Origin of the sequence: Polycladomyces zharkentensis (genome assembly GCF_016938855.1) — a bacterium.
GTDB classification, from domain to species: Bacteria; Bacillota; Bacilli; order Thermoactinomycetales; family JIR-001; genus Polycladomyces; species Polycladomyces zharkentensis.
Genome location: NZ_JAFHAP010000011.1, coordinates 1 through 57,671 on the forward strand (window position 1 = coordinate 1; position 57,671 = coordinate 57,671).

A 57,671-nucleotide genomic window follows, 5' to 3' on the forward strand; every position below is an offset into this window, starting at 1 on the left:
GCTTCCGGCTGACCAGCAATGTTTCCGAAGCTCTTTTTCTGATGGTGTCGTGTATCTCCGTGTGGTTTCGATGGACTCATGACCGGCCAATGCGGCTACGTTTTGGACGGCAACTCCTTGGTCGATAAGACTCTTGCAGAAGGTATGGCGGAGGCAGTGGGCAGACACTTTATCGCTAAGGACTTTGAAGTGTCTTTCAAGCTGTTGATGAATGGCCTGGCGGTTCAACGGCCTGCCTTCACGGGTAACAAACAGGCGGTCTGTTTCTGGATTCCCCCGGTGTTTCATCCATTCTTGATAAGATTTGATGAGATCGTGGTTCATCGGAACCATACGCCACTTGCCACTTTTCCCTGCGTAACCCGCCAGTAGCGTTCATCAACAGCTGCCACATCGAGATCCCTTACTTCGCTGATCCGGAGACCGGCCTTCAGCATGAACATAAAGATGGCGAAATTTCTTGCCCGTTTCCATTCGTTCTTTTCGGATTCAATAGCACGTTGAACCTTGGCCACTTCTTTCCGATCCAGCCAGCGGGGAGCCTCGTTTAATTTGGAAACCCGCTAACTTTAACATTCCGGGCGACATCTACTGTGGCAAAACCCTGATCGACAAGACCAATACACCTTCAGTGAAGAGATTCGCTTGTTTATGGTGGTCGGATGTAGTTTGTCTTGGATCTGCATGTGTTGTCTCCAGTCCTGGATGTCAAGAGCGGTGATGTTATCAGGTTCAAAATCATCGTTCACGCTCTCCGTGTACCATTTTTCAAAGAAGCGGACGGATCGAAGGTATACATCAATAGTGGGAGTCCTTTTCCATTCTTCCTTCAGCCTGCTTTCAAACCTATCGAGGTAATTCACCCTGATCACCTCAGTTGAATCGTATTCTGTAAAGTATTTGCCTTAAAGTCCACTTGAAGGTATAAGATGGTGATAAAAGCCGGCATTCTGACGATCACGATACGCCATACTTCATGATCCAACCTGACGGGTCATTGGGCTCCAAGATTTGATCAGGAGGTGAAAGAAGAGGTAATGAGATCTTCGGCTGGAATTTCCGAAGGACCATGGACCATCAAGGATGTTGCAGAACGTGTGGGGTTAAGTGCCCATACCATTCGGTATTACGAGCAGGAAGGGTTACTGCCTTCACTAAAACGAGACCAACATGGAAACCGAATATTCGAGGAGAGAGATATCGAATGGTTGGAGCTTGTCATTTGCCTGCGTGAAACGGGGATGCCTATCGCAGAAATTAGGCGCTATGTCGATTTAGGTATGGAGGGTGACCAAACAATTCCAATGAGGAAGCAAATTTTGCAAAAACACAGGCAGATGTTGGAGAAAAAAATGGAAGAGATCAACAAGGCTTTGACTAAAATCGACAAAAAAATGAAATGGTATGATTCGAAGAAATAGAGGTAGCGAAGGCCGATTTTGAGGTCATTTGCTCAAGAAATGGAAAAATAACTGGAGATGACAGAGGGAACTCAAGTCATTCGTATGAATAGTGAAAGGGGCGGAACCAGCAACCGACGGCCTGATGATCCACCAATGGAAAAGACCACCGCCCTTACACCCTCATTTGGACAAATAGCCGTAAAGTGTCCACTTGGACACCTGAAGCGTTTCACTAATCTTTTGGATGGAAAGGTTAGTGTCCTTCATGCGAGATTAAGCCATTTTCACTTTTCGTTCATCATCACCCGTGACCGTTCACCCAATCTCCCTCTTGCACGAGCCGCGGCGGGACAAGCTTGTGTTCTCTCGTGGATGAACTCCCGTTCAGCAAGTGTCCCAAATACATGGAATATCATTTTGGTTCCATGTTTCCTGAAGACTGCGGAATCCGATACCTCTAATCAGGTGTTTCAGGGATCCCCCAGACGATCCAGCTTCCAAACAACCAGAGTGTCCCCTGCTCTCATGTAAATCAGGCATTCCTCCAACCCTTAACGTGCGAAATTTCCTCCGCTTGTCTTGTCAGTGAAAATTTTCTCATATCCATGCTGCCGAAGCGCATCCAATTGGAGATGCAGGTTTTGTTCATGTATTAAAGCCGTGCGTATCCGACTAGCATTCGGTCTCCCCCCTTCGTTAATTTCATCTCATTGTCTCATAACTCATTATTGAATTTTGAGACCGAAAAAAAGCATGTTTGGCGGCAACACAGGGGGGTTCACGGAAAATATCAAAAACATTCGTTTTTGAAACAAGAGAACGCAAAGGGATTTTGCTGTATACGGGGTAATACCAGCGTAGCTGTCACTAGGTGCAATCTAGCTTCCATAAATTCAAACATCGTTACTATCCAAATGTTTTTTCTACAGCTTCTTCAATATCTTTTAATGATGGGGCAGCATATCTCCTAGTAATGTTTACATCGCTATGTCCCACCAATTCAGCGACTGTTGCAATATCTATACCAGAAGAAACAAGTTCGCGTCCGTAAGTATGTCGTAACATATGGAGATTAGCGCCCAGTTTTTCAAAGATTCGTTGAACTGCCCGAATGGAAATACGTTTTTTAAAGTTGGAGAGAAACAATGCAGGATCGCCATCCTTCCGAGTTTCCAGGTAAACGGGAGGAATATAATCGTACAGTTCATTCTTTACCTAGTCGTGACGCACCTTATGATGTTCGCCATCATAAGGAAGAATTATATTTATTAAAAATAGGCTCTGTTAAACTTTAATGTTGATTACAAATTAAAATGAAAGACCACCTTTTGTATAGGAGTGGTCTTTTACTTACTACGCTCATTCGTACCCTTTAACCTGTTCGCTTTATTTTGAGAAGATCTCGTTCCTTTAAATGATTATCAAACGCCTCTTGAACCTTATCCTTCTTGGGTGAAACAATTTTTCCCTTAACCTGCTTTAACGTCGCTACTATAAGAAAGCTAACAATCACTAATAAGAACCATGAACTCACCTTTCCTAGATGAACGAGACTCCATGCATCGGTTTGGTTTGGATATTCCCAAGCTCCAAAGAACGTTGCGATATTTTCGGCTATCCATATAAAAAATCCGATGAGCACAAAAGAAAGTGCGAGTGGCATACGGTAACGAGTTCCATCAACCTCGAATGTGACCCATGATTGCCAAAAGACGATAATTACAAGTCCAGATAACCACCAACGAATGTCAATCCAATAATGGTGGGTGAAAAAATTCAAATAAATCGCAGCTGCAAGAGGTACAACTACCAAAAACGGTGGCCACTTAACCAGTTCAACCTTAAGCCTCCTCCACGCCTGGCAAAGATAACTCGCTACACTTGCGTACATGAATCCACTATACAAAGGCACTCCAAAAATTTTGAAATATCCTTCCTCTGGATAAGACCAGGAGCCCATATGTACCTTGAAAAGTTCAAGAGCAAGTCCAATAAGGTGGAACAATGTGATAACCTTTAGTTCATCCCGTGTTTCAAGCCCAGAACGCACCATCCACCACTGCATCAGAAGGCAGATGATGAGCAGCCAGTCATACCGTGGTAGGAAGGGAAGTGGCATGAATTTTGTAAAAGCCAAAGAGGCAAAAATTACGACAGGAAACAAACATGATAGGGCCTGCTCCCAACCAAAACGAACGAGTTGTTTTAGTGCTCTCATGCATAGGTTCACCACCGAATAACTTTCTTTACCTTTCAATGTTAAATATTCCTGCTTGATTAATCTTGGGTGTCTTCATCACTTCGGTATTCTAAAATATCTCCAGGCTGACATTCTAAAGCCTTACAAATCGCATCTAAAGTGGATAATCGAATCGCTTTTGCCTTACCGTTTTTCAATATAGAAAGATTAGCGATCGTTATTCCAACCCTCTCCGAAAGTTCTGTAAGGCTCATTTTCCTTTTGGCCAGCATTACATCAAGATTGATTATAATTGCCAAGTTATTCACCTCAGATCGTTAAATCATTTTCTGATTTTATATCTATGGCAGCTTTTAACAGCTTTTGAAGAACAGCAGCAAAGACTGCAATAATCGTTGAAGCAAAAATAATGCCAAATCCGATTAGCATGATACCTGGGGCGTCTTCTGACTTCGAAACGATATAGAAGAATGGCAAACCTGGCACATACAAGATACTGATTGTGATTGCACAGTATTTTATATTCTTTAAAGCCTTTACAGATAATTCCGAGAAAGCTTTGTTCTTATCAATATAACTTAAAAGTTTAAAAGCCTGATACAGAGCGAAGAAAAATGGTATCGCCGATACATACATAACTATTAAAAAGCCATAAAGTACATAAGCGAACTCCGAATTACTTTCTGTTGCTTCTTTAGCTAACATAGGCAACCCAAATATACACAAAGCAAGAACTGGAGTTCCGATAATACAAACAGCTATTTTTAAAAACAATGTTGTTCCTTGTTTCATAAAAAGCACCTCTCCTATTTATTTTATATTTTCAATTCGATTTTAACAGGATATTTATCGATTTGCAATAAATTCTTATCGCGCCCCAATCGGTATAGAAAATATGGTGCCACTACACCAATGAGGGGTAGAGACGCCCTAAGTCAATATAAATGTGCTAAACAAAGATTCAAAAAGACAATAGCGAGCCTGAGGTGAATATTTGGCAACATATTACAGGTGGAGGAGCCAGGGAGCTCGGCCCCGGGCTCCGGAGGGAGTAGCGCGAAAAGGATCGTGGCAAGGAAAGCTTTTGCCTGTCCGGATGAATGGTGAGACCGGTCTGCTGATGATGAAAGAGAAGCGTGTGTCCATGGCCGTCTGTTTTGAATGGGAGCCGGGTGAGTACCAGATTGCGCGCATTTATATGGTGCTGAATCCAGATAAACTGAAAAAGTTGCAGAAGGTGTCACAAAACAGGCCGGAAGATTGTTTTTATCTACGAAAGTGATTCTTCTAAGTACTGGGGGGCATATCCGATGAAACTGCGCATGAACTTCCGAACTGCAAACCCGGAAGCTGTTCAAACCATGCTTCAGCTGTTCGTGAGAAATAGCGGCCTAGACCCGAAGCTTTTCGAACTGATCAAAATCAGAGTGTCCCAAATCAATGGCTGTACATTTTGCCTCGACATGCATGTCAAGGATTTTCGGTTTCAAAGATCAGCCTGTATTGATCCAATCTAAACACCGTTATCTGCTGAGCGGATGTACGCCCCTCTACCGTGTCAGCAACAAGATGCGGCCGTTCTTCTCGGTCCTCAGGTCGAGCCGTCCGATTTAAAATGGCGGCAAAATCGTTCCGAGCTTGGGAACGAGCCCGTCCGATCAGCTCTTTTCGGACGGGTTTCGTCATGTTTTCTTGTGCTTTTCCGTTCTCGATTCTACCCAAAACTTTACCTAAAAAGCCGCCTTTCATCCCATGGTTTCAAACGAGGGATGAAAGACGGCAGTGCTTAGTACAGATGCTATGATGTCACGCCGTCCAACAACACCTTGAATGCAAGTGACCAGGCGACCATCAGCAGAAGCAGTGTTAACAGGGTGATCGTTTCCGTCCTGTGCAACACCTCCTTTACTCCGCCGGCTGACGAAGAAAGGAACGCCGGTCTTTTTTCTTTTTTGGGAAGGAAACCGGGGGCAAATGCGGAAATGTTCATACGATGTTGCCGGGCAAGCTGTCGCGGGAAATCCGGGGGATTGTACCTCTTCTGCATTCAAGGGATATATGTATTTTTGGCACGTCCAACCTGAAACGGGCCGAGAAAATCGCGTCTCGTTTGAAGAAGGGATTGGGCAGTGTGCGGATCAGCCGTTTCCAGAGTCGAGAAGTGCGAAAGCATTGAAAACGACGATGCAAGTAAAAACTCGTTACAAAAATCATCCGGGCTAAGACGGAGCCAGCGTGGATGGATGTGGGTTGCCACGTCAGATGAAGGAGAAGGCTCACGGCGTTCCGTGGGAGCGCCTGCGGCGCTTCAGTCGAGTGGAGCAAGTCACGTTACTATGAAGAAAGCGTGCAAAATGCCGATCTGTATATTGTGCAGGTTTTTTCCCATCCGATCAACGATCATCTGATGGAACTCTTGATCATGGCGGATGCCGCCGGAAGGGATTGCGCCCGCAGCATCCATGCGGTGATTCCGTACTTCGGTTATGCGTGACAGGAGAAGAAAGACGCGCCACGGGAGCCGATCACGGCCAAAGTGGCGGCCGAGTCACCACCATCGATTGGCACGCACCTGCCATCCAAGGTTTTCACACGCCCGTCGATCATCCGACCGCACTGGATCAAATGACGGAACATCACAAAACCGGCGGTGGTCTCTCCAGACGCGGGAAGAGCCAAAATGGCGGAAAAACCGGCCACGTATCCGGATGCACCGTTCGCAATGATGATGAAAAGCGACCAGCTCTATCATACGACGGCGATTACGCATATTATCGGCGAGGTCGAGGGAAGAACCCTCATCATCATCGAGGATAGGATCGATACCGGCGGCACGATCGTGAGTGTCGTGGAGGGATTGCTGGCCAAAGACGCTCGGGAACACAAATGAAACATATTTCGCTGGAAATTCCCAAGCATAAGCTTGTTGAGCCGAACCGGCATTTGTGTGTGCCACCCATCCCGTTTTTTCCGATCATGTGTAGAGCGGTTGGCCCATCCCGGCATCCGGTGGTCGTCACGGACATCTTGCCGTTGCCTGAGGCGGTGTCCTTTCCCAAACGGTATGTATTGTCGATGGCGGTGTTGTTGGCGAAGGCAATCGATCCCACCGAACGGGGAGGGTCGATCAGCACATTGTTGCTCAAGGGAATGTAAACCCGTGTGAAATTGTGGTATAATCTTTCCAAAGTTGATCACCAAATACCGACCACCAGCTTGTATCAGGTGCTGGGTGGGGGGAAAACATGAAAAAGCAAGAAGCAAAATGGCGAAACCAATCGAGGAAAGTCGTTCGGCTTCGCATGGATGCCGGTTTTTTCTTTGAGCGGGCGGTTCGCTCGCTGGACAAGCAAAACTACCCCAAAGCATTGAAATATTTCCGTCTGGCAGTGGAGAAGGAACCGGACAATCCCATCAATCACTGTAATTTGGCGGGGATTTTATCCGAGATGGGACGGTTCGAGGAATCCAATGAAGTGTTGGAAACCGTGCTAAACGAAATCGATCCGGAATTGCACGAGTGTTATTTCTACATGGCAAATAATGCGGCCAATATGGATGAGTTCGAGTTGGCCGAAGAATATTTGGTCACCTATTTGGAGAAAGACCCTGACGGCGAGTTTGCCGAAGAGGCTGAAGAAATGCTGCAGATGCTGGCCTACGAACTGGGGCGGCCTCCGCGTCGTCCGGAGCGTGTGGATCGTCCGGAATGGTTCGTCAAGCACGATACGGCCCGCAAACATTTGGAAGAAGGGCGCTTCGTTCTGGCCACTCAACTGCTGGAGGAATTGGTTGAGGCGTATCCTGACTTTTTGGCAGCACGTAACAATCTGGCATTGGCGTATTATTACACGGGCCAGTTTCAGCGGGCGGTGGACACCATCCACCAGGTGCTGGAGACAGACCCGGGCAATCTGCATGCATTGTGTAACTTGGCCGTGCTGTATCAGCATCTGGGTCGTGAATCAGAACGGGACCGGTTGGTTGGCATGTTGAAAAAGCTCGTTCCCACGCATGTGGAGCATTTGTACAAACTGGCCACCACATTGGGCATTCTGGGCGAACACGAAGTCGCTTACGAAACATTCCACCGTCTGCTTCGGATGGAGGGTCAGCCTGAACCCAGCTTGTATCATTATCTTGCGGCCGCATCGATGAATACAGGTCGCTGGCGCAAGGCACAAAAGTACTGGAGCATCGCAGCCGAGATGGACCCTGACTCTCCCGTGCCCCGGTACTATCTGGACTTGCTGCGGGAATGGCGACTTGAGCGGCGGAAGCTTCCGCTGATCAGCTACCATTATCAAGTGCCGTTTCACGAGCAGGCAAAGTCAACGGAGGATCAGACGAACCCCGTTCCTGAGCAATTCCGTGTCAACCCTTTGGTTCGTTCGTCGTTTTACTGGGCTCTCCAACACGGAGACAAGGAGACGAAACAGCAAATCTTGCAGTTGTTGGGCTGGATGGCGGATGAGGAAGTGGAGCAGATCCTGCGTCAGTTCCTGTTGAGTCCGGATCACGAAGATGAACTGAAGAAAACGGCCCTGATGATTTTGTATCAGATAGGGGCAAAAGGTCCTTACCATGTCCTGCTGGATGGTGCAGAACGCGTCATCTCGGCAGAACAACTGGCCAAGCAGGCCGGTGAGATTCAAGTATGGCGTCAAGTGCTGGAATGCTGTTTCGGCCACATGAAAGGCTGTTATCCTGAGGCGTTGCTCCAAGACGCGCAGATCTTGTGGACTGCCTTTTTGACACAAAAGCAAAAGGAGTTGCCCACCGTCAGAAAGGTGGAAGGATGGGCAGCTGCCTTGGAATATGTGATCGCCAAGCTGCACGGACAAGGGCGGACACAAACAGAAGTGGCGGAAAAATACGGCGTATCCCCGTCCACGGTCGGCCGACACGCTCGCCAGATGGAACAAACCTGTGCACTGAGTCGCCATTTCAAGGAGATTTCCACCCGTTCAACCGAGTAAACGGCATCTGGCGTTGGCATCGTGAGGTTGTAAGGGGGAGTGTGCGATGGAAAAATTGAATCAGCATTCGTTTGCTCAGTTTATCGCATCAGGAAAAAAAGTGGTGGAGTTCAATGCCGGATGGTGTGTGGATTGTAAACGTGTGGCACCGTTTTTGCCTGTGATCGAGGAAAAGTTTGCTTCCGACTTTCAGTTTGGCGAGATTGATGTGGATGAATCACGTACCATCGCAGAACAATACAATGTAAGAGGGATCCCTACATTCATCGTGTTCGAGGACGGTCGGGAAACCGGCCGTCTGCCGAGCCGGGAGGCCAAAACGCAGGAACAGATTGAAACGTTTCTGGAACAGATGGCCAAATAATGGGTGAAGCGTAAAGGCCGTTTTTCGGTTGAGCGGCTTTGAGGCGTGCCAGGCCAGTCCGTCAGGGGGCAACAGGGGTGCGGATGGAGCGAGCCGGAAAAATCATGCACGCGATATACCAGATATCATTTTTCAAACCGTTCCCGCCTGGGCGGATGTGACGCCGACAGGTGGGAACCGTTTTAAATGGGTCCTGTTTTGGTACTTTTCGAGTTATCGAGGGCAGCAAAACGGGTATACAGGAGTTGGAAAGTTCCATCTTGCATCCCACTTTCAACGTGGGATGTTTGCATGCGATTGTATAAACAGAGGAGGATTGGCTGTGGCGGAAGAAAAAGTATACGACGTTGTCATTATTGGTGCAGGTCCTGCGGGTATGACGGCCGCAGTGTATGCTGCGCGTGCCAATTTGGACACCGTGATGATTGAGCGGGGCATCCCGGGAGGACAGATGGCCAATACGGAGGATATTGAAAATTATCCGGGATTTGAGCATATATTAGGTCCGGACCTCTCCAACAAAATGTTGTCTCATGCTCAAAAGTTCGGGGCCAAATACGAATACGGCGATGTGAAACGGGTGGAGGACGGTTACCCGTATAAAAAGGTGATCACTTCCAAACAGACGTATCTGGCCAAAGCGGTGATCGTCGCCTCAGGTGCGGAACACCGGAAGTTGGGCGTGCCAGGAGAAGATAAGCTGTCCGGACGTGGCGTCTCCTATTGCGCCGTGTGTGATGGTGCGTTCTTCAAAAACCGGGAGCTCGTGGTGGTCGGCGGCGGGGATTCGGCCGTGGAAGAAGGTGTCTTTTTGACCAAATTCGCCAGCAAGGTGACGATCATTCACAGGCGCGACCAACTTCGTGCACAGAAGATCCTGCAGGATCGCGCATTCAAAAACGAAAAGGTGGACTTCATCTGGAATACCGTGGTGGAAGAGATTATCGGCGACGAAGTGGTCAAAGGCGTCAAGCTGAAAAACCGTGTAACGGGTGAAGTCTCTGAATTCCCCTGTGACGGGGTGTTCATCTACATCGGCATGGAACCGTTGTCCGCTTGTGTCCAGGAGTTGGGGATCACCAACGAAGAAGGGTACATTCTGACCGATGAACGGATGCGGACTCGCATTCCGGGCATTTTTGCCGCCGGAGATGTGCGGGAAAAAACGTTACGGCAGGTCGTCACGGCCACGGGTGACGGTTCGATCGCCGCGATGGAGGCACAGCATTATATTGAGGAATTGAATGAGCAATTGGAAAAGCAAGCATCGCATCAGACGGCGGGTAATTAAAACCAGAGGGGAACTCTCCGGTGCGGATCACCGTTTCGATAAGTGAAAGACGTGTCAGCGTCCGAACGGATCGAGGCAGTTGCGCATGAATTGGAGAGAAGGCGCATCTGGTGCAAGTTTTCGCCGCCGGGGCGCCTTCCCGGCGGTGTTTTTATGTTCGGATTATCGACCGCATTTCCGCGACAGGGGAGAGTAGCATGAAAAACGACGGATTCCTGTTTTCCAGAGAGATTGCGTCGTTGATCATACCGAAGGAAAAAGTGGTGACGGTGGCGCCCGACTGGACATTGGAGCGGGCATTGTTGGTGTTGACGCGACGGGGATACGCATCTGTCCCGGTGATCAATGATAATGAGGAAGTCGAGGGATTGATCAGCAAGACCAACATCTTGGACTTCATGATGTCCAAAGGAGATTTCCACTTCCACATGCTCCCTCATCATCGTGTGTACGAAGCAATGAACAAGAATCACTCCGGAATCATGGCCAACTCCATCTTCTCATTCGCTTTTGAAGTGCTGATCGACCGGCCGTACATTCCGATCATCGATGTGAAAAACAAATTTATGGGCATCTTGACCCGGCGGGTATTGATGCAAAAGGTGACGGAGTATTTTGAGCAGGAGTTTTGGCAAGCGATGCAAGCGGACGCTCACCCCGGATCAAAGCGGGAAGTGCGAGAACAAGATTCCATTTTGCCCCGAAGATGATGACCGGCAGGTTATTTCACGCCCACAGGTTATGAGGAATCGTCGTGGCGGGGGGCATCCCCGCTTGTTTTCTTTTTAAGAAATTTACACATCAGGAATGGAATGATATGCTAAAAACCAGGGGTGAAAGTGGATGCAACGTGTGGCCAATTGCATTTTGCGGGATCGCAACCGGGTGTTGTTGTTGCAAAAGCCGCGACGCGGATGGTGGACCGCTCCCGGTGGCAAAGTGGAACCCGGTGAGACGCTGATGGAAACCGTGCAACGTGAATTTGCCGAAGAAACCGGACTTACCCTGATCCAACCCCGATTGCGCGGGATATTTACGATGTGTGTTCGGGACGGGGATCAGCTGGTGCAGGAATGGATGATGTTTACTTTTTTTGCGGATCGCTATACGGGTTCATTGTTGCAGCACACAGAGGAAGGTATTTTACGTTGGCATTCCGTGGATACCATCAGCCAACTGCCGACGGCACCCGGTGATCGGTTTGTGTTTGATCGGATCGTTTCCGTTCGGGATCTGCTGATTGGTCGTTTTACGTATACGCCGTCGGAGGAACTGATTGATTACACGTTTCACACCGGGACAGAAAATGTCCTTGCTTGACCGGTTATCTTCATTGAAGTATAGTCATAGCAAGTCGCAAGACCATTCAGACGAGGGAGTATGGAGGCATGGAAACACGTTATATCGGAGTCGATTTGGGTGGTACAAGCGCCAAAATCGGCGTGGTCGACGGAGAAGGGAATTTGCTGAAGCAAACGGAAGTTCCAACGTATGGGGAAGGGCCGGAGCCGGTTCTGCAACGTGTGGTGGAGGCCGCAAGAGAGTTGACGACCCGATCCGGTGCCTCCTGGGATCAAGTCGTCGGCATCGGCATGGGATTGCCGGGGTTTTTGGATCTGGAGCGGGGAGTGATCAAGCGGCTGACCAATTTGCCGTGGGAAAACGTTCCTGTCGTGGAACGGTTGGAAACGTTTTGCAGACGACCCGTTTGCATCGACAATGATGCCAACGTCGCTGCATTGGGGGAATCGTGGAGTGGTGCCGGAGCAGGAGTGGACGACATGGTGGCGATCACACTGGGGACCGGCGTGGGCGGTGGTGTGATTGCGGGAGGCCGTTTGATCCACGGAATATCAAACGCAGCCGGGGAAATCGGTCATGTTTGCATTGAGCCGGGGGGCGCGCGTTGTGGGTGTGGTCAACGCGGTTGTTTGGAAACGATTTCTTCGGCTACCGGCATCGTACGACTGGCCAGAGAAGCGTTGGCAAAAGGCGAGTCCACTTCCTTGGCTGAAACGGCCCAAACCGGAGGGCTGACCGCCCGAGACGTGTTCCAGGCGGCGGAACGGGGTGATGCGGTTGCTTCCCGTGTGGTGCAGACGGCCGTCGATGCATTGGCACGGGTGATGGCCATGGTCACAGTTGTGCTGAACCCTGCACGGTTTGTGATCGGAGGAGGGGTTGCCCGGGCTGGTGATACGCTGTTCCAACCGCTTGAGAAAGCTTACCGGAAACACGTGTTGCCGAGCGCGGCGGAGGGTGTGGAAATCGTGCCCGCGAAGCTGGGCAACAATGCAGGCATCATTGGTGCCGCTGGTTTGATCGCGAGACGAGAGAATCCGGCTTCCGCTTCATATACTTAACATGCAGAAGCCGTTAGTGGGGTGATAACGATGGATGCAAAAAAGGAGATCAACCTGGTTGTGATCACCGGGATGTCCGGAGCGGGCAAAACGGTTGCCGTACAAAGCTTGGAGGATCTCGGATTTTTTTGCATCGACAACTTGCCGCCCATTTTGCTGCCCAAATTTGCGGAGTTGTTGGAGCAATCGAAAGGGAAGTTGCGTCGGGTCGCGCTGGTGATCGACCTTCGCGGTCGGGATTTCTTTTCTTCCCTGTTTGAGTCGCTGGATACGCTGGAAAAGCATCACGGTATTCATTATCACATCCTTTTTCTGGATGCCAACGACCAGACATTGGTGCGACGGTACAAAGAGACGCGGCGGCGCCATCCGTTATCCCCCGACGGAACACCATTGGACGGTATCACGCAGGAACGGAAGCTGTTGGAAGAAATCAAGGGTCGCGCACACCAGATTATCGATACCAGTTCGCTCAAACCGGCGGAGCTGAAAGAAAAGATCGCGTCACGTTTCGGCTCGGTCGACACCAATCCCTTTTCGGTTACTTTCATGTCGTTCGGGTTTAAATACGGGATTCCGATCGACGCCGATCTGGTTTTTGATGTCCGTTTTCTTCCCAATCCTCACTATGTCGAATCGTTGCGTCCCCATACGGGAAGGGACCGGGATGTGTTTGATTACGTGATGAAATGGGAGGAAACCAAGCAGTTTCTTGAGAAGCTGGAAGACCTCCTGCGCTTTCTTCTTCCCCATTACCACAGGGAAGGGAAAACCCAATTGGTGATCGGAATCGGTTGTACGGGAGGAAAACACCGTTCCGTGGCGATTTCCGAATATCTCTGCCAAAAGTTCCGTAAACAAGCCCATTGCCAGGCCATACATCGGGACATGGAGAAAGATAGGTGAGCGGTCGGGATGTCAGCGATGGTGAGAAGAAAAAGAAGGAGGTATCGCCGCCTGCGCATCGTAGTCATCGGAGGGGGCACCGGGCTTCCCGTGATATTACGCGGTCTCAAGAAATTTCCGGTAGACATCACGGCCATTGTGACGGTGGCGGACGACGGCGGAAGTTCCGGCCGTCTGCGCAACGACATGCAGATGCCGCCACCGGGGGATATTCGCAATGTATTGGTCGCATTGGCTGATACGGAGCCCCTTTTGGAAAAAGTGTTGCAATATCGGTTTAAGAATGGGGAAGGACTTGCCGGTCATACGTTGGGCAATTTGCTGATTGCAGCCATGAACGATTTGACGGGGGGATTCACCCGCGGGATCAAGGAATTGAGCCGCGTACTCGCCGTGCGCGGGCGCGTGTTGCCGGCCAGTGAGCAGGACGTGGTGCTGATTGCGGAAATGACGGACGGCACCCTCGTCCGGGGAGAGTCGCAGATACCCAAAGCGGGCAAAACGATTCGTCGCGTATTCTTGGATCCGCCGGACCCACAGCCGTTGGAGGAAGCATTGCACGCCATAGCCGAAGCGGACGGGATCGTAGTCGGACCGGGAAGTTTGTATACCAGCATCCTGCCCAATCTGTTGGTTAAAGGAATGGCGGATGCGATCCGGACGTCGCAGGCGAAAAAAATCTACATCTGCAATGTCATGACCCAGCCGGGTGAGACAGACGACTACACAGCGAGTGACCACATCGCCGCCATCCACAGGCACGTCGGCGAGCGCTTCTTCGACGTGGCGATCGTCAACAATGAGTTGCCGCCGCCTTCCATCCAGAAGCAATATGCGGAAAAAGGGGCGATCCCCGTTTTGTCCGATGTCGAACGTATCCGACAGCTCGGTTGTGAAGTGATCGCGGATAATTTATTATTGTACCGATCCGTGCTGCGTCACAACGCGGGCAGGATCAGCCGCCACATCATCCGGCTCTTGCGCAACCGGGTGTACCAGCGTCATGGCATGTGAAGGATGATGAATCATGTCGTTTACTTCTGCAACCAAAAAGGAATTGACCCGCATCGAATCGAACACCTGTTGCCGGCGGGCGGAACTGTCTGCATTGGTGCGTATGAACGGGGTGATGCAGATCGCCCGCCAGCGCATCTTGCTGGACATCACCACGGAAAACGCCGCCATCGCCCGGCGGATCTACGCGTTGATCAAGGATCTGTATCAACTGCAAGCCGAGGTACTGGTCCGCAAAAAGGTGCGGTTGAAAAAAAATAATGTCTATCTCGTCCGTTTGTCCGTTCGAGCGGAGGAAATCTTGCGTGATTTGCGTATCCTAGGGGAAGGGTTTGAGCGGGTCAAAGGAATCGCTCCGGATCTGATCGAAAAAAACTGCTGCAAAAGGGCATATCTGCGCGGGGCCTTTCTGGCCGGCGGATCAGTCAACAATCCGGACAGCGGTTCGTACCATCTGGAGATTATCTCCACCTACCACGACCACAGTGAAGCCCTGTGCCGCCTGATGAACCGTTTTCGTCTGCATGCCAAAATCATCGAGCGGAAAAAAGGGTTTGTGGTCTACGTCAAAGAAGGGGACAAAATCGGTGAGTTGCTCAACATCATCGGTGCTCACCAGTCTTTGCTCCGTTTTGAAGATGTTCGCATCATGAAAGATATGCGCAACTCGGTCAACCGACTGGTCAACTGTGAGACAGCCAATCTGAACAAAACCATTCAGGCCGCCATGCGGCAAATTGACAATATCCAGTTGATTGACCGGGAAATCGGTTTGGACAACCTGCCGCAGCGTTTGCGCGAGATCGCTGAAGTCCGTTTGCAGCATCCCGACATTACGCTCACGGAACTGGGACAAATGCTTCCCGGCGGGAAAGTGAGCAAGTCGGCTGTCAACCATCGCTTGCGCAAACTGGACGAGATCGCGGAACGTCTTCGCCGCAAATCGGGCGGGAACTAACGGGAGATGCTCGCGGAAAACCGCTTATCCCATGTCAAAACCAATCACAATATGTTTCCAGGGAGGAATATCATATGGTTGAAAAAAAAGTAGTCGTCCAACTGCGCACCGGTCTGCATGCCCGTCCGGCTGCCATGTTTGTTCAGGAAGCAAACAAGTACACCTCAGATATCTTTGTGACCAAAGGCGATAAAAAAGTAAACGCCAAAAGCATCATGGGCATCATGAGTCTGGCGGTCGCTTCCGGAACCGAAATCACCATCTCAGCTGAAGGGACGGACGCTGAGGAAGCAGTAAACGCATTGGCGGAGATCGTCAGCAAAGAAGATTGATCCATCCCCCACACCCGACGGGTGTGGGGCTTTTTTGTTCCTGTTTTCAAAATGGACCAAATATTGGTATGATGGGAAAAAGGGATTGGGTTGGCGGGGGGAGAAAAAGATGAGGGTGACGACAGCAGGTTCGGTGGAGTATATCCAAACCAAACCTTCGGTCTGGGGAGTGTTGTGGGCGCCGGATCGGCAATGGGAGCGGATTCGGGCCAAGCCGGTCTTCGGTGGTGCACTGGCTGTGTTGGCTTTGATGGAGACCTTGTCCGGTGCGTTGACGGGTTCTTTCCTCAGTCACAATCCCGCTGTTGCCCATGCATTGTTGCAGGCGGGTTTTCCCGAAGCATGGATGAGCCCGTTTCTCGCATGGTTGATCGGATTGTTCAGCTTGGTCGGACTTTTGCTGAACGCCTTGGTCACCAGTGTCCTGACCTGGTTGATGATGAAAGGGTTGGGGGGACAAGGGACATTTCGTCAACTCTTTTCTCTGCAGACACATATGTTGGTTCTCATGGTGTTGCAAACCGCTGTCGGCGCCATCGGGCTCCTGGTGACCGACGGATGGCTGACGAAACCGCCTTCCGGATTGGCCGCTTACATACCGGTGGAAGGGGGATGGTCCGGGCTATTGATGACGCTGGACCTGTTCATGGTCTGGAGACTGATCCTGTTGGCGCGGGGGATGCGGATCATCTGCCGATTGTCGACCGCGCGGTCGTGGGTGGTTGCGTGTCTCCTGTTTTTACTCGACGTGATTGTCAACACGATCTCCGCTTCGTGATCACTATGTTAACGGCAAGGGGAGCATGAGAAATGGAACGGTTCGGCGACCGTTGGTAGACCGCAGCATTGGATTGCATAACATATCATTATTTATTGTCATACAACAGACAAGCCTCGTACGCACGAAAGGGGGGATCCAAGATAACAAAATTCCCACGAGTTTTCACAGTAGGTTTGAAGCTCACTGATGAACGGGGCTTGGCATTGCGTTTACTGCCCTTATGGGGATGTTGTATTTTAAAGAACCTATTACCGTCAGTAAGATATTGGTTACAGGGTTGATCATTGTTGGCGTGATCGGACTTTCATTAAAGAATTAATAGCTTTTTCGTCTAATAAAGATGAAACGCTATTGACATCCTGATGTCAGTAGCGTTTTTTCCATACCTTAGGTATAGAAAACGAAGGAGATGTTTACGATTACCAATGATAGATTCCTCTCTGACAATATCCCCACTTATTCTGCCACGAACATGAGGCGAATATCCCATTCTTGATAAAAATTGAAAGCAACCATTTCCGACAGGTATAGGCTCGTCGAATTCATCGCCAAGCGGAGTTATTCGTCATTTGGTGATCGATAAACTAAGCGGGTAACTGTCATTTAATACGCGGTATTACCCCATTTAGCAGAGGATTCATGCGTTTATCCTTTGGTTATATTTCGCCCTTAGGCGCTTTATATCTTCTCTAGGTGGAAAACCAAACATGCGGGAATATTCACGGCTGAATTGCGATGGACTTTCATAGCCTACCCGGAATGCGACGTCAGCTGCATCTGTTGACTCGGATAATAACAGGCGCCGGGCTGCCTGCAGTCTCAGTTGTTTTTGGAACTGAATAGGGCTCATAGCGGTTACCTCTTTAAAGTGCCTGTGAAGCGAAGAAACACTCATATTCGCTATTTTCGCGAGCTCCTCAATCCGAAAAGACTGATCATAGTTCTTCATGATATAATTGATCACTTCTCTGATTCGATAGGTACTGCTTCCTTCTATTGCAATTTGTGCCAACGCAACCCCATGCTGCCCTTGCAGAACCCTATAGATAATTTCCTTCGTAAATAGAGGTGCAAGTACCGGGATATCCTTAGGATTGTCTAACAAACGAGCTAATCTGATTACCGCATCCAACATAGAGAACTCCATCCGGCTGACAAACATCGCCCGGTCGGCATTTTTTTTCGGGACAACCTGAATTTCGGAATCGCTTAAAACCTCTAGGATTTGACTCGGCGTGAATTCAAGTTTGAGAGCCAAATACGGAACGTCGGAAGAGGCTCCCGTGACTTGGGCGGTAACCGGCAAGTCAATGGATGCAACAAGGTAATCGGCAGGACCGTACCTAAAGCGCTCCCGTGCCAGCATTACCTCCTTCTCACCCTGAACGACAATGCATAAGGAAGGATTGTGAACTCCATAATTTGGTCCGGTCACATTCGATTGACGAGTGAAAGATAAAGACGGAATAGCAGTCGCGTGAACACCGTCCCGGCCTGTATGACGCTCAATGAGTTTGGCTAGCTCAACCTGCTGTTTGTAGATTTGTTCAGACATAAGACTCTCCTTGTTCCTTCATCCTTGATAGCTCCATTATAATCCATATTTGTCTGTTGTTTAAGTGATTGTGAGAGGATTAGGCAATCATTTGAGACGAATAGGATAACGGTCGCTTTTTCATTTGTTGCATAATAAGGGTGCCGAAGCTTTTCCGTAACTTTATATTGATCGTAAGATTATCGAATTATATAGATGGGGGAGTAGACAGAATGTCATGAACAACACCTGGAAAATTTACATGCTGACCCTTATCAGCTTCTTTGTTGGCACTTCACACTTCAGCATTGTGGGCATGTTGGATAAAATCGCTGCTTCCGTCGGCGTATCAGTATCGACAGCGGGACAACTGATTACGGTGTTCGCGCTCGGTAACGCGATCGGCACGCCCATTGTCATGGTGGCGACGGCGAGGATGAATCAGCGCAAGCAATTACTACTGGCTCTCGCCATCATATTACTCGGCATCGTTTCGACGCTCGCCCTTCCGGGTTTCGGCTTCCTGATGGTCTCTCGCGTTATACTCGGGGTCGGAACGGGCGTCTTCGTCGTCACCGCTTATTCCATAGCTGCGAAACTGGCTCCTCCCGGACGTCGGGGCGGAGCGATGTCCAACGTCGCAATGGGCTTTAGCGCCTCCCTTGTATTCGGCGTTCCCATCGGCCGCATTGTCGCAGCGGCATATGATTGGAAGACGATCTTCTGGGGCATCGGCCTCTTCAGTCTGCTGGCAACCTTCGCCGTCGCACGGACGATTCCGGCCATGGAAGGCGAAGTGGCTGTCCCTCTGAGCAAGCGACTTGCCCTCTTGAAGAAGCCGAGGATCGCGATCACCCTTGGCGTGACGTTCTTGGTGTTTATCGGATATTCGGTGGTCAATACGTATATCACTCCCTTTCTGGCCTCCGTTATGCCGATGATGGAACGAGAAATGAGCGTCATTCTCTTCGCCTTGGGCATAGCAAGCTTGATCGGTTCCAGGCTTGGCGGCTTCTTGGCGGACTGGATCGGTACCGTCCGCACGCTCCTCGGCTCCATGGCCGTTCAAGCCCTCGCCCTGGCGTTGCTGTCCGCCGTCTCTGGATGGGTAATCGTTACCATCCTGTTGCTCATGCTCTGGGAGATCGCTGCCTGGACGTTCGGGCCGACCCAAAACTTTAACCTGATCTCGATTGCTCCGGAAGCCTCCGGTATCGTGCTTAGTCTGAACAGTTCCTTCGTGCAGCTCGGCTTTGCCGCGGGCGCCGGCATCGGGGGAATCGCCGTGGGAGGCTTGTCGATCATGGCGATCACTTGGATCAGCGCCGTCTCGGTCGCGCTCGCGGCCGTCGTCGCGGCTGTCTCCTTCGGCCATGTTCGTTCGTTCTCAAGCGCGCAGCGATGAACACATCAGATTATTGGATGTGGGGAATACGATTAATGTGCATCCGAATTATTCAAAGTTAACAAGAAGGGATTGTGTTGTCTATTATGCCCAATATTCCAGATCCAGCAGCCTCACTTTACCAGGAGCGAAAGGAGTAGAGAAAAAATGACTATTATGACCCGTGCTCTAAGTGTCCCAAGTGCAAAAGCACCATTTGAACAAACCACGATTGAGCGAAGAGATTTACGACCAAACGACATCTTAATCGATATTAAGTTTTGCGGTATTTGCCACTCCGACATTCACAATGCACACAATGATTTTGGTAACGGAATCTTCCCAATGGTTCCCGGTCACGAAATCGTCGGAGTCGTGGAAGCAGTAGGAACAGAAGTTACAAAATTTGCTGTTGGTGATCGCGTTGGCGTTGGTTGCTTTGTTGACTCCTGCGGAGAATGCGAATATTGCCTCCGTGGTGATGAGCAATTTTGTACAAAAGGCGTCGTCGTGGTATACAATTCGTTAGACTACGATGGTAATCTAACATACGGTGGATTCAGTCAGAAAATAGTTGTAAAGGAAGACTTTGTTGTCCGTATTCCAGACGGTCTGGAACTGGATGTGGCAAGTCCGCTATTGTGTGCAGGCATCACCACGTACTCTGCTTTGAAGCACTGGAACGCCGGTCCAGGTAAGAAGGTTGCCATAGTGGGGATGGGAGGGCTTGGCCACCTGGCTGTCCAATTTGCGCATGCCATGGGTGCTGAAGTCACTGTCTTGAGTCGGTCGATGAATAAGAAAAGTGAAGCCCTAGGTTTTGGCGCAGATCATTATTTTGCAACCAGTGATCCCGAGACATTCACTGAGTTGGGCGGCCGTTTTGACCTCATCTTAAACACAGTGTCTTCCAATCTTGACGTTGATGCGTATTTATCTCTGCTTCGTGTAGATGGAACGCTTGTAAATGTCGGCTTACCAAACAAGCCGGATAAATACAATGTGTTTTCCTTGGTCATGGGTCGTCGTAGCATTGCCGGTTCACTCGTTGGTGGAATTCGGGAAACACAAGAGATGCTCGATTTCGCCGCTCAACACGGCATTGCCCCTAAAATTGAGGTGATCCGTTCGGATCAATTAGACGAAGCATTTGAGCGTGTTCTCCGCAGTGATGTACGTTATCGATTCGTGATTGACATGTCTACCTTGTAACATCTTGAATCGTCTTGGATGAAAGACGGGTTGAGCAATTCGCACAACAGAGGATGTAAATGAGATAAAAAAAGAGTGACTTGACACATCATATTTAAAAGTCAGGGGGATCTCATATGCAAAAAGTAATTTTGAACAATGGTGTTGAGATGCCTATACTCGGCTTTGGTACTTATCAGATTGGTCCAAATGAATGTGAACAATGCGTTTATGACGCCATAATGGAAGGTTATCGTCTGATTGATACCGCTGCCGCTTATCAAAATGAAGAAGCGGTTGGCAGAGCAATCAAACGGAGTGGCGTGCCGAGAGAGGAGTTGTTTATTACAACAAAACTCTGGATTCAGGATGCCGGTTATGAGAGCACAAAGAAAGCATTTGCAAAATCACTGGAAAGATTGCAATTGGATTATTTGGATTTGTATTTAATTCATCAGCCGTTTGGCGATGTATATGGTTCTTGGCGTGCGATGGAGGAATTGTATCGTGAAGGAAAGATCAGGGCAATTGGAGTCAGTAACTTCCAGATGGATCGTCTGGTAGATTTGATCATTCATAATGAAGTAGTTCCTGCCGTAAACCAGATTGAAACGCATCCTTTCTGCCAGCAAATAGAAAGTGCTAAGCTTATGAAAGAGTACAATGTGCAGATAGAGTCCTGGGGGCCTTTTGCTGAAGGAAGAAACAACATCTTCCAGAATGAAGTTTTAGTATCAATTGCCGAAAAGCATAAGAAATCCGTTGCTCAGGTGATTTTACGCTGGTTGACACAAAGGGGAGTTGTTGTGATTCCGAAGACTGTTCGTAAAGAAAGAATGATCGAAAACTTCAATATCTTTGACTTTGAATTAAGTCAAGAGGATATGGAGAGGATTGCTACGTTAGATACGAAAAAAAGCTTGTTCTTTTCGCATAACGATCCTGAAATCGTGAAATGGCTCAGTAATCGTAAACTTGATATTTAATGCTCTTATACAACACAGATGGGGAAGTAAAGGGAGTTTTGAAGTTGAGTAATGTTTTGATTCTGGGTGCAAACGGGTCAATTGCTCGTCATGCGATTGATTTATTCCTAAACGAAACTGATGCTCAGTTGACACTTTACTTGCGTAATTCGCACAGACTCAGAAATATTAATTCAAACCGCGTTCGAATCATCGAAGGCGATGTTTTGGATATTGAAAAATTAAAAGAAGCCATGATTGGACAGGATGTTGTCTATGCCAATCTGGCTGGCGATCTGGAGCGCATGGCAAAAAACATTGTGGAGGCTATGAATGCAATTGGCGTGAAACGTCTCATCTTTATCAGTTCAATGGGAATTTATGATGAAGTCCCAGGAGAGAAATATGGAAGCATATTAGATCCATATCGAAAGTCAGCTGCCATCATTGAAGCCTCAGACCTCGACTATACGATTTTGAGACCCGCATGGTTGACCGATAAAGATGAAATTGACTATGAGACAACGCAGAAAGGCGAACCGTTCAAAGGTTCGGTCGTATCGCGTGAGAGTGTTGCACATTTGGTTGTGAAATTAGCTACATCGCCGGAATTGGAAGTTCGTCGAAGCTTGGGCGTAAACAAACCTGTACGTTAGATCTTTGCAAAAGGCTGCTATTGAAGGGAAGATAAATGATGCAAAAGCGTAAATTAGGAAAAAGTGGCCTGGAAGTTTCCGCGATCGGGCTTGGTTGTATGGGAATGAGCTACGGTTATGGTCCGGCTCCGGAAAAGAAGGAGATGATCTCATTAATTCAAGCCGCTGTTGAACGTGGTGTTACATTCTTTGACACCGCCGAAGTATACGGGCCATATGTGAATGAGGAGTTGGTAGGTGAGGCACTTGCCCCATTCAAGGGGGAAGTGGTGATTGCCACTAAATTTGGTATTAAAATGGTAAATGGCAAGCAGGTGCTTGACAGCAAGCCGGAGCATATTAGGCAATCAGTCGAAGGCTCGCTCAAACGCCTTAAAGTCGAAGCCATTGACCTATACTATCAGCATCGAGTTGACCCAAATGTGCCGATCGAGGAAGTGGCCGGAGTAATACAAGACCTGATCAAGGAAGGTAAGGTTAAGCATTGGGGGCTTTCTGAAGCAGGGGTGGAAACGATTCGCCGCGCACATTCGGTTCAGCCACTCGCTGCAGTCCAGAGCGAATACTCACTATGGTGGAGAAGTCCTGAAGAAGAACTGCTCCCTACGCTAGAGGAACTCGGTATCGGTTTCGTTCCGTTCAGCCCGCTGGGCAAGGGATTCCTTACAGGAAAAATTGATAAGAATACAACATTCGCTGACTCCGACTTCCGTAGCATTGTTCCTCGCTTCAAACCGGAGAATCTCGAAGCAAATCAGGTTTTGGTTGAACTGATAAAGAAGGTTGCTGCAAGGAAAAACGCAACGCCGGCTCAAATCGCACTCGCATGGGTGCTTGCCCAGAAGCCATGGATTGTTCCGATTCCCGGCACGCGCAAATTGGAGCGCCTGGAAGAAAATCTTGGCGCAGTTGACGTTGAGCTGACCCTTGAAGAACTAAGTGATTTAAACGACGCGCTCTCGAAGATCGAGATTTTGGGAGATCGCTATCCGGCAGGTTCAGAATACGCAAATAGAGTAGGCAAATAACGGGTATCTCTGATAAAAGATGGGTTGGCCAATTTTAATTGGTTAACTCATCTTTTGTTTCCTGGGATCGTGCCTCCTGGCAATCAGTGCCGTTAATGAATTGACAACCCGTTTGGAATCGAAAAGGCACCTCAGAATGATATTGGTGTACCATTTTGGGCACACTGAGGTTTCATGAACATTGCGATCTATATGTTCATTAATAAACATATGTTGTTTCCGCGTTACCTATGGGGTGCTACCGCCGAGGAAGCGAAAGCCTGTGCGGAGAAATTCGGTCAAACGATCAAGCTCCTTCCGACGTACGGTCATCATTTGCCGCCAGATCTCCAACACAATGTTCTGCAGCTGATGACGGTTGCCATCATCGTTGTCATGTTCGTGTTGATGGGAAAATGGGGACGGTTCGGATCAAATGGTGAGAAAACAAAACACCGTTACGTCGAGTAGGATATGAAACCGAAAAAGAACGGGCTCCATCACGCTTGCATTGCATCAGCGTCGATGGCGCTTTTTTATATCGGCACCGGATAAAAAACCGAAAAAGAGTTGCCAAAATGAACAAGGAAAACGAAAATGGAAAAGAAAGATGATTTGCCCGCAGAGATCGGGTAAAGATAAAGGGAGGAATTCTCCCGGAAAAAATGAATTGAAGAATGCAAGATAGGAGTGGAATGGCATGCCTTCCCATCAACCCCAGGTGGAACCGTTTGTGATGGTGATATTCGGAGGAACGGGGGATCTTGCCAGACGCAAGCTATTTCCGGCTTTATACGGCCTTTTCCGTGATAAAAAGCTTCATGAACGATTCGCGGTGATCGGCGTAGGCCGCAGACCGATAACGATGGACGATTTTCGCGACACGGTGCGGAAGGCGATTGATGAGCATTCCCGTTTGGCACGGGAAGAAGCGGGTTGGGCCGATTTTGTGGCTCGTTTTTACTATCAGTCGCTCAATGTGAAGGATGTTTCTTCCTATGCCCAACTTGGCGCATTGATGGAGCGGTTGGAAGATGAATGGAATTTGCCTGGCAATCGGTTGTTTTACCTGGCCATGGCTCCCGATCTGTTCGGCACCGTGTCCACGAACCTGAAAGCGTCGGGATTGACGGAGACAGCCGGATGGAAGCGACTGATCATCGAGAAACCGTTCGGTCACGATTATGAGTCGGCCAAAGAATTGAACGATCAGATCCGGCAAACTTTTGCCGAGGAGGAAATCTACCGGATCGATCACTATTTGGGCAAGGAAATGATCCAAAACATCGAAGTGATCCGCTTTGCCAATACCTTGTTTGAGCCGTTGTGGAACAACCGCTACATCGACAACATCCAGATTACCGCCAGTGAGACGGTCGGCGTGGAAGAACGCGCCGCCTATTACGACAAGGCGGGAGCGCTCAGGGACATGGTACAAAACCATATTCTCCAGATGATCATGATGGTGGCGATGGAGCCGCCCAGCCGGCTGGTACCGGAAGCGATTCATGCCGAGAAAGTGAAAGTGCTTCGTTCCTTGCGCCGTCTGACGGAAGACGAAGTGAATCAATACATGGTTCGCGGGCAGTATCAGGCGGGAGTCTTGGACGGACGCCCGGTACCTGGTTACCGGGAGGAGGAGAACGTTGATCCTCATTCGCTTACCGAAACGTTTGTGGCCGGGGAGTTGTATGTAGACAATTTCCGATGGTCCGGTGTGCCGTTTTACATCCGCACGGGTAAACGAATGGCGCAAAAATCGACGGAAATTGTCATTCAGTTTAAAGAGATGCCCAAAAACCTGTATTTCAACAAAAATGGCGATCTCGGCCCCAACCTGCTCGTCATCAGCATCAACCCGGTTGAAGGCCTGCATTTTGTGTTGAACGCCAAAAAGCCGGGTGCCGACAACGATGTGGTTCCCATCGCCATGGCGTTTTGCAACGATGGAGGTGGGTCGCCGGAAGCATACGAAAGATTGATCGGTGATGCGATCGAAGGGGATATGACATTTTTCACGCACTGGGATGAAGTGTCACTGTCATGGAAATTCGTTGATCCCATCCGGCGGGCTTGGGATCGTCAAAACGAGTCGACCTTGCATTCGTACCGGGCCGGTACGTGGGGTCCTGATGCGGCGCATCAGCTTTTGAGCAGAAGAGGCACGCGCTGGTGGCCGTCCCGGAATCAGGGCACACTGCCCGTCGTGCAAGGGAATCAAGCCATCGAAATGATCACGGGAAAATAACCGATGGATTCCGAAGATGACATGGGGGAGGTCTTTATGTACAAGGTATACGACGTGTCCGCGCCGATTTATGAAGGAATGCCCGTTTACAAAAACAAACCGGAGAAACAACCGAAAATCCGTGTCGTCCAAGATTTTGATACCGGCAAAGTGAGGGAGTCCCGCATTGATTTGGACGCACACACCGGAACGCATGTCGATTCACCGTTGCATATGGTTCCGGAAGGCGGCACGATGAAAACCATTCCGTTGGATCGTTTGGTCGGACCTTGTCGGGTGTTGAATCTGACGCACGTGGAAGGCGGCATCACGCGCGAGCATCTGAAGCCCTTCGGTATTCGGCAGAATGAGTTCGTCCTGTTCAAAACGCGCAACTCCCTGGAGGATGCCTTCAACTTTGAATTTATTTTTCTGGCCGAAGACGGTGCACGTTATTTGGCTGAAATCGGTGTTCGCGGTGTCGGGATCGATGCCCTCGGGGTCGAACGCAGCCAACCGGGTCATCCCACCCATAAAACGCTGTTTGCGGCCGACATCGTCATTGTTGAAGGTTTGCGGCTCGCTGAAGTGAACGAAGGCGAATACTTCATGGTGGCCGCGCCGATCAAACTGGTCGACACCGAGGCGGCCCCCGCCAGGGTTTTGCTGTTGGAAGGTTTGTCGTGGTGAAAAAGGAAAAGGGTACGATTCGCAACATCCCGCATCCCGCGCGGGATGTTTTCTTTTGCAAGCCAGTCCGTTTGTATCTTCCGACAGAAATGAGTCGTACCTTGCAGGCTGATAATGGGGTGTACGATTCGTACCACTGATGATGCACGGAAACCTGATGGATCAAAGTTTGTTAGTCTCCCATTCCCATGCGCTCAATCGGCGCCTTTTTTTCTTTTGAGACTTTCTTTATATTGGCGGAATTTTGCCGATGGGTCGCACTCCGCTTTTGCATACCGCATAAATTGAATCATCTGGATGTAATCTTGAGTACATTACTCAACTTGGTCAAGATTCACGGTGATTTGGGGGAGATACCATGGATTTCGTTTCCTGTTTGCGCAGCTTGCTTCAGAATCTCCATCGTCCTGACGTATGGCGTCTTCGTCAAGCGGTTGAGCGGTTGGACTGCACACGGGAACGGATTGCACCGTTGGTCACGCAACCTCGGCCGCCTTTGCGCTACGGGAGGAATGTCGTTTTCCGATCGGATCGCTTCGAAGCGATCGTGATCCATCTGCCTTCCGGGACGGAAACCCCGATTCACGATCACGGAAATTCCATCGGTTGTATCCGCGTGGTGGCGGGGACGTTGGAGAATAAGGTGTTTACATTGTCTCCCCATCATTCCCAACCAGCGTTGTCTTCAACCGGACGTCATCAAGCGGGGGAATATGTATTGATCGGACATGGATTGATTCATGCCATGCGCAACGCGGGAGAGGAACCGATGATTTCATTTCACGTGTATACCCCGCCGTTGGAAAATACAAAGCAGTATTCATGATTGGATGCGTCCGGCCTGATTCCCGTCTCACGCATGCCCCCACGCTTGAATTCTCCACGTGCTGATGTCAAGCGGTGATTTTCCTTATATCCCAAAGTAAAATAGGAATAATCGCAGGATTGCCAATCGATATCGCAAAGAGGTGGATGAGGTGGGGGAACCAGTCATGCAGGAACATGCCGTCAAAAAAACGCGTTGGCCACTGTGGATTGGGGTGGCCGTTTTAACCGTTGCCTTACTGATCGCTCTGGGGGTTGCGGTAAATGGATTGATCAGCGGCGTAACCTCGTTTTTGGAGATGGAGCCGGGAGTGAAACTGGCCAACGAGGTGGATGCCCGGACACTGCAGACCCTGCGGCAGCGTCACCTGTTGCAACAGGGAGAAGAGTTGATTGCGTATTATGATCGGTCACTGGATATGGACGGTTCGGAAATCGCCCTGCTGACCTCCAACCGTCTGGTGTATGACAAACGTGGACGGATCACTTCAGTACCTCTCGGGGAGATCCAGGATATCACTTTCGGCCAATATTCGGATATCGACGGCAAATGGCAACGCATCGAAGTAAAATACCGGGATTTTCACCGTATGAAGGTCGAATTCGCGCCGTTGGAAGGCGGGGATGTGTTTTACCGGGCATTGAAGGACGTGTGGCAGGCGAAAAGGAAGCAACCGGCATCGGATGGAAAGGGAGGGCACGGACAATGAGTTGGAACCCGATCGGCGTGGTCCGCTCCCCGATCAGTGAAGCCATGGACGAGAACTGGGGAGGCGTGGAGTCGGACATCGAGCTGTTCTCCCCATATGATCGTGGATTGAAAGGATTGGAGGAATTCTCTCATCTGTTGGTGGTATTTTGGCTTCACCAAGCCGACTTTCATCCCGAACGGGACTTGATTCGCCGTCCGCAGGGAAGAGCGGACATGCCGGATACGGGTATTTTTGCCCAGCGGGCCAAACATCGGCCCAATCCGATCGGGATCACCGCGGTCTCCATCCTGGAAGTGGGAGAAAACCGTGTTCGGGTGCGCGGGTTGGATGCGATCGACGGGACGCCGGTGCTGGATCTGAAACCGTACGTACCCGCTTTCGATCAGGTGGCGTGCGCACGCATACCGGCGTGGTTGGATCAGTTGATGAAGACGTACTTTTGAAAAATGCGGTCAATGGAACAAACGGCCGACCATGGCCAGCAGCATCACCAGGGCGACAATCATGCATAACCAGAATAATCTGCGTTCGTGTCGATCCCATTGGCTTTTCATGATGACCTCCAGTCCATATCGTTCCCTATTATTTTGTGCAAAAAAGAAAAAAGAAAAGCCTCCCGCAGGAGGTCTCAAAAGAAAAGGTGGTTTTCTGTGGGTGAGAGGCCGAACACGATTGATGGATTTCGTCATTTTGCGGAAGGCAAACTGGTGATCACGTGGTCGATCAGTCCGTATTCCTTCGCTTCCTCTGCCGTCATGAAGTAATCGCGGTCCGTGTCCTGTTCGATTTTTTCCAGGGGTTGTCCGGTACGTTCCGCCAGAATCTGATTGATTCGATCCCGCATTTTCAAAATGCGTTTGGCGCGGATTTCAATATCAGTCGCTTGCCCTTCGGCTCCGCCCAGTGGTTGGTGAATCATCACTTCGCTGTTGGGCAAGGCATACCGCTTTCCTTTGGTGCCTGCCGCCAGCAGGAATGCCCCCATTGAAGCGGCCATCCCGATGCAGATCGTTTGGATGTCCGCTTTCACATACTGCATGGTGTCGTAAATGGCCATGCCGGCAGTGATGGAACCACCCGGCGAGTTGATGTACAAATGGATATCCTTATCCGGATCTTCGGCATCCAGGAACAACAGCTGGGCAACGACCAAGTTGGCCACTGCGTCATTGATCGGGCTGCCCAGAAAGATAATCCGGTCTTTCAACAGACGGGAGTAGATATCGTAGGAACGTTCACCGCGGTTGGTTTGCTCAACAACAATCGGAATCAGGTTCATCCGTTGCTTCCTCCCTCGTCGGTTTGTTTCTCATTTCCATCATACTCCAAAGATCGGTAAAGGTCAATAAAGGTCAAACGCTTCTGTTCGCGAACATAAAGAAAAAAGCAGCCGCATTCGGCTGCTTTTGGTTTGGCGCGCCTACCAGGATTCGAACCTGGGCACCTGGTTCCGGAGACCAGCGCTCTATCCCCTGAGCTATAGGCGCATATGCGAATTCATCGAGTGACAGCATTCATTATATCGCAGAGTGTCAAATTTGACAAGTCCCCCGGATGATTTCGCAATTTTCCAGCCTCAGCGGTGAATTTGTTTATTTCTCCATCTTTATTGAAAAAACGCAACCACCTCACGATATGTTACAATAAAAGCAGAAAATAATCGACACACATCGTGGGACGTGACTGATGAATCCATGAGCTTGGAAGACGGTATCAATAAAGACCAGGCACTCCAGGACGGATTCGACATCAAGATGTCGGTGTGTGGCATATGATGTAAAACGCGGAGGTGAGAATGAATGGCGCTGTCCATGGGTTACGGTTTGGTGCAGGAACAACGCATGAAATTGACGATGACGCCGGAGTTGCGCCAAGCGATTCAGATTCTGCAATACTCCGCGACGGACCTATTACATTATATCCAGGAACAACTGATTGAAAACCCGGTATTGGAAATCGACGAAACAGCAGAACGCCATGACGCGGGAAAAAACGAATGGAACGTACAGGACCTGCGTGCATGGGCACTGTATCTGAAACCGCATACAGGAAATGGGGAGCGTGAGGTGAGGGGAAATGAAACGGACCCGATCGCCCGAGTTGCCTCCCCGGAACAAACGCTGACCGAGATGCTGGAAACGCAGCTGCGGTATTTGGCGCTGTCACCGATGGAGCGGAAAGTGTGTACCTATTTGGTCGGCAATTTGGATGAAAAAGGGTACCTTGATGTATCTCCTGATTTTGTATGTAAGCGCTTTAATATCGATGAAAACACGATGGAAGCTTGTTTGCGGGTGATTCATTCGCTTGATCCCGCCGGGGTCGGAGCGCGTTCGTTGGCCGAGTGCCTGCGTATTCAACTGGAACGGGACGAAAAACCGGATCCCATCGCGTTGAAAATTGTCGATACGCACCTGCGGGATTTGGCGGAAGGTCGGATGAAAAAAATTGCACGCGCCCTCGACTGCGACGTAGCCGTAATCCAGCGTGCGGTAGACCGCATCAAACGGTGCAATCCCAGGCCCGGATCGGCTTATCATGCCGGAGAACCGCGCTATGTGGTTCCGGATGTCGTCGTTGAGCGGGTGGAAAATGAATATGTCGTGCTGGTCAATGACGGGTATGTGCCAAGGTTGACCGTAAGCAGACATTACGAACAATTGCTTTACCAAGAAGATGACCGGAGCCGGCAGGCGACCCGTTACCTGAAAAATTGGTTTCAATCGGCGATGTGGTTGGTCAAAAGTATCGAACAGCGCCGGCATACATTGCTGCGGGTCAGCAGTGTCATCGTCGACAAACAACGCGAATTTCTCGATCGGGGTCTGGATTATCTCAAACCGCTCACCCTGAAGGAGATTGCGGACGAGCTGGGAATTCACGAGTCCACTGTAAGTCGGGCGACCCAGCACAAATACATGCAGACACCACGGGGATGTTTTCCGTTTCGGTTTTTCTTTCCATCCGGCCTTTCCACCGATGCGGGAGGGAATACTTCTGCGGAAAGCGTGAAAAATAAAATTGAACGGTTGATTGCACAGGAAGATAAACGTCAGCCGTTGTCCGATCAGAAAATCGCTGACCTTTTGAAGGCGGAAGGATTGCGGATCTCGAGGAGGACGGTCGCGAAATACAGAGAAGAGATGGGGATATTGTCGTCCACCCTTCGGAAACGATACGAAAATTAAGGAAAATAGGCTGTTTCGCCTTGCCAATCCAGGGTCGTTTCGATACAATAGAGATGCAACGGGCTGAAACCGGCCATGCTCTTTTTTTGCCGCATATGGGACGCATTTTGCTACGAGGGACAAAAAATGTCCCAGGTGAGAAGATGAACCAACTGTTGCGGTTGCAAAAACAATTGTTGCCCGATCTGCTGGAAGTCATGCGGAAACGGTACGAAATCATGCGCCACATTCAGTTGATGCAGCCGGTCGGACGCCGTTCGTTGGCGGGCGCGTTGGATTCCACTGAGCGGATCCTGCGCTCCGAAGTGGACTTTTTACGAACGCAGGGATTGGTGCGCGTCGATTCGGTCGGCATGAGCCTGACGGAGCGGGGAACGGATTTGTTGTCCGAGATGGAGCCGCTCATCAAAGATTTGTTTGGACTCACCGATTTGGAAGTGCGCCTGGCGCGACGGCTCGGCCTGAAGAAGGTGATCATCGTGCCGGGAGACGCGGACCAATCCGACTGGGTCAAAAAAGAAATGGGGCGCTCCGGTGCCCGTCTGTTGCGCCAGATGGCCCGGCCTGATCAAGTGGTAGCCGTTACCGGCGGGACGACGGTTGCGGCGGTGGCGGAGATGATGACGCCGACCCCGAGCCTGAAGTCTGCCATGTTCGTCCCGGCGCGCGGCGGGTTGGGTGAGGCGGTCGAGTTGGAAGCCAACTACATCGCTTCCCTGATGGCGAAAAAAACGGGCGGGGATTACCGGCTGATGCATGTGCCCGACCAGTTAAGCGATGAAGCGCGAGAGATGTTGCTCCGAGAGCCGCATATCCAGGAAGTGATGGAGCTCTTGCGCGAAGCGCGAATTGTTATACATGGCATCGGAGAAGCGACGAAAATGGCGATCCGCAGGAAATCATCTCCTGATGAAGTGGCGCATATCCAGCACAGCGGTGCTGTGGGGGAAGCTTTCGGTTACTACTTCAACCCGAACGGGGAAATTGTATCCCGGGTACGCACGGTCGGTCTTCAGCTGGATGATATGGGCGGGATCGAATCGATCATCGCCATTGCGGGTGGCAGGAGCAAAGCACAAGCGATTGCGGCTGTGTGCCCGGCTGTGGGCAATGACGTCCTGATTACGGATGAAGCTGCCGCGCGTGCCATTCTGGAAGAAACCGAAGAGAGTGGAGAGGAACCATCCAACCAGAACGGTTCCTTTCATAAACAACACCAAGCATAGGAGGGTTATCCATGGCTAAAACAAAAATTGCAATCAACGGTTTCGGACGCATCGGACGGGCAGTGTTCCGGAATGCGCTGAATCATCCGGAGTTGGAAGTGGTGGCGGTCAACGACTTGACCGATGCCAAAACGCTCGCACACTTGCTGAAATATGACTCGGTTCACGGTAAAATGGACGCTTCCGTCGAAGTGACTGACGAAGGATTCGTGGTGGATGGCAAAACCGTACGCGTGATCGCTGAGCGTGATCCGGCGCAACTGCCGTGGGGCGAACTGGGTGTTGATCTCGTCGTTGAATCGACCGGCCGTTTCACCAAACGGGACGATGCGGCCAAACACCTGGAAGCCGGCGCGAAAAAGGTGATCATCTCCGCTCCGGCAAAAAACGAAGACCTGACCGTGGTGATGGGCGTCAATGAGGACAAATACGATCCGTCCGCCCATCAAGTGATTTCCAACGCTTCGTGCACGACCAACTGCTTGGCACCCGTGGTCAAAGTACTGCATGAGCAGTTCGGCGTTCGTCGCGGCCTGATGACGACTGTGCACGCCTACACCAACGACCAACAAATTCTGGATCTGCCGCACAAAGACTTGCGCCGTGCACGTGCAGCGGGTATGTCGATCATCCCGACGACGACCGGTGCCGCTGTGGCCGTGGCCAAAGTATTGCCGGAGCTTGCCGGCAAATTGAACGGTTTCGCAATGCGCGTGCCGACGCCGAACGTTTCCGTGGTGGATTTCGTGGCTGAGTTGGAAAAAGAAGTCACCGCCGAAGAAGTGAATGAAGCCCTGCGTCAAGCGGCTGAAGGCAAACTGAAAGGCATCCTCGGATACTCCGACGAGCCGCTGGTTTCCCGCGACTTCAACGGAGATACCCGTTCTTCGATCGTGGATGCCTTGTCCACCATGGTTCTGGAAGGCAACATGGTGAAAGTGGTCTCCTGGTACGACAACGAGTGGGGCTACTCCAACCGCGTGGTGGACCTGGCTGCGTATATTGCCAAGCGGGGACTCTAAGTCTAGAATATAGGTGGAAATCGGGGAAGAGGAGAGTGGGAGCGGTTTTCTCTCCTCTTTCTCATGCCGAGGAGGATTGGCCCGGATGAACAAAAAGACGATCCGAGACGTGGATGTACGCGGCAAACGCGTGTTTTGTCGAGTGGATTTCAACGTACCGATGGAAGATGGGCGAATTACCGACGATACACGGATTCGGGCGGCATTGCCGACGATCCGTTATTTGACGGAACAAGGAGCGAAAGTGATTCTCGCCAGCCACCTGGGCCGTCCCAAAGGCCGGGTAGTGGAAGAATTGCGCTTGGCGCCGGTAGCGAAACGGCTGGCCGAGTTGTTGGAAAAACCGGTTGATTATGTGAAGGAAACCGTCGGGGAAGAAGCGCAACGTCGGACGGCAGCATTGAACGAAGGCGACGTGCTGCTGTTGGAGAACGTGCGCTTTGAACCGGGTGAAGAGAAAAATGATCCCGAATTGGCCCGCGCGTTTGCAAATCTGGCCGATCTGTACGTCAATGACGCTTTCGGAGCGGCGCACCGGGCGCATGCGTCAACTGCCGGGATCGCCGAACATTTGCCTGCAGTGGCCGGTTTCCTGATGCAAAAAGAGCTGGAAACGCTGGGACGTGCATTGGAAGCGCCTGAGCGACCGTTTACGGCGATCATCGGCGGGGCCAAAGTACGGGACAAAATCGGCGTAATCGAAAACCTGTTGGAAAAAGTGGACAATCTGCTGATTGGCGGCGGTCTGTCCTATACGTTCGTCAAAGCGCAGGGATATGAAATCGGCAAATCCCTGCTCGAGGAGGACAAGCTGGATCTGGCCCGTTCCTTCATGGAGAAGGCAAAAGCCAAAGGAGTGCGCCTCATGCTGCCGGTCGACGTGGTCGTGGCTGATCGATTCGCCCCGGATGCCCGGGCGGAAACGGTGGCCATCGATGCGATTCCGGCAGACATGGAAGCGATGGATATCGGGCCGAAAACGCGGGAACTGTTTGCCGAAGTGGTGAAAAGCTCGCGGCTGGTCATTTGGAACGGTCCGATGGGCGTATTTGAATTCGACCGGTTCGCCCACGGCACCAATGCGGTGGCCCAAGCACTGGTGAATTCCGACGCGCTCACCATCGTCGGCGGAGGCGATTCTGCGGCAGCCATCGAGAAAGCCGGTCTGGCGGATCGCGTGAGCCACGTGTCCACCGGTGGCGGTGCTTCGTTGGAGATGATGGAAGGAAAAGCGCTGCCGGGAGTTGTCGCCTTGGACGACCGGGAATGATGGAAAGTTGCAGGTGGTTGACCCACTGTCGTAAAGTTCTCCCTGGCAGTGATTGATACAAAAGATGGGTGACCATGTTTCGCGAGTGGCCTTGGAATGAAGCGAAACAGGGGCGAGAGGATCATGGTCACCCTGAAAGTACCATTCGCAAGCTGGAGACGACAGCTTCAAGTTGAACCGATAAGGTGGTGTGACTGGTGCGCAAACCCGTAATCGCAGGCAACTGGAAAATGCACAAGACCAGCGCGGAAGCCCTGGCGTTCTTCCGCGCAATGAAAACGGCCAAAGAAACGAAAGGCGTGGAAACCGTGATCTGTGCGCCGTTCACGGCTTTGCCCGCCTTGGTGGAAGCGGCGAAGGACAGCGGCATCGGGATCGGTGCGCAAAACATGCACTGGGAAGAAAAAGGAGCGTTTACGGGTGAAATCAGCCCCGTGATGCTGAAGGACTTGGGGGTGCAGTACGTCATCCTCGGCCATTCGGAACGGCGTTCGTATTTCGCCGAGACGGACGAAACAGTAAACAAAAAAGTGCATGCTGCATTTGCCCATGACTTGATTCCGATTGTTTGCGTCGGTGAAACGCTGGAGGAACGGGAAGCGGGGCAAACGAAACAGGTTGTGGGTCAACAGGTGGAAAAAGCGTTGGCCGGACTCTCGAGCGAACAAGTGAAGCGCGTCATCATCGCTTACGAGCCGGTGTGGGCGATCGGATCGGGCAAGGCGTCCACGGCTGACGACGCGCAGGAAGTGATCGGATTTATCCGCAAGATGGTGGCCAACCAATACGATCAGCAAGTGGCAAACGAAGTGCGCATCCAATATGGCGGCAGCGTCAAACCGGACAATATCGGCGCGTTCCTGGATCAGCCGGACATCGATGGTGCGTTGGTCGGCGGCGCCAGCCTGGAACCGGAATCGTTTGACCGTCTGGTGTCCGCGTCGGTACGGGGGGATCACGCATGAGCCGGCGCAAACCGGTCGCCCTCATCATTTTGGACGGCTTTGCCTTGCGTGACGAAGTGCATGGCAATGCCGTGGCGCAAGCGAACAAGCCCAACTTCGACCGTTACTGGTCCACCTACCCGCATGCGACGCTTCGGGCGAGCGGGGAAGCCGTCGGTCTCCCTGACGGTCAGATGGGCAACTCCGAGGTGGGCCACCTGAATATCGGCGCCGGCCGAATTGTATACCAGGATTTGACGCGGATCACCAAAGCGATTCAAGACGGTTCCTTCTTTGAAAATGACGTGTTGTTGAGCGCTGTTCGCCATGTAAAGGAAAAAGGCACGCAACTGCACCTGTTGGGGCTGCTTTCCGACGGGGGCGTCCATTCCCACATCAACCATCTGTTTGCCCTGCTGGAATTGGCCAAGCGGGAAGGCGTGGACAATGTCGCCGTGCACGCGTTTCTCGACGGGCGCGATGTGGGCCCCGATACCGGTGTCACCTACCTGAAGCAACTGCAGGATGTGATCGCGGAAAAAGGAGTGGGCCGCATCGCTACGGTGCAAGGACGGTATTATGCCATGGATCGGGATAAACGGTGGGATCGGGTGGAGAAATCCTACCGTGCCATGGTGTACGGAGAAGGACCGACCCATACCGATCCGGTGGCTGCGGTGGAGCGGTCGTATCAGGAAGAGATCTACGACGAGTTCGTCGTACCGACCGTGATCACGGACCAAGACGGCAATCCGGTGGCTCGGGTGCAGGACGGCGATGCCATGATCTTCTTCAACTTCCGGCCTGATCGTGCGATCCAGCTGTCGCAGGCGTTCACCCGTGACGACTTCGACGGGTTTGACCGGGGAGAAGGCCGACCGAACGGGTTGCACTATGTGTGCATGACCCATTACAGTGAGACGGTCAATGGCGAAGTCGCCTTCCCCACGCTGGATTTGACGCGGACATTCGGCGAAGTGGTGGCCGATCACGGGTTGAAACAACTGCGGATCGCCGAAACGGAGAAATACCCGCACGTCACCTTCTTCTTCAGCGGTGGACGGGAAGAACCGTTCCCGGGTGAAGACCGGATCCTGATCCATTCGCCCAAAGTGGCCACCTACGACCTGAAGCCGGAGATGAGCGCCTATGAGGTGACCGACTCCTTGGTCAAGGAGATCGAGGCCGGCAAACACGATGCCATCATCCTCAACTTTGCCAACCCGGACATGGTGGGTCACTCGGGCAAATTGGAGCCGACGATCCGCGCGGTGGAAGCCGTGGATGAATGCCTGGGCCGCGTGGTCGAGGCGGTACTGGCCCAAGGCGGTGTGGCCGTCATCACGGCGGACCACGGCAACGCCGACATGGTGCTCACGGCCGACAACAAACCGGTGACATCCCATACCACCAATCCGGTGCCGTTCATCGTCACCGACAAAAACGTGAAACTGCGACAAGAAGGGATTTTGGCGGATATCGCGCCGACCCTGCTGCATCTGTTGGGCATCGAACAACCGGAAGAAATGACCGGGCGCTCGATGATTGAATCATAAAAGCCAATGCAACGATTCAAGGAGGAAGACAAAACATGACGAGAATCGTGGACGTATACGCGCGGGAAGTGCTGGACTCCCGCGGCAATCCGACCGTCGAAGTGGAAGTGGTGCTGGAATCGGGCGATGTGGGCCGTGCGATTGTGCCGTCCGGTGCATCCACCGGTGCTTATGAGGCCGTGGAATTGCGGGATGGGGACAAAGAGCGCTTTCTCGGCAAAGGTGTCCTGAAAGCCGTGCAACACGTGAACGAAATCATCGCTCCCGAGCTGGAAGGTTGGGACGCGACCGACCAAGTGGGCATCGACAAACACCTGATTGAGCTGGACGGTACGCCCAACAAAGGGAAACTGGGTGCCAACGCCATCCTGGGCGTGTCCATGGCCGTGGCGCGTGCAGCCGCGGAAGCGCTGGGCGTTCCGTTGTACAACTATCTGGGCGGATTCAACGCCAAAACCCTGCCCGTTCCGATGATGAACATTCTGAATGGCGGAAAACACGCTGATAACAACGTCGACATTCAGGAGTTCATGATCATGCCGGTGGGAGCGCCCTCCTTCCGTGAAGGTTTGCGCATGGGGGCCGAAATCTTCCACAACCTGAAGGCTGTATTGAAAGAGAAAGGCCTCGCCACTTCCGTCGGGGACGAAGGCGGCTTCGCGCCGAACCTGTCCTCCAACGAGGAAGCATTGCAAACCATCGTGGCCGCGATCGAACGTGCCGGTTACAAACCGGGTGAAGATGTCCTGCTCGCACTCGATGTGGCCGCGACCGAGCTGTACAAAGACGGAAAATATCATTTGGAGGGCGAAGGCGTCACCCGCTCTTCCGAGGAAATGATCGCCTTCTATGAAGAGCTGGTTTCCAAATACCCGGTTGTCTCCATCGAGGACGGCTTGTCCGAAGACGACTGGGATGGTTGGAAACAGCTGACCGAGCGCCTGGGCGGCAAAGTTCAGCTGGTGGGCGACGATCTGTTCGTCACCAACACCGAGCGCCTGTCCCAAGGTATTGAAAAAGGTGTGGGCAACTCCATCCTGATCAAAGTGAACCAAATCGGCACCCTGACTGAAACGTTCGATGCCATCGAAATGGCGAAACGTGCCGGTTACACTGCGGTTATCTCCCACCGTTCCGGCGAGTCGGAAGACACCACCATCGCCGACATCGCCGTGGCGACGGGTGCGGGTCAAATCAAAACGGGAGCACCGTCCCGTACCGACCGCGTGGCCAAATACAATCAGCTCCTGCGCATCGAGGATGAACTGGCCGAAACGGCGCAATATCCGGGTAAAACCGCGTTCTACAACCTGCGCGGATAATCGCTTTGTTTCACCTGCCGCCGGCACTGACGCCGGCGGTTTTTTTGTGCTGATTTATTCGACCAGACAGACTTAAAAAAAGGTGTTCATCAAATTGATCAAGCAGAGCAGGAAAAAGCCAAACAATATTGGACACCGGAACGCAAGAAAAACGCGGAAAAAAACATGCCGGTCATAAAAGGAGAATTGAAAAAGCCGGATCAGCAAAGTCTTGTCCCCAAAGGAAAGCCTCGCCTGGTCCTGCCGATAGCCCCCGATGGTAAGACACTTCCGGTTCCGGAAAACATCCACAAGCTGATCCACCAAGAACAGAGTGATGTGAACCCATGATTGACAACGAAGTATACGTTGATCCTTATCCCCATACTACATATCAAAACTACGTCGACGATCAGACATACCCTTTCCGCGTGGAAAATGGAAAGATTATGTTTGCAGCGCTACGGTGGTTCATGCCGAGAACAGAAGTCTCGTAAGAAACGGCGGACCATTGTCTCCATGAAGGAACCGGTATTGACAAGCCGATGTCACGAAATGTGTTTTTTTCTCCTGCCTGTCAGAATGGCAAGGAACCCTTTGGCGAATGGGCTGCAGTGTATGTGATTCCTCATTATGATTGGATGGTAAACCAAAAATTACGAGCATGACTTCGGCGCTGTCATTTTGGAGCGGAGAATGGTGAGGCGGTACAGGATGTCGTCGGCGGACAAGGAATCATATTCAATATTGCAAGGACTCAACACTGGTTTGGATCGGTTATCCGGGTGAAACACCTTTCGGTTATGATGGGGAAAAGCAGATCGTGACAGCTGCCTCGCGAGCGGTTGATAACGAAGGCAAAGTTACCGGACCCGCTACCATAGGAATCGGTGCTCGTCTGGGTAAGGGATCCAGTTCGCCAGTTGATTTGTAAAAGCCCACTACCCTAAAAGGAAGTTGTCGTTTTCTCACGAGCGACCTTTGAGCTTGTCGAAAGAGGAGCGAAAGGGAAAACGGCGCACCCGGAATTGCGAGTAGAAAAAACCTTTTTTAAGCGTATTCCCACCGGGCGAAAATATCCGGTGTTTTTTTCTCTCGCTTCCCTTTATTGAAAACCCGCGTCTGATATGGTACAGTATCCCCAGTGAGACTCGGGAGGTAGATCGGTTTGGAAATCGCAGCAAAGATTTTGTTGGCGATCGTGAGTATCGCATTGATCATCGTTGTTCTGCTTCAATCCGGAAAAAGCCCGGGCCTCTCCGGTGCGATTGGCGGTGGAGCGGAGCATCTGTTGGGCAAAACGAAAGCGCGCGGCATCGACGCCCTTCTCAACAAAATCACCGTGGTGCTGGCGGTGTTGTTTATCATACTCACGTTGGTGGTCGGATATTTTGTGAAATAAAGCCAAACATGATTCCCATCTACTGCGGGAACGATAGCAATAACAGCTCAACAGCGGGTGTTTCCCGGCTGTTTTTCTTTTGAAGCCGAAAGAAGGAGCGTATGACGGTGGAAGGGTTTTTGCTGATCCATGGTTACGCCGGTACGCCGCATGACGTCCAACCTGTGCTCGATCGTCTGCAGGAGCTGAACTTGCCCGTATCCGCTCCGCTTTTGGCCGGGCATGGCGGAACGCGGAAAGAGATGCGATCGTCTTCATGGCAGGAATGGGTTCAAAGTGCCGAAGAGGCGTTGGTCCAGCTTCTTCGAGAGTGTGATCTCGTTCATCTGGTCGGTTTTTCGATGGGAAGCCTCATCGCCATCGATCTGGCTGTACGGTATCCCGTCGGGAAAATGGTATTGCTCAGCCCGGCCGTCTACTCGGTTAACACGCCGGAAATCGTCCGAGGCATGGCAGATACGTTGAAAAGCCCGTTTGACAAACGCGTTCGGGCCTTGCCGCTCAAAGTTTACTTGAGGCGCACCATGCGCTCTTCGTTTCGCTCCTTCGCTCAGTTTTTCCAACTGGTTGAACACGTTCGACCCAAATTCCCCGAAGTGCGCATTCCCACACTGATCATTCAGGGAGAGCGCGACGATGTGGTCAAACCCAAAGGTGCGATCCATCTCTACCATCAAATCGGTTCAACCGAGAAGAAATTGGTGCTGTTGCCAAAGTCCCGCCACCTGATTTGCCATGATTGCGAAGTGGTGGAGATGATGCGGGAGATTGAGACTTTTTTCGGCCTGCCCTCGCGAAATCCCGAGCCACTGCAAGAACAAGCCTCTGTCTAAAAGGGGGTTGCCAAATCGGCGGCAAGGTTGTACAATCAATCCTGTCTGGTGGTGATAGCGGAGGGGAACCACCCGTTCCCATTCCGAACACGGAAGTTAAGCCCTCCAGCGCCGATGGTACTTGGGGCGGGAGCCCCCGGGAGAGTAGGACGCTGCCAGGCAGAAGAGGCGGTTCGCTGATAGGCGGACCGCCTGTTTTTTTGGATGATCCGGGTCGCGAAAAGGGCTTCACAAAACCCCTGATATCGGTCAGACCAATACCTATCAAACAAAAAATCCCTGTTCTTGGATAAACCCTCTTGCGTTATTTGCTACATGGATTGATATTGGAACCTGTCTTCATTTCATGATGATTGAAAATGGTGGTCAAATTGATGAATGCGGTGCTTGAACGACAACGAGAAGTGAATCCCGAAGAGATTCGGGAGAAAATCAGGCAATGCATCTGTCTGGAGCTGCTCGTCGCTTTGCTGGATGAAGACAAGCTGCTGACCGGACCGATGCATACCGGATGGATTTTTGCGCAGTTTATGGATGCGGTTATCCAAACGATCCGGGATGACCTCGCAGCCATGAAAGAGGATTTGCAGTCCCATGGCGTGGAAATTCTTTCTGTCACGCTGGATGCGTTTGGCCGCACCGTTAAATTTGCGATTGGCGGTCAAGTTTATGAACAGCGTTATCTCAACGAGTCTTTCCGTGAGGAATGTGACGAGTTGCTTCGAATGAGGCTGGGATTGAAATGACGCCGATAAAATTCCCGTTCCCGGTTTGGCAACGGGAATTTGAGGTTTGTCCTCGCTGTGCTTCCCGGTATCGGTGGCGGTACGGAACGAGGTACCGCATCCGCAGGTCGTGGTGGGAACCGCCCCCTGCTTTCTCCCCCTTACTTCCACTCCATACGCCTCCCGGACACACTTTGGTACATTTCATTTCTCGCCCTGAATCAATCCAGCTTTGAGCCGCAATCAGTATATCTGTGTCAGGTTTGCTTGTGGTATCGTAAGGGTATCGAATATCTTCAGCAAGTAAGGGAATGAATGAAATAAGGAAGCGGGAGGTCATCTGAATGAAAATCGTCCGTCGCTCTCCGGACCCGTTTTTTTATGAAGGTGGGGAGATCGGCGTATTGTTGATTCACGGATTCACTGGAACACCGTCTGAACTGCGTCCGATGGGGGAATATCTGAAAGAGCGGGGATACACGGTGTATGCGCCGCTTTTGGCCGGGCACGGCACTTCCCCGGAGGAGATGGCCTGCACGACGTGGGAGGATTGGTGGAACAGCGCGGTGGAAGGATACCGGCGTTTGCGGGAGTCGGGTGTACGTCGCGTATTTGCCGCAGGCTTGTCGATGGGTGGTGCACTGGTGCTGAATCTGGCACGACAATACCCACTCGACGGTTTGATCGCGATGTGCGCGCCCGTTTACCTCAAGGACAAGCGAGTCCACGCCGTCAATCTGATACGCTGGGTGATGCCGTATCAGATCCGGCGCGGCACCAAACCGGCGCACATCGAGGAATACTTGGTTCCCTATGATCGAACGCCGCTCAAATGCGTTGCCAGCCTGCAACGTCTGATTCGCCACGTACGCAACCATCTGCACGAAATCAGGGTGCCGGCACTTGTCGTTCAGGCGGAACTGGATGAAACGGTGGAACCCCGGAGTGCCCGCTACATCTACGAAAAGCTCGGTTCCGCTGTCAAACGTCTGAAATGGTACGACAAGTCGTCCCACATCATCACACTTGACCGGGAACGGGAGAAATTGTTTGCTGATGTGGATGCATTTATCCAGGAAGTGAATGAAGCAATATCCAAAAGAGAGAGAGGAAAGGGGTCTTGATGTGATCGAAGAACAAGAGATTTTGACGTTCATGCGGAAAAAAGCGTATAAACCGCTGACATTCACGGAATTGGTCGAAGCATTTGCGATCGAAGAGGAAGAGATCGAAGCGTTTCGATCCTTGATCGACCGAATGGAACAAGAAGGAAGAATCGTTCAGACGCGGTCCAAACGGTTCGGGGTGCCTGAGCGGTTCAATCTTGTGCGCGGCATTCTGCAGGGACATCCCAAAGGGTTCGGTTTCGTCGTGCAGGACCGGCCCAACGCACCGGACATCTACGTCCATCCCAATGATATGAACGGGGCGATGGATGGCGATACGGTGCTCGTCCGCCTGCAGGGTAAACAAGTACGGGATCTGCGGCCTGAAGGGGAAATCGTCCGTATTTTGAAACGGGGGCGCACTGTCGTGGTGGGAACGTTCACCAGCCCGTCCTCCCACTTCGGGTTTGTCATCCCTGATGACAAACGTTTGCCGACCGACATCTTCATTCCCCCGGAGGCACGAAACGGTGCCAAACAAGGGGACAAAGTGGTCGTCGAGTTGCATCACATTCCCGACAGCCGTTTCACCGCCGAGGGCGTCGTCACGGAAGTGTTGGGGCACAAAGATGATCCGGGTGTCGATATCCTCTCCATCATTCGCAAATACCAACTGCCCGAGGACTTCCCCGAAGAAGTGTTGGCCGAAGCCGAACAAATCCCCACCGAGATCGATCCGGAGGAAATCGAGGGGCGGCGGGATTTGCGCGATCGTACGATGGTTACCATTGATGGAGAAGATGCCAAGGACTTGGACGACGCGGTGTCGGTGGAGCGTCTGCCCAACGGCAACATCCGCCTCGGTGTTCATATTGCCGACGTCAGCTATTATGTGAAGGAAGGGAGTGCGCTGGATCGGGAAGCCTACGCCCGCGGCAACAGCGTCTATCTCGTGGACCGGGTGATTCCCATGTTGCCGCCGCGGCTGTCCAACGGCATCTGCAGTCTCAACCCGCAGGTGGACCGTCTGACACTCACCTGCGATATGGAAATCGACTCGGACGGCAATGTCGTCAGCCACGAAATCTATCCCAGCGTCATTCGTACCGACGAACGGATGACCTACACTGCCGTCAAACGCATTCTGGAGGATGAAGACCCTGAGCTGATCGAGCGTTACGCACCATTGGTGGACGATTTCCGCCTGATGGCTGATCTGGCCCGTACTTTGCGAAAAAAGCGACTCAAACGGGGGGCCATTGATTTCAATTTTACGGAAGCCAAAATCAAGGTCGACGAAAACGGCAAACCGATTGAAATCGTGAAACGGCCGCGTACGATTGCCGAGCAGCTGATCGAGGAATTCATGCTGTGCGCCAACGAAACGGTGGCGGAGCATTTTGCCTGGGCGGATATCCCGTTTTTGTACCGGATTCACGAAAATCCGGATACGGAAAAACTGCAGGCGTTTTACGAGTTTATCACCCATTTCGGCTACAGCGTCAAAGGGCGGGCGGATAAAGTGAAACCCCGTGCGCTCCAGGAGTTGTTGGAGAAAATCAGCGGCAAACCTGAGGAGACGCTGATCAGTACCGTCCTGCTCCGTTCGATGAAGCAGGCGCGTTATGCCGCGGAATGCACGGGGCATTTCGGGTTGGCGGCGACGTTTTACTGTCACTTCACCTCACCGATCCGGCGGTATCCCGATCTGGTCATTCACCGCATCATCCGGGAAGTGTTGGCCAATGGAACGTTGTCCCCTGAGCGGATGAACCAGCTGAAAGGAAAATTGCCGGATATTGCCCAGCAATGCTCGGTTCGCGAGCGTATTGCCGTTGAGGCGGAGCGGGAGACGGACGATCTGAAAAAAGCCGAATTTATGCTGGACAAGATTGGACAGGAATTTGACGGGATCATCAGCGGCGTCACTTCGTTCGGCATATTCGTCGAGTTGGACAACACCGTCGAAGGACTGGTGCACATCAGCTACATGACCGACGACTATTACCATTACGATGAAAATGCCTACTGCCTGATCGGCGAGCGTACAGGGAACATTTTCCGCATCGGAGACCGGGTTCGCGTCCGGGTGGCCGGTGTCAACATCGACGAGCACAAGGTGGACTTCGAGCTGGTGCCGGACTGGGAAGACGGCGGGTTGTTCGAACGAAGCCGCAAACGCAAAAAGCGCAGGAAAGAGACTGGTTCGGAGTCGGGGATGCCCAAGGGCGTAAAGAAAAAGAAAGCAAAAAAAGTTGAAAAAAAGGCGAAAAAGAAAAGGAAGAAGGCGTAAAGCACCAGGTGCGGCCGATCTATTTCAAGTAAACTACTCTTCCCGGTTCGCTTCAAACCAGAGCGATTTGGAACCTGAGGATGGTGGAGGAAATGCCCGGGATGAATTTCCTGTCGCTTTTTCCGGTCTCCACTTCGGGCTCAGATCCAAGCTCAACCGGAAAAAGTTGCCGCCTGATCAAATGGCCGGACACGTGGCAGGCATTCGCAGTTGTGTCTTTGAACATTGTTCCTCGTTAAGTGCCATCAATAAAGCATTTGTCAGACATGATCTGATCTGACAAGGTCACCATTTACCATCTTGACCGGATGACGGAGAAGGCCTCCCCGTCATTCCGGTCGGCTCGGGGGATATTTTGCGCTTCCTGCGATGAAAAAAGAGTTGACGAGACATTCGATTGGTTGTTACAATAACGATTGCAACCTTTTTCATGCGCGCAGGAGGTGAGCACAATGCCGAAAAAAGGCACCAAAGTGATCGCACGCAACAAAAAGGCGACCCACGACTACCACATCGAGGAGACGCTGGAAGCAGGCATTGTCCTCACCGGGACCGAGATCAAGTCGATCCGGCAGGGCCGGGTCAATCTGAAGGACAGCTATGCGCGCATCAAAGACGGGGAAGTATACGTGGTCAACATGCATATCAGTCCCTATGAACAGGGCAATCGTTTTAACCACGAACCCACCCGGGAGCGCAAGTTGCTGCTCCACAAGCAGGAGATCAACAAACTGATCGGGCTTACCCAGCAAAAAGGGTATACCTTGGTACCCCTGGATGTTCATCTGCGCAACGGCTACGCCAAATTGGAACTGGCAGTGGCCAAAGGGAAGAAACTGTACGACAAACGCGCTGCCATCGCCAAACGCGACGCTGAGCGCGAAATTCAGCGCCAGTTGAAGGAACGCATCCGGGGATGAACAAAAAAATTGTTTCGAAATCAAAATTTCCTCTTTACAAAGAGTGAAATCGGTGATAATATAAGTAACTGTCGAGGTCATGATAGCTTGGTCAAAACAGCGCAGACTCGTCGGAATCCTGGGGGCGTTTTGGGATTCGACGGGGATAGATCGAGCGTTAGCTGCGAGCCGAGGGGTTGCGTCCTTCGTTAAAAACGCAAGGCCAAATGTAACTGGCAAACAAGAAAACTACGCTCTGGCTGCTTAATTCCAGCCAGGATCCACTTCGCCATCGCCCGTGTGGTGAAGCTGGGTCTCAACCTCAGCGGGCTAGCTGACCGGAATCGTCACCGGCCGGTTGGCGAAATCCAGGTGACTGGTCCGTAGGAACGCCTGTCACTGGGCAGTCCGACGGACGAGACCGCAATACAGTGACTACGCTCGTAGACGCTGACGCGGCGATATCTTCGGACAGCGGTTCGACTCCGCTCGCCTCCACCAAAAGCATATGCTGATGTAGCTCAGTTGGTAGAGCACTTCACTCGTAATGAAGGGGTCGGGGGTTCGAGTCCCTCCATCAGCACCAAAAAAACCATCCTACCGATCAGTAGGATGGTTTTTATTTTAACCTCAATGATGAGACCGTTGATTATGGTTTGGAAAGTCGTTGACACAGCATGGTCCGGGCATTTACAATATCAAGAGAACCGATTGGTTCTATGGGTACCGACCAGTCATTAGCGAGTCACAAATTCGAAGGGTAAAGGGGAAAGATCGATCAATGGAAAAAAAGGCAAAGATAATGGATTCCGCTATCAAATTATTTTCAGAAAAAGGGTATCTGGCTACATCTATCCAAGATATAGCATCCGATTGCAAAATTTCGAAGGGATCATTTTACAAGTTCTTTGACTCGAAAGAGGATCTATTCATACAGGTGTTGGATTACAACCTGCAAAAAATGATGGTCGAAGCTGGGAAAGTGGATTTGCTCAAGTCATTATCCCCTCGGGATAAATTGATCAAAAAAATCCAGATCGAAATGGAAAACTTCCTTGAAAATCAAGTATTTATAAAAATGTTGACGACGGATTTGCCTATTAAAGAAAGCAAGGAGGTGTTTTATTCCCGAGTGAAGAGACGGTTGATGAACTGGCATAAGGATTGCTTGGTACAGGCATACGGGTCAAATATTCAACCGTACATCTGGGATTACGTCGTCATACTGGAAGGAATGATGAAGGAATATCTAGACCTGCTGATCTTTGGGCAGAAAAACTTTTCCATCAAAGTGGCTGTCGATTTTATTGTTGATCGTTTGGACGCTTTGGTGGAGGCCGGCTGCTCCGTAAAACCTGTTTTGACCCCTGATATGATGCGTGAGTATGAAGAAGCCGAATCCGTTTTCGTGAGTCGGGAGGAACAATTGAATGCCTTGTTGGATCAGTTGGGAGAGAGGATTGCAATGGGGGAGATGCCTGACTCTGAACGCAAAAAATTCATTTCTGCCGCTCAATTGTTGGCTGAGGAAATAAGGAAAGAGAATGCGAGAGATTTTTTGATTGATGCATTGATGTCATACATAAAGAAAAATAAGGATCTGGAAGAAAGCGTCAGCTTGATTCAAGATTTTTTGAATAGAAACGAAAAAGATGGAGAGAGAAACCATGGATGAGAAAAAACATCATGTCACCTTTGTTTTAATTGGACTTTTTGTCGGTCTGCTCTTTACCTCTCTGGACCAGACGGTCGTCTCGACAGCCATGCCCACCATTATCAGTGATTTGGGAGGCATGTCTTTTTACAGCTGGGTAACGGCCGTTTATATGTTGACGGAAACGGCGGGAATCCCCATTTTCGGTAAACTCGCCGATTTATACGGTCGCAAGAAAATCTACATGATCGGAATGGGGATTTTCGTTCTGGGTTCCGTATTGTGCGGTCTTTCAACCCACATTTTATTCCTGATTTTTGCCCGAGGACTTCAAGGCATTGGTGCAGCAGCAATTTGGCCGTTGGCGATGACCATCATCGGAGATGTATTTCCTCCTGAAAAAAGTGCAAAAATCCAAGGAATTTTTGGTGGGGCCTTTATCATATCCAGCATTGCCGGCCCTGCACTTGGAGGAATATTGACGGAATCTCTCAGCTGGCATTGGATTTTCTTTATTAATATTCCATTCGGTATTGTTTCCGCATTTCTGTTGTGGAAAGGACTTGTGGAACAGAAAGGTGAAGGAAACCAGTCGGTCGACTGGGCGGGGGCAGTTACTCTCACTGCCGGTATCATTTTGGTGCTTCTGCCCACCGTCTTGACAGGTGGAGAAGATCAATCTGTCTCTGCCGGTTATGACTGGTCTTCACCCTTGGTCTTACTGTTATTGTTTGGGGGATTGGCGATTCTGGCGATTTTCATTTGGGTTGAAATGAAAGCCGAAGAGCCTGTTCTCCCTCTTCGTATATTTGGGAATCAGACGGTGACCTTGATTTGTATCATCAGTTTCTTTTCAGGAATGGGGATGTTCGGTGCCATTACGTTTATTCCATTGTATATACAATACGTTCAACATACTTCCGCTTCCATCGCCGGGTATGCATTGACACCCATGATGTTCGGTGCGATCATTGCGGGTTCCATCGGCGGTTTCCTGATCACAAGAATCCCGTACCGCACGCTGCTTGTAACAGGCTTACTGTTCATGTCCCTGGGCTTTTATTTGATGTCAACGGTGAACACGAACACTTCTCTGTGGACGATCATCTGTTATGTGCTGCTCATTGGTATGGGAATGGGAATTTTGATGAGCAACCTCACGACGATTATGCAAGCGGTTGTGGATAAAAAACATTTCGGGGTTGCCACTTCGTCCATCAACTTCTTCCGCTCCATAGGAGCAACCATAGGAACCAGTATTTTGGGAGCGGTTTTGAATCATCAAGTGTCAACCGGATTGGGCAACGTAATTCGAGAAAATCCGGCATACCAAAGCCGGCTTCAAGGGAACATTCAGGAAATCCTGCGATATGGAAAAGACATACCCACTGACGTTGTGGATCAAGTTGTAAGTCTGTTTGTCCATTCGGTCCAATCGGTTTTTTTGATTTCTTTGGTGATGATTGTTATCACCCTGATCGTCAGCCTGTTTTTAGGAAAAGGAAAGATTCGTGATCCACAACCGGAGACAAACCATCCAGCTGAATAAGTAAGTTCGCCCGGCTCTTTTGAGTTGATCGATGGAGATAAATTTGAAAATCAAGTGAACTAATGAACATACAGGATCGGATAGACAAGTAATAGACAGTTGGGGGAATTATGATTATTGATATTGTGATTTATATTTTTTTATAATAAACACTGTGATCATTAATCAACACACTGTGTCAAATATAAAATGATGATTTCACTATTAAAATGTGTTGATGATAGGATGACCCATATGAGACGACCGCAAGATCCGAGAATTATACGGACCAAACAATTACTGCGGGATGCATTGCTGGATCTCATTGAGGAGAAAGGAATGGAGGGGATAAATGTTCGGGACTTGACGAAAAAAGCCGGATTGAACCGCGGAACGTTTTACTTGCATTACCGGGACATTCACGATCTCTTGGAACAAAGCAAAGCCGAAATACTGAAGGGCCTGCAAAATGTCCTGGATCGCTCCCATACGGGACAAAAAGAAATTCCCAAGCACCTCACAGAGTCCAGATTTACTCCACTGTTTGAATACCTCGCTGAAAATCAACGTTTTTTCAAAGTGATGCTAAATACAAAAGGGGACCCCTCATTCATTTATCAAATGAAAGAATTGATGAAACAAATTTTGTATAAAAAAACAATAAAGTTTCAACCATGTGATGAAGAAATGCTGGTTCCCAGGGATTATTTGATTGCACATGTCACTTCCTCTACACTGGGTGTGATTCAACATTGGTTTGAATGTGAAATGAATTTCTCACCACAAGAAATGTCCCGGATTGTCTACCGTTTGATTGCGCTCAGCCCCGAGAAATTATCCGGATTGCACCAAAAATAACCGAACGAAACCGTTCTTTCGGTTTTCCAGGGATCAGCCGTTGGGATTACCTGTAAACATCATTTCCGAGAAAGAAGGGAATTCGACATGGTGGCTCAATTGATCGTCAATGCGGATGATTTCGGTCTCACCCCCGGTGTCAATCGCGGAATCCTGGAAGCCCATGAAAAGGGGATCGTGACGAGTACCTCTCTCATGGCCAATACACCCGGTTTTGACGATGCTGTCAGACTGGCGCGCATCACCCCCGATCTGGGTGTGGGGTTCCATTTCAACTTGACTTATGGCGTCCCCCTTTCTCCTCCTGAAGAAATCCCGTCCCTCGTCGATGAACACGGTCGATTTTTCTTTGATCCCCAGTGGAGAGGAGACTTTTCTCGATTGGGAGAGAATTGGCGACCCGAAGACATTCAAAAAGAATTGGCGGCACAGTGGGCACGGGTGTCGAAGTCGGGTTTGACCATTACGCATATCGATTCCCATCACTTCATCCAAAACCTCCCGCATGTGTATGCGCCCTTGGCGGAGTTGGCCCGGAAAGAGGGGTTACCCATGCGGCACACCTTTCGTTTTCCAAAAACCCCGGATGAGATGAAAACTCTCAAACATCTTTTTTCAAGCAGGGAAACGCTCCCGTCGGATCATCCTGTGACAACGGAACGTTTCATCGCCGATTTTTACTATCAAGAGGATGGTTTGGACCGGCTGATTCGTCATTTGTCCTCCTTGGAAGAGGGGACGACGGAAATCAATTGTCATCCTGGTTATGTTGATGAAATCCTCCCCAACATTTCCAACTGGACGGAGGTTCGAGAGAAAGAGCTGAAGGTTTTGACCGACGAGAGCGTTCTCGATCTCTCACGGGCAGAGGGGATTCGATTCATTCATTACGGACAGTTGACGGAATAGCAAGACCCGTTCCGCTATCTTTTGTTTTCGATTTGAAAAATGGAGGTCATTCAGATGGCAAAGGCGCTTCTGATCAATTTTTCCGGAGAAGGTCACGTCAATCCGACGGTGGGACTGGTGGAAGAATTGATTCGTCGGGGTGAAGAGGTAGTCTATGTCGGCGGGGAAAGGTACAGGGAACGGATTGAAAAAACCGGTGCTGATTTCCGCGGGTACCAGGAATCTTTCTTGGCCAACTCCCATCGTCTCCATACGGATCAGTGGCAGGAGAAGATGCGGGAAATGTTCCCGAAAATGCTCGACTTTATGGAGAAAATCACTCCGGAGATCCTTGAAAAAGTGAAAGGAGAACAGTTTGATTATTGCCTGTATGATATGATGTTTCTTCCGGGATTGATCGCAGCTCAAGTGTTGGGCCTGCCCCGCATTGCTTTCTCCACCACTTTTGTTTGGAAGGAAACACCTCCCTTCGGTAGGGAACGAACGGCAGGATTGTTGGAAGTAATGAAAAAACTCACGAAAAAAATGGCGGATCGGTATGGTATTGATTTGAGCCCGGACGATTTTCCTTCATTTGGAGATATGACGCTCGTGTTTACCTCCCGGTATTTCCAACCGGATGCGGATACATTCGACGACAGCGTCAAATTTGTCGGTCCGTCGATTGCGCCGCGCAAGGATTGTGAAATGGATATCCCTCTTGGCGAACACGGTGACCGTCGTGTCATTTATGTATCCATGGGTACGATTGTGAATTATCAGGTTGAATTGTACCGCAAGTGCATTGAGGCATTTCGCGATCTGGACGTCACGGTGATTCTCTCCATCGGCCAACATACGCCACTGGAGGAGCTGCCCGAAATTCCGGATAACTTCATTGTTCGTCACTATGTACCGCAATTGGAGGTGTTGAAGCACGCCGATCTCTTCATCACCCACGGTGGCATGAACAGCACCAACGAAGGCCTGTACTACGGTGTTCCGCTGTTGATCATCCCCTTGGTGAACGATCAACCCTTTGTTGCCAAGCGGGTGAAGGAGCTGGGTGCAGGGATTGTACTCGATCCTTCAACGGTGACGGCGGCGATGCTCAGAGAATCAGCGGAAAAAATCTGGACAGACCCGCGGTTTGCTCAAAACAGTCGCCTCATCAGTGAAACGTTGCGGGAGGCGGGAGGGTATCGCCGAGCGGTGGATGAGATTTTGCGTTTTAAAGACAGCCGTCAGACTGTTCCCGCTTCTGACGATAACCGGAAATAGATCTCCATCGACGCATTTGTGAAAAAAGGACAGGGTTTCCCCTGAAAGGACAGGGTTTCCCCTGTCCTTTTTTCTTTTTCATCATGTCAAATTCGAATGACTGTGCATGGTATATTATAATATTGTCAGATTAGTAACAAATTGATATCAAGTGCCTTATCCATTGAAGTCGCTGTCATACATCCGGGAAGATGGGAAGGATGAAGCAATGAAACGAAAGGAACGAGTGTTTCAGAAGCTGAAGGAATGGTCGACGGATGAAGGGATGAGTGCGGGTGAATTGGCTGAACGGTTGGGGCTTGACAGGGCTAATGTCAGCTATGATCTCAATCAACTGTGGAAGGAAGGTCGCGTTGAAAAAAAACCAGGAAGGCCGGTACGCTTCTTCGTCAAAAAAACGGAACCGGAAACCGTACTGGATCGTCTGGCGAAAGAGAACGGCAGTTTGAAAACCGCCGTGGAACAGGGAAAAGCGGCCATACTTTATCCCCCGAAGGGCATGCATGTGCTGATTCTGGGTGAGACGGGTGTGGGCAAATCCATGTTTGCCGAATGTTTGCATCAATTTGCGATTGAGATGAAGAAAATGGAACCCTGCGCCCCTTTCATCACCTTTAACTGTGCCGACTATTCCAACAACCCCCAATTGTTGCTGGGGCAGTTATTCGGTGTAAAAGAAGGGGCGTATACCGGAGCGACGGAACAGTGCGGCTTGATCGAAAAAGCCGACGGCGGTGTGTTGTTTCTGGATGAAATTCATCGCTTGCCCGCCGAAGGGCAGGAAATGTTGTTCAGCTTCATCGATAAGGGATTGTTCCGAAGATTGGGGGAGACAGAAGTCGAGCGAAGAGCCAATGTGCTCCTGATTGCCGCAACGACGGAAGATCCAAACTCCTGTCTGTTGAAAACATTTACGAGAAGAATTCCCATGGTGATTCACTTGCCCCCGTTGAGAGAGCGGAGTTTTGAGGAGCGCATCCGGCTCATCCTGAAGTTTTTTCAAGAAGAGGCCATACGGCTGGGCAAGGAAATCAACGTATCTCCGGAAACGATCAGGGCCTTCCTCTATTACCGATGTCCGAATAATGTCGGCCAATTGAAAACGGATATCCAACTCGTCTGTGCAAAAGCTTACGCGGATTTTGTCACCAGGAAAAAGAACCGAATCCAGATCCACAGTACTGATCTGCCTCCGTATGTCAGGGAAGGATTGTTACGATCTCAACGGACGAAGGAAAACATCATCATCCATGACCACCCTTATCTGTTTCATCCCGATCCGTCCCATGATGTGTTTCAGTTTTCGGTTGAGACAGGGAATGATACACAAACCGTCTATGAAAAGATTGAGAAAAAGTTCAGCGAGTTGAAATCGCGCGGGATTCGCGACGAAGAGCTGGATGCACTGATGGAAATGGACATCGAAAATTATTTTACGCAGTATTTCAAAAGAGTCGGCGGGAAGGTTCATCAAAGCAATTCCACCACCATTATCGATCCCCGTTTTATTCGTTTGGCCCGGAATATCGCCGATCATGCGGAAGAAAAATTGGGGGTCGCTTTCAACAGAAATGTGTTGCAGAGCCTTGCTTTGCACATACAAACCTCTGTCGCCCGCATCGAAAACGGGGAGAGCATCGTCCATCCCCAGTTGAATAAGATGAGAAAGGCTTATAAAAAAGAGTTCGATGTGGCACTGGATTGCATCAGGATCATTGAGGAACAATTGCAAATCGATATGCCGATTGATGAAGCTGGCTTTTTGACGATGTTTTTTGTTTTCAACAGCAAACATTGGGATGAGACAAAGGAACAGGTTCAAATTCTTGTGATCACGCACGGTACGGGCGGGGCGACGGCGATGGTGGAGGTGACCCGCCAACTGTTGGGGACGGATCACGCCATTGCCATCGATATGCCGCTTCATGCAGAGCCGGAAGAAATATTCGAAATAGCCAAAACAAAACTGGAGAAACGGGCATCCAGCTCAGGGGTGCTGCTCTTGGTCGATATGGGATCGCTGGTTGCTTTTGGTGAGATGCTGGAAGCGGAGTTGGACATCCCTGTAAAAGTGATTCCGATGGTCAGCACCCCCCATGTGTTGGAAGCGACACGAAAAGCGATACTCGGTTACTCGCTTGAACAATTGTATGAAGACGTAAAACAGTTGACGCCATTATACACAAAGGAAAAAGGCAGGAACCCGTACAGTGGGCGAACCGCCAAATGGGTGATCATTACCGCTTGTTTGACCGGCAAAGGAAGTGCGCTTGCGATGAAGCAAGTGTTAAAGAATTATTTGAACTATGACAGTGAATTATTGGAGATCATCCCGGTGAATATTATGGAACCAAAAGAGATGACGCGCATTCTCTCCGACCTGAAACGAGACAAGAAAATCATCTGTATGGTGAGCAATTTTCCCTATGAAGGACAGCTGCCTCATTTTCATCTCGACGAAGTTCTCAGTTTGAAGGCCATTCCATCGATTCAACATCTCATCGATCTCGAAGAAACCTACGCGAAAATGGCGGAGACATTGAAGCACCACCTGAAACATGTCGATCCTGAAGCGGTCATTCCCGATATCCGAGACGGTCTGGAACGGATTCAGTCACGCCTGGGAATCGAGATTCCAACCAATGATTTGATCGGGGTCGTACTTCACGCCAGTTGCATGCTGGACCGCTTGGTTTCGGGAGATACTTCGGTGGCTTTTGAAAACAAAGAATCGTTCATACGGGAGAATCATGCGCTTTATCGGACGGTTCGGGATGTGCTGAAAGAATGGGAGGACGCCTATCACATCCAACTGACGGATGACGAGATCTGTTATATGATGAGTTTCTTTGCACCTTATCAAACACTGGCTTCGTGCTAGTGTTTTGTTTTTTTCCGCAAAATCAACACACTCAAAATTCTTTCCAAACACAATGAACCCGGGTGCGGCAGCCGAAAGAACAAACGATGAAATCAACGTGTTCAGACGGGCAGCCAATCAACCGCCCCGGATTCACAGTGTTTTGGCACGATACTTGCACCATATCACGAGCAAAAAACAAGGGGGTTGTCTTATGAACATTCTTCTATGCTGTGCGGCCGGAATGTCGACCAGTTTACTGGTGACCAAGATGGAAAAAGCCGCTGAAGAAATGGGAGTGGATGCGAGAATTTGGGCTGTTTCAGCCGATGAGGTAAAGCAAAATCTGGATCACGCGGACGTTTTACTCGTGGGTCCCCAGATTCGTTACAAGTTGCCGCAATTGAAAAAAGAAGCGGAGATGAAAGGCGTTCCGGTGGACATGATCAATCCCTCCGATTATGGGATGGTAAACGGAAAAAAGGTGCTGGAGCATGCTTTGCGCATGAAGAAATGAAAAAGGGAGGATAGAAATGAAAGCGTTCGCAAATCTCCTGGAATCGCATCTCATGACCTTTGCCGGCAGAATTGCCGAGCAGAAGCATCTCCAGGCCGTTCGTGACGGGCTGATTCTGGCCATGCCGTTGTTGATCATCGGGTCCATTTTCCTCATCCTCGGCAACCTACCGATTCCCGGATACAACGAATGGATGACGGGATTGTTCGGAAGGGAATGGTCGACCAAACTGCAGTATCCGGTGGGGGCAACGTTCGATATTATGGCGCTGATCGCCAGCTTCGGCATCGCCTATCGGTTGGCGGAAAAATACAAGGTGGACCCGTTGGCTGCAGCGGCCATTTCGGTAGCTTCCTTTTTGTTGGCCACTCCTTACGAGACGATGTTTACGCCTCCGGGGGCGAAGGAAGCCATTGAGGTGGGAGGGGTGATCCCTACCGCTTTGATGGGAAGCAAAGGATTGTTTGTGGCCATGCTGTTGGCCTTACTTTCAACGGAAATCTACAGAATGATCATCCAGAAAAATATCGTGATCAAGTTGCCGGACAGTGTTCCTCCTGCCGTTTCGCGATCTTTTGTCGCGTTGATCCCGGCCTTTGCCGTTTTGACCGTGGTGTGGTTGCTTCGGATCGGCATTGAAAACACCTCGTTTGAAAGCGTTCACAATATCGTGGCCCAATTACTCAGCGGTCCGTTAAACGCTTTGGGCGGAAGTCTGTTCGGGATACTGATCGCCGTTCTCGTTCAACAAATGTTGTGGTCCACCGGTATCCACGGCGCGTCCTTGGTGGGTGCCGTCATGGGGCCGACCTGGTTGACGTTGTTGGACCAAAATCGCATCGCTTTTCAGGCCGGTCAGGAACCTCCCAATGTAGTCACTTCGGAATTTGTGGAGATTTTGATCAATACCGGCGGTTCCGGTGCCACATTGGCGTTGGTGGTGTTGATGCTGTTCAGAGCCCGAAGTCAACAGGCGAAAAATTTGGGCAAATTGTCGATCGGAGCCGGCATTTTCAACATCAATGAACCCGTCCTTTTTGGAATGCCGATCGTCATGAATCCCATGATGATCGTTCCCTTTATCCTGGCACCAGTGGCCATGGTTCTCGTTTCCTACTTCGCCATGTCTACGGGTCTGGTGGCCAAATCCGTAGGAGCAAACCTTCCTTGGACGACCCCGATTCTGGTCAGCGGTTTCCTGATGACGGGCGGGAAAATTTCAGGGGCGGTTCTTCAACTGGTCAACTTTTTTGTCGCCCTTGCGATTTATTATCCGTTCTTCCGTATTTGGGACAAACAGAAGCTGAAAGAAGAGGAAGGAGTGATGACGGAGCATGAGGGTGCTTCCGGAAAGACGGTCAACTTGTAAGGCGAAAGGAGGGTAGGGAGATGGATTATACCGAAATCGCGTTTCAAATGATTTTGCATGGTGGAAATGCCCGGAGTTCCTCGATGGAGGCCATCGCATGCGCCAAAAGCGGAAATATTCAAGAGGCCAGAAAAGCGCTTGAATGCGCATCAAAGGAACTCAGTGAGGCTCACCGCATCCAAACCCGATTGATCCAGGAGGAAGCGGCGGGAAAAAAATCCGAGGTAACGTTGCTGATGGTTCATGCCCAAGACCATTTGATGAATACCATCACCATCAGGGATTTGGCTGCCGAGTTTGTTGACTTGTATGAAACATTCATTCATGGGAGGGTGAAAGTATGAAAGGGATCAAAATCGTCACCATCGGCGGAGGATCGAGTTACACACCGGAATTGGTGGAGGGATTGATCAAGCGGTACGATGAATTGCCGGTGCGGGAGCTGTGGTTGGTCGATATCCCTGAAGGGGAAGAAAAGCTGAACATCGTGGGGAATCTGGCCAAACGGATGGTGGAAAAAGCCGGGGTTCCGATCGAGATCCATCTGACCCTGGATCGGCGTGAAGCGCTTCGGAATGCCGATTTCGTCACAACCCAATTGCGTGTGGGATTGTTGGATGCGCGGGCTTTGGATGAAAGAATTCCGTTGAAGTATGGTGTGATCGGTCAGGAGACCAACGGGCCGGGTGGGCTGTTCAAGGCGTTACGCACGATTCCGGTCATCCTGGATATTTGCAAGGACATGGAGGAACTGTGTCCGGAAGCGTGGCTGATCAATTTTTCCAATCCCGCAGGCATGGTGACCGAAGCCGTTCTCCGTTACAGCAACATCAAAAAAGCAGTCGGGCTGTGCAACGTTCCGATCGGGATGCGCATGGGGGTTGCCAAGCTGCTCGATGTAAGTCCGGATCGCGTGCACATCGATTTCGCGGGCCTCAACCACATGGTGTTCGGGTTGAATGTGTATCTTGACGGTGAGAAGATCACGGATCGGGTGATCGATCTCATCACCAGCGGAGAAAAATCGAACGTCACCATGCAGAACATCGTCGATCTCGGTTGGGAACCCGAGTTTATCAAGGGCCTGGGAGTACTGCCTTGCCCGTATCATCGTTATTACTTCCAAACGCAAAAGATGCTGGAAGAGGAGATGGCTGCGGCCAAGGAA

General features: G+C 50.6%; 56 protein-coding genes, 2 tRNA genes, 1 rRNA gene, 1 other RNA gene and 2 pseudogenes (1 of these 62 running past the window's edge). 53 read left to right on the forward strand and 9 right to left on the reverse strand.

Annotated elements, in window-relative coordinates; all coding sequences use genetic code 11:
* Together JQC72_RS16900 and JQC72_RS16905 are read right to left on the reverse strand one after the other, a co-directional pair.
* A pseudogene (locus tag JQC72_RS16900) lies at positions 1-515 on the reverse strand (tyrosine-type recombinase/integrase); the annotation flags it as partial.
* A 54-nt stretch (positions 516-569) separates the two neighbouring features.
* Positions 570-872 carry a phage integrase N-terminal SAM-like domain-containing protein gene (locus tag JQC72_RS16905; protein WP_419179867.1) on the reverse strand — a complete coding sequence of 101 codons (303 nt, stop codon included), beginning with the start codon at positions 870-872 and terminating at the stop codon, positions 570-572.
* A 150-nt stretch (positions 873-1,022) separates the two neighbouring features.
* Between JQC72_RS16905 and JQC72_RS12160 the strand changes: the two genes are divergently transcribed.
* A complete protein-coding gene (locus JQC72_RS12160) occupies positions 1,023-1,421 on the forward strand; it encodes a MerR family transcriptional regulator (RefSeq protein WP_335342455.1) in 399 nt (132 codons plus the stop codon).
* 888 nt (positions 1,422-2,309) lie between these two features.
* Here the strand turns inward: JQC72_RS12160 and JQC72_RS12165 are convergent.
* The 4 genes from JQC72_RS12165 to JQC72_RS12180 form a co-directional block, all read right to left on the reverse strand.
* Positions 2,310-2,606: a tyrosine-type recombinase/integrase gene (locus tag JQC72_RS12165; RefSeq protein ID WP_205496474.1), complete on the reverse strand. Its 297-nt coding sequence runs from the start codon at positions 2,604-2,606 to the stop codon at positions 2,310-2,312.
* Positions 2,607-2,775: 169 nt separating this feature from the next.
* Positions 2,776-3,621, reverse strand: a complete 846-nt coding sequence (locus JQC72_RS12170) for a DUF817 domain-containing protein (protein WP_205496475.1) — start codon at positions 3,619-3,621, stop codon at positions 2,776-2,778.
* A 59-nt stretch (positions 3,622-3,680) separates the two neighbouring features.
* Entirely contained in the window at positions 3,681-3,902 is a 222-nt protein-coding gene (locus tag JQC72_RS12175) for a helix-turn-helix domain-containing protein (protein WP_205496043.1), read from the reverse strand.
* Positions 3,903-3,912: 10 nt separating this feature from the next.
* Entirely contained in the window at positions 3,913-4,395 is a 483-nt protein-coding gene (locus JQC72_RS12180; RefSeq protein ID WP_205496045.1) for a DUF2975 domain-containing protein, read from the reverse strand.
* A 518-nt stretch (positions 4,396-4,913) separates the two neighbouring features.
* Here JQC72_RS12180 and JQC72_RS12185 point away from each other — a divergent pair.
* From JQC72_RS12185 to yknW, 15 genes and pseudogenes are all read left to right on the forward strand, one after another.
* Positions 4,914-5,087 (forward strand): annotated as a pseudogene (locus JQC72_RS12185) (carboxymuconolactone decarboxylase family protein); the annotation flags it as partial.
* 863 nt (positions 5,088-5,950) lie between these two features.
* Positions 5,951-6,097, forward strand: coding sequence for a ribose-phosphate pyrophosphokinase-like domain-containing protein (locus JQC72_RS16600; protein WP_335342456.1), 147 nt, complete (start codon positions 5,951-5,953; stop codon positions 6,095-6,097).
* Positions 6,098-6,283: 186 nt separating this feature from the next.
* Positions 6,284-6,493, forward strand: coding sequence for a phosphoribosyltransferase family protein (locus tag JQC72_RS16605; RefSeq protein WP_302104824.1), 210 nt, complete (start codon positions 6,284-6,286; stop codon positions 6,491-6,493).
* A complete protein-coding gene (locus JQC72_RS12195) occupies positions 6,490-6,759 on the forward strand; it encodes a hypothetical protein (protein WP_205496049.1) in 270 nt (89 codons plus the stop codon). Before JQC72_RS16605 ends, JQC72_RS12195 begins: the two co-directional genes overlap by 4 nt.
* Before the next feature lie 89 nt (positions 6,760-6,848).
* The gene (locus tag JQC72_RS12200) at positions 6,849-8,582 is read left to right on the forward strand and encodes a tetratricopeptide repeat protein (RefSeq protein WP_205496051.1); all 1,734 of its coding nucleotides are present in this window, start codon (positions 6,849-6,851) and stop codon (positions 8,580-8,582) included.
* 46 nt (positions 8,583-8,628) lie between these two features.
* Positions 8,629-8,946 carry a thioredoxin family protein gene (locus JQC72_RS12205; protein WP_205496053.1) on the forward strand — a complete coding sequence of 106 codons (318 nt, stop codon included), beginning with the start codon at positions 8,629-8,631 and terminating at the stop codon, positions 8,944-8,946.
* Between the two features lie 322 nt (positions 8,947-9,268).
* Positions 9,269-10,237: a thioredoxin-disulfide reductase gene (gene trxB / locus JQC72_RS12210; protein ID WP_205496060.1), complete on the forward strand. Its 969-nt coding sequence runs from the start codon at positions 9,269-9,271 to the stop codon at positions 10,235-10,237.
* Between the two features lie 197 nt (positions 10,238-10,434).
* The gene (locus JQC72_RS12215; protein WP_205496068.1) at positions 10,435-10,947 is read left to right on the forward strand and encodes a CBS domain-containing protein; all 513 of its coding nucleotides are present in this window, start codon (positions 10,435-10,437) and stop codon (positions 10,945-10,947) included.
* Between the two features lie 133 nt (positions 10,948-11,080).
* A complete protein-coding gene (locus JQC72_RS12220; RefSeq protein WP_205496069.1) occupies positions 11,081-11,557 on the forward strand; it encodes an NUDIX hydrolase in 477 nt (158 codons plus the stop codon).
* A gap of 68 nt (positions 11,558-11,625) precedes the next feature.
* Positions 11,626-12,600 (forward strand): ROK family glucokinase, encoded by a 975-nt coding sequence (locus tag JQC72_RS12225; RefSeq protein WP_205496074.1) that lies wholly within the window; start codon positions 11,626-11,628, stop codon positions 12,598-12,600.
* A gap of 30 nt (positions 12,601-12,630) precedes the next feature.
* Positions 12,631-13,506: an RNase adapter RapZ gene (gene rapZ / locus JQC72_RS12230; protein ID WP_205496076.1), complete on the forward strand. Its 876-nt coding sequence runs from the start codon at positions 12,631-12,633 to the stop codon at positions 13,504-13,506.
* Positions 13,507-13,515: 9 nt separating this feature from the next.
* A complete protein-coding gene (mgfK, locus tag JQC72_RS12235) occupies positions 13,516-14,520 on the forward strand; it encodes a gluconeogenesis morphogenetic factor MgfK (RefSeq protein ID WP_302104825.1) in 1,005 nt (334 codons plus the stop codon).
* 13 nt (positions 14,521-14,533) lie between these two features.
* Positions 14,534-15,478 carry a DNA-binding protein WhiA gene (gene whiA / locus JQC72_RS12240; protein ID WP_205496077.1) on the forward strand — a complete coding sequence of 315 codons (945 nt, stop codon included), beginning with the start codon at positions 14,534-14,536 and terminating at the stop codon, positions 15,476-15,478.
* 74 nt (positions 15,479-15,552) lie between these two features.
* On the forward strand, positions 15,553-15,810 hold the full coding sequence (locus JQC72_RS12245) for an HPr family phosphocarrier protein (protein WP_205496079.1): 258 nt from the start codon (positions 15,553-15,555) through the stop codon (positions 15,808-15,810).
* 109 nt (positions 15,811-15,919) lie between these two features.
* The gene (gene yknW, locus JQC72_RS12250) at positions 15,920-16,588 is read left to right on the forward strand and encodes a YknW family membrane protein (protein ID WP_205496081.1); all 669 of its coding nucleotides are present in this window, start codon (positions 15,920-15,922) and stop codon (positions 16,586-16,588) included.
* Between the two features lie 640 nt (positions 16,589-17,228).
* Here yknW and JQC72_RS12255 read toward each other — a convergent pair.
* Complete coding sequence (locus JQC72_RS12255) at positions 17,229-18,146, reverse strand: AraC family transcriptional regulator (protein WP_205496083.1); 918 nt, start codon at positions 18,144-18,146, stop codon at positions 17,229-17,231.
* Between the two features lie 217 nt (positions 18,147-18,363).
* Between JQC72_RS12255 and JQC72_RS12260 the strand changes: the two genes are divergently transcribed.
* The 11 genes from JQC72_RS12260 (at position 18,364) to tsaA (ending at position 28,226) form a co-directional block, all read left to right on the forward strand.
* Complete coding sequence (locus JQC72_RS12260) at positions 18,364-19,530, forward strand: MFS transporter (RefSeq protein ID WP_205496085.1); 1,167 nt, start codon at positions 18,364-18,366, stop codon at positions 19,528-19,530.
* A gap of 147 nt (positions 19,531-19,677) precedes the next feature.
* On the forward strand, positions 19,678-20,721 hold the full coding sequence (locus tag JQC72_RS12265) for an NAD(P)-dependent alcohol dehydrogenase (protein WP_205496086.1): 1,044 nt from the start codon (positions 19,678-19,680) through the stop codon (positions 20,719-20,721).
* Positions 20,722-20,837: 116 nt separating this feature from the next.
* Positions 20,838-21,686, forward strand: a complete 849-nt coding sequence (locus JQC72_RS12270; RefSeq protein WP_205496088.1) for an aldo/keto reductase — start codon at positions 20,838-20,840, stop codon at positions 21,684-21,686.
* Positions 21,687-21,730: 44 nt separating this feature from the next.
* Positions 21,731-22,321, forward strand: coding sequence for an SDR family oxidoreductase (locus tag JQC72_RS12275; protein ID WP_205496090.1), 591 nt, complete (start codon positions 21,731-21,733; stop codon positions 22,319-22,321).
* Positions 22,322-22,359: 38 nt separating this feature from the next.
* Positions 22,360-23,349 carry an aldo/keto reductase gene (locus JQC72_RS12280; RefSeq protein WP_205496477.1) on the forward strand — a complete coding sequence of 330 codons (990 nt, stop codon included), beginning with the start codon at positions 22,360-22,362 and terminating at the stop codon, positions 23,347-23,349.
* A gap of 174 nt (positions 23,350-23,523) precedes the next feature.
* Positions 23,524-23,799: a hypothetical protein gene (locus tag JQC72_RS12285; RefSeq protein ID WP_205496092.1), complete on the forward strand. Its 276-nt coding sequence runs from the start codon at positions 23,524-23,526 to the stop codon at positions 23,797-23,799.
* Between the two features lie 229 nt (positions 23,800-24,028).
* The gene (gene zwf, locus JQC72_RS12290; RefSeq protein ID WP_205496094.1) at positions 24,029-25,576 is read left to right on the forward strand and encodes a glucose-6-phosphate dehydrogenase; all 1,548 of its coding nucleotides are present in this window, start codon (positions 24,029-24,031) and stop codon (positions 25,574-25,576) included.
* Between the two features lie 36 nt (positions 25,577-25,612).
* On the forward strand, positions 25,613-26,245 hold the full coding sequence (locus JQC72_RS12295) for a cyclase family protein (protein WP_205496095.1): 633 nt from the start codon (positions 25,613-25,615) through the stop codon (positions 26,243-26,245).
* A 358-nt stretch (positions 26,246-26,603) separates the two neighbouring features.
* Entirely contained in the window at positions 26,604-27,071 is a 468-nt protein-coding gene (locus JQC72_RS12300) for a cysteine dioxygenase (RefSeq protein WP_205496096.1), read from the forward strand.
* A 151-nt stretch (positions 27,072-27,222) separates the two neighbouring features.
* Positions 27,223-27,780 carry a hypothetical protein gene (locus tag JQC72_RS12305; RefSeq protein WP_205496097.1) on the forward strand — a complete coding sequence of 186 codons (558 nt, stop codon included), beginning with the start codon at positions 27,223-27,225 and terminating at the stop codon, positions 27,778-27,780.
* Positions 27,777-28,226 carry a tRNA (N6-threonylcarbamoyladenosine(37)-N6)-methyltransferase TrmO gene (tsaA, locus tag JQC72_RS12310; protein ID WP_205496098.1) on the forward strand — a complete coding sequence of 150 codons (450 nt, stop codon included), beginning with the start codon at positions 27,777-27,779 and terminating at the stop codon, positions 28,224-28,226. The genes JQC72_RS12305 and tsaA overlap by 4 nt, the downstream gene beginning before the upstream one ends.
* A gap of 242 nt (positions 28,227-28,468) precedes the next feature.
* Here the strand turns inward: tsaA and clpP are convergent, their stop codons facing one another.
* Both clpP and JQC72_RS12320 read right to left on the reverse strand, forming a co-directional pair.
* On the reverse strand, positions 28,469-29,062 hold the full coding sequence (gene clpP / locus JQC72_RS12315) for an ATP-dependent Clp endopeptidase proteolytic subunit ClpP (RefSeq protein WP_205496099.1): 594 nt from the start codon (positions 29,060-29,062) through the stop codon (positions 28,469-28,471).
* A 133-nt stretch (positions 29,063-29,195) separates the two neighbouring features.
* Positions 29,196-29,270, reverse strand: a tRNA-Arg gene (locus tag JQC72_RS12320).
* 312 nt (positions 29,271-29,582) lie between these two features.
* On the opposite strand from JQC72_RS12320, the gene rpoN reads away from it, so the two are divergent.
* The 26 genes from rpoN to JQC72_RS12450 all read left to right on the forward strand — a co-directional run.
* Positions 29,583-30,971: an RNA polymerase factor sigma-54 gene (rpoN, locus tag JQC72_RS12325; RefSeq protein WP_302104826.1), complete on the forward strand. Its 1,389-nt coding sequence runs from the start codon at positions 29,583-29,585 to the stop codon at positions 30,969-30,971.
* A gap of 143 nt (positions 30,972-31,114) precedes the next feature.
* Positions 31,115-32,197, forward strand: a complete 1,083-nt coding sequence (locus JQC72_RS12330) for a sugar-binding transcriptional regulator (RefSeq protein WP_205496100.1) — start codon at positions 31,115-31,117, stop codon at positions 32,195-32,197.
* An 11-nt stretch (positions 32,198-32,208) separates the two neighbouring features.
* Positions 32,209-33,219 (forward strand): ArsJ-associated glyceraldehyde-3-phosphate dehydrogenase, encoded by a 1,011-nt coding sequence (locus JQC72_RS12335; protein ID WP_205496101.1) that lies wholly within the window; start codon positions 32,209-32,211, stop codon positions 33,217-33,219.
* A gap of 85 nt (positions 33,220-33,304) precedes the next feature.
* The gene (locus JQC72_RS12340) at positions 33,305-34,489 is read left to right on the forward strand and encodes a phosphoglycerate kinase (RefSeq protein WP_205496103.1); all 1,185 of its coding nucleotides are present in this window, start codon (positions 33,305-33,307) and stop codon (positions 34,487-34,489) included.
* Positions 34,490-34,686: 197 nt separating this feature from the next.
* On the forward strand, positions 34,687-35,454 hold the full coding sequence (tpiA, locus tag JQC72_RS12345; protein WP_205496104.1) for a triose-phosphate isomerase: 768 nt from the start codon (positions 34,687-34,689) through the stop codon (positions 35,452-35,454).
* On the forward strand, positions 35,451-36,989 hold the full coding sequence (gene gpmI, locus JQC72_RS12350; protein WP_205496105.1) for a 2,3-bisphosphoglycerate-independent phosphoglycerate mutase: 1,539 nt from the start codon (positions 35,451-35,453) through the stop codon (positions 36,987-36,989). The genes tpiA and gpmI overlap by 4 nt, the downstream gene beginning before the upstream one ends.
* 35 nt (positions 36,990-37,024) lie before the next feature.
* A complete protein-coding gene (eno, locus tag JQC72_RS12355) occupies positions 37,025-38,311 on the forward strand; it encodes a phosphopyruvate hydratase (protein WP_205496106.1) in 1,287 nt (428 codons plus the stop codon).
* A 1,147-nt stretch (positions 38,312-39,458) separates the two neighbouring features.
* Entirely contained in the window at positions 39,459-39,692 is a 234-nt protein-coding gene (gene secG, locus JQC72_RS12360; protein ID WP_205496107.1) for a preprotein translocase subunit SecG, read from the forward strand.
* Positions 39,693-39,799: 107 nt separating this feature from the next.
* The gene (locus JQC72_RS12365; RefSeq protein ID WP_205496108.1) at positions 39,800-40,525 is read left to right on the forward strand and encodes an alpha/beta hydrolase; all 726 of its coding nucleotides are present in this window, start codon (positions 39,800-39,802) and stop codon (positions 40,523-40,525) included.
* A 44-nt stretch (positions 40,526-40,569) separates the two neighbouring features.
* Positions 40,570-40,686 (forward strand): 5S ribosomal RNA (gene rrf, locus JQC72_RS12370).
* Between the two features lie 213 nt (positions 40,687-40,899).
* The gene (locus JQC72_RS12375; RefSeq protein ID WP_205496110.1) at positions 40,900-41,271 is read left to right on the forward strand and encodes a YhjD family protein; all 372 of its coding nucleotides are present in this window, start codon (positions 40,900-40,902) and stop codon (positions 41,269-41,271) included.
* A 323-nt stretch (positions 41,272-41,594) separates the two neighbouring features.
* Positions 41,595-42,374: an alpha/beta hydrolase gene (locus JQC72_RS12380; RefSeq protein ID WP_205496111.1), complete on the forward strand. Its 780-nt coding sequence runs from the start codon at positions 41,595-41,597 to the stop codon at positions 42,372-42,374.
* 1 nt (position 42,375) lies between these two features.
* Complete coding sequence (gene rnr / locus JQC72_RS12385; RefSeq protein ID WP_205496113.1) at positions 42,376-44,649, forward strand: ribonuclease R; 2,274 nt, start codon at positions 42,376-42,378, stop codon at positions 44,647-44,649.
* 452 nt (positions 44,650-45,101) lie between these two features.
* Complete coding sequence (smpB, locus tag JQC72_RS12390; RefSeq protein WP_205496119.1) at positions 45,102-45,569, forward strand: SsrA-binding protein SmpB; 468 nt, start codon at positions 45,102-45,104, stop codon at positions 45,567-45,569.
* A 120-nt stretch (positions 45,570-45,689) separates the two neighbouring features.
* Positions 45,690-46,049: a transfer-messenger RNA gene (ssrA, locus tag JQC72_RS12395) on the forward strand.
* Between the two features lie 9 nt (positions 46,050-46,058).
* A tRNA-Thr gene (locus tag JQC72_RS12400) sits at positions 46,059-46,134 on the forward strand.
* Positions 46,135-46,329: 195 nt separating this feature from the next.
* Positions 46,330-47,223 carry a TetR/AcrR family transcriptional regulator gene (locus JQC72_RS12405; protein ID WP_205496120.1) on the forward strand — a complete coding sequence of 298 codons (894 nt, stop codon included), beginning with the start codon at positions 46,330-46,332 and terminating at the stop codon, positions 47,221-47,223.
* Entirely contained in the window at positions 47,216-48,751 is a 1,536-nt protein-coding gene (locus JQC72_RS12410) for an MDR family MFS transporter (protein ID WP_205496121.1), read from the forward strand. Before JQC72_RS12405 ends, JQC72_RS12410 begins: the two co-directional genes overlap by 8 nt.
* A 189-nt stretch (positions 48,752-48,940) precedes the next feature.
* Positions 48,941-49,588: a TetR/AcrR family transcriptional regulator gene (locus JQC72_RS12415; RefSeq protein ID WP_205496122.1), complete on the forward strand. Its 648-nt coding sequence runs from the start codon at positions 48,941-48,943 to the stop codon at positions 49,586-49,588.
* An 87-nt stretch (positions 49,589-49,675) separates the two neighbouring features.
* Complete coding sequence (locus tag JQC72_RS12420; RefSeq protein ID WP_205496123.1) at positions 49,676-50,497, forward strand: carbohydrate deacetylase; 822 nt, start codon at positions 49,676-49,678, stop codon at positions 50,495-50,497.
* A gap of 54 nt (positions 50,498-50,551) precedes the next feature.
* Positions 50,552-51,757 (forward strand): macrolide family glycosyltransferase, encoded by a 1,206-nt coding sequence (locus JQC72_RS12425; protein ID WP_205496124.1) that lies wholly within the window; start codon positions 50,552-50,554, stop codon positions 51,755-51,757.
* A 208-nt stretch (positions 51,758-51,965) separates the two neighbouring features.
* Complete coding sequence (locus JQC72_RS12430) at positions 51,966-54,638, forward strand: sigma-54-dependent transcriptional regulator (protein WP_205496129.1); 2,673 nt, start codon at positions 51,966-51,968, stop codon at positions 54,636-54,638.
* A gap of 193 nt (positions 54,639-54,831) precedes the next feature.
* The gene (locus JQC72_RS12435; RefSeq protein WP_205496131.1) at positions 54,832-55,134 is read left to right on the forward strand and encodes a PTS sugar transporter subunit IIB; all 303 of its coding nucleotides are present in this window, start codon (positions 54,832-54,834) and stop codon (positions 55,132-55,134) included.
* Between the two features lie 16 nt (positions 55,135-55,150).
* Positions 55,151-56,503: a PTS cellobiose transporter subunit IIC gene (gene celB, locus JQC72_RS12440; RefSeq protein WP_205496133.1), complete on the forward strand. Its 1,353-nt coding sequence runs from the start codon at positions 55,151-55,153 to the stop codon at positions 56,501-56,503.
* 20 nt (positions 56,504-56,523) lie between these two features.
* Positions 56,524-56,847, forward strand: a complete 324-nt coding sequence (locus tag JQC72_RS12445; protein WP_205496135.1) for a PTS sugar transporter subunit IIA — start codon at positions 56,524-56,526, stop codon at positions 56,845-56,847.
* On the forward strand, positions 56,844-57,671 hold the 5' portion of the coding sequence (locus JQC72_RS12450) for a 6-phospho-beta-glucosidase (protein WP_205496136.1). The gene runs 504 nt beyond the window's last position; the window shows 828 of its 1,332 coding nt (coding positions 1-828); it begins with the start codon at positions 56,844-56,846; its stop codon lies off the right edge, out of view. The genes JQC72_RS12445 and JQC72_RS12450 overlap by 4 nt, the downstream gene beginning before the upstream one ends.

Bases quoted from the DNA above. Each gene is read 5' to 3' on its own strand.
- JQC72_RS12170 (WP_205496475.1), bottom strand. From the start codon at position 3,621: ATGAGAGCACTAAAACAACTCGTTCGTTTTGGTTGGGAGCAGGCCCTA.
- JQC72_RS12180 (WP_205496045.1), bottom strand. From the start codon at position 4,395: ATGAAACAAGGAACAACATTGTTTTTAAAAATAGCTGTTTGTATTATC.
- JQC72_RS16605 (WP_302104824.1), top strand. From the start codon at position 6,284: ATGGCGGAAAAACCGGCCACGTATCCGGATGCACCGTTCGCAATGATG.
- JQC72_RS12195 (WP_205496049.1), top strand. From the start codon at position 6,490: ATGAAACATATTTCGCTGGAAATTCCCAAGCATAAGCTTGTTGAGCCG.
- JQC72_RS12200 (WP_205496051.1), top strand. From the start codon at position 6,849: ATGAAAAAGCAAGAAGCAAAATGGCGAAACCAATCGAGGAAAGTCGTT.
- JQC72_RS12205 (WP_205496053.1), top strand. From the start codon at position 8,629: ATGGAAAAATTGAATCAGCATTCGTTTGCTCAGTTTATCGCATCAGGA.
- JQC72_RS12215 (WP_205496068.1), top strand. From the start codon at position 10,435: ATGAAAAACGACGGATTCCTGTTTTCCAGAGAGATTGCGTCGTTGATC.
- JQC72_RS12220 (WP_205496069.1), top strand. From the start codon at position 11,081: ATGCAACGTGTGGCCAATTGCATTTTGCGGGATCGCAACCGGGTGTTG.
- JQC72_RS12225 (WP_205496074.1), top strand. From the start codon at position 11,626: ATGGAAACACGTTATATCGGAGTCGATTTGGGTGGTACAAGCGCCAAA.
- rapZ (WP_205496076.1), top strand. From the start codon at position 12,631: ATGGATGCAAAAAAGGAGATCAACCTGGTTGTGATCACCGGGATGTCC.
- mgfK (WP_302104825.1), top strand. From the start codon at position 13,516: ATGTCAGCGATGGTGAGAAGAAAAAGAAGGAGGTATCGCCGCCTGCGC.
- whiA (WP_205496077.1), top strand. From the start codon at position 14,534: ATGTCGTTTACTTCTGCAACCAAAAAGGAATTGACCCGCATCGAATCG.
- JQC72_RS12245 (WP_205496079.1), top strand. From the start codon at position 15,553: ATGGTTGAAAAAAAAGTAGTCGTCCAACTGCGCACCGGTCTGCATGCC.
- yknW (WP_205496081.1), top strand. From the start codon at position 15,920: ATGAGGGTGACGACAGCAGGTTCGGTGGAGTATATCCAAACCAAACCT.
- JQC72_RS12255 (WP_205496083.1), bottom strand. From the start codon at position 18,146: ATGTCTGAACAAATCTACAAACAGCAGGTTGAGCTAGCCAAACTCATT.
- JQC72_RS12260 (WP_205496085.1), top strand. From the start codon at position 18,364: ATGAACAACACCTGGAAAATTTACATGCTGACCCTTATCAGCTTCTTT.
- JQC72_RS12265 (WP_205496086.1), top strand. From the start codon at position 19,678: ATGACTATTATGACCCGTGCTCTAAGTGTCCCAAGTGCAAAAGCACCA.
- JQC72_RS12270 (WP_205496088.1), top strand. From the start codon at position 20,838: ATGCAAAAAGTAATTTTGAACAATGGTGTTGAGATGCCTATACTCGGC.
- JQC72_RS12280 (WP_205496477.1), top strand. From the start codon at position 22,360: ATGCAAAAGCGTAAATTAGGAAAAAGTGGCCTGGAAGTTTCCGCGATC.
- JQC72_RS12285 (WP_205496092.1), top strand. From the start codon at position 23,524: ATGAACATTGCGATCTATATGTTCATTAATAAACATATGTTGTTTCCG.
- zwf (WP_205496094.1), top strand. From the start codon at position 24,029: ATGCCTTCCCATCAACCCCAGGTGGAACCGTTTGTGATGGTGATATTC.
- JQC72_RS12295 (WP_205496095.1), top strand. From the start codon at position 25,613: ATGTACAAGGTATACGACGTGTCCGCGCCGATTTATGAAGGAATGCCC.
- JQC72_RS12300 (WP_205496096.1), top strand. From the start codon at position 26,604: ATGGATTTCGTTTCCTGTTTGCGCAGCTTGCTTCAGAATCTCCATCGT.
- tsaA (WP_205496098.1), top strand. From the start codon at position 27,777: ATGAGTTGGAACCCGATCGGCGTGGTCCGCTCCCCGATCAGTGAAGCC.
- clpP (WP_205496099.1), bottom strand. From the start codon at position 29,062: ATGAACCTGATTCCGATTGTTGTTGAGCAAACCAACCGCGGTGAACGT.
- rpoN (WP_302104826.1), top strand. From the start codon at position 29,583: ATGGCGCTGTCCATGGGTTACGGTTTGGTGCAGGAACAACGCATGAAA.
- JQC72_RS12330 (WP_205496100.1), top strand. From the start codon at position 31,115: ATGAACCAACTGTTGCGGTTGCAAAAACAATTGTTGCCCGATCTGCTG.
- JQC72_RS12335 (WP_205496101.1), top strand. From the start codon at position 32,209: ATGGCTAAAACAAAAATTGCAATCAACGGTTTCGGACGCATCGGACGG.
- JQC72_RS12340 (WP_205496103.1), top strand. From the start codon at position 33,305: ATGAACAAAAAGACGATCCGAGACGTGGATGTACGCGGCAAACGCGTG.
- gpmI (WP_205496105.1), top strand. From the start codon at position 35,451: ATGAGCCGGCGCAAACCGGTCGCCCTCATCATTTTGGACGGCTTTGCC.
- eno (WP_205496106.1), top strand. From the start codon at position 37,025: ATGACGAGAATCGTGGACGTATACGCGCGGGAAGTGCTGGACTCCCGC.
- JQC72_RS12375 (WP_205496110.1), top strand. From the start codon at position 40,900: ATGAATGCGGTGCTTGAACGACAACGAGAAGTGAATCCCGAAGAGATT.
- JQC72_RS12380 (WP_205496111.1), top strand. From the start codon at position 41,595: ATGAAAATCGTCCGTCGCTCTCCGGACCCGTTTTTTTATGAAGGTGGG.
- smpB (WP_205496119.1), top strand. From the start codon at position 45,102: ATGCCGAAAAAAGGCACCAAAGTGATCGCACGCAACAAAAAGGCGACC.
- JQC72_RS12405 (WP_205496120.1), top strand. From the start codon at position 46,330: ATGGAAAAAAAGGCAAAGATAATGGATTCCGCTATCAAATTATTTTCA.
- JQC72_RS12410 (WP_205496121.1), top strand. From the start codon at position 47,216: ATGGATGAGAAAAAACATCATGTCACCTTTGTTTTAATTGGACTTTTT.
- JQC72_RS12415 (WP_205496122.1), top strand. From the start codon at position 48,941: ATGATGATTTCACTATTAAAATGTGTTGATGATAGGATGACCCATATG.
- JQC72_RS12420 (WP_205496123.1), top strand. From the start codon at position 49,676: ATGGTGGCTCAATTGATCGTCAATGCGGATGATTTCGGTCTCACCCCC.
- JQC72_RS12425 (WP_205496124.1), top strand. From the start codon at position 50,552: ATGGCAAAGGCGCTTCTGATCAATTTTTCCGGAGAAGGTCACGTCAAT.
- JQC72_RS12430 (WP_205496129.1), top strand. From the start codon at position 51,966: ATGAAACGAAAGGAACGAGTGTTTCAGAAGCTGAAGGAATGGTCGACG.
- JQC72_RS12435 (WP_205496131.1), top strand. From the start codon at position 54,832: ATGAACATTCTTCTATGCTGTGCGGCCGGAATGTCGACCAGTTTACTG.
- celB (WP_205496133.1), top strand. From the start codon at position 55,151: ATGAAAGCGTTCGCAAATCTCCTGGAATCGCATCTCATGACCTTTGCC.
- JQC72_RS12445 (WP_205496135.1), top strand. From the start codon at position 56,524: ATGGATTATACCGAAATCGCGTTTCAAATGATTTTGCATGGTGGAAAT.